Source organism: Fusibacter sp. 3D3 (genome assembly GCF_001748365.1).
Classification (GTDB): Bacteria; Bacillota; Clostridia; order Peptostreptococcales; family Acidaminobacteraceae; genus Fusibacter_A.
In genome coordinates this window covers 57672-115342 of sequence record NZ_BDHH01000016.1, presented here as the reverse complement: position 1 = coordinate 115342, position 57671 = coordinate 57672, and the positions used below count along the sequence as shown (strand labels likewise).

62 protein-coding genes and 1 tRNA gene (1 of these 63 only partly in view) are annotated in these 57671 nt (G+C 38.3%); 11 read left to right on the top strand and 52 right to left on the bottom strand.

The features are described 5' to 3' along the window. The 5 genes from F3D3_RS17170 to F3D3_RS17150 all read right to left on the bottom strand — a co-directional run. Positions 1 to 29: the start of an energy-coupling factor transporter transmembrane protein EcfT gene (locus F3D3_RS17170; RefSeq protein ID WP_069875677.1), read on the bottom strand. It extends 805 nt beyond the left edge of the window; only the first 29 of its 834 coding nucleotides appear in the window; it begins with the start codon at positions 27 to 29; its stop codon lies off the left edge, out of view. After that, on the bottom strand, positions 30 to 1733 hold the full coding sequence (locus F3D3_RS17165) for an ABC transporter ATP-binding protein (protein ID WP_069875676.1): 1704 nt from the start codon (positions 1731 to 1733) through the stop codon (positions 30 to 32). Between the two features lie 20 nt (positions 1734 to 1753). Next, positions 1754 to 2311, bottom strand: coding sequence for an ECF-type riboflavin transporter substrate-binding protein (locus F3D3_RS17160; protein ID WP_069875675.1), 558 nt, complete (start codon positions 2309 to 2311; stop codon positions 1754 to 1756). Positions 2312 to 2400: 89 nt separating this feature from the next. Then, positions 2401 to 3138 (bottom strand): GntR family transcriptional regulator, encoded by a 738-nt coding sequence (locus F3D3_RS17155; RefSeq protein ID WP_084389128.1) that lies wholly within the window; start codon positions 3136 to 3138, stop codon positions 2401 to 2403. 289 nt (positions 3139 to 3427) lie between these two features. Beyond that, complete coding sequence (locus tag F3D3_RS17150) at positions 3428 to 4288, bottom strand: SDR family oxidoreductase (RefSeq protein ID WP_069875674.1); 861 nt, start codon at positions 4286 to 4288, stop codon at positions 3428 to 3430. 146 nt (positions 4289 to 4434) lie between these two features. Between F3D3_RS17150 and F3D3_RS17145 the strand changes: the two genes are divergently transcribed. Next, the gene (locus F3D3_RS17145; protein ID WP_069875673.1) at positions 4435 to 4779 is read left to right on the top strand and encodes a helix-turn-helix domain-containing protein; all 345 of its coding nucleotides are present in this window, start codon (positions 4435 to 4437) and stop codon (positions 4777 to 4779) included. Between the two features lie 216 nt (positions 4780 to 4995). Here the strand turns inward: F3D3_RS17145 and F3D3_RS17140 are convergent, their stop codons facing one another. Further along, entirely contained in the window at positions 4996 to 5613 is a 618-nt protein-coding gene (locus tag F3D3_RS17140) for a hypothetical protein (RefSeq protein ID WP_139132135.1), read from the bottom strand. A gap of 316 nt (positions 5614 to 5929) precedes the next feature. On the opposite strand from F3D3_RS17140, the gene F3D3_RS17135 reads away from it, so the two are divergent. The 3 genes from F3D3_RS17135 to F3D3_RS17125 all read left to right on the top strand — a co-directional run bounded on the left by F3D3_RS17135 (position 5930) and on the right by F3D3_RS17125 (position 8545). Beyond that, positions 5930 to 6283, top strand: coding sequence for a class I SAM-dependent methyltransferase (locus F3D3_RS17135; RefSeq protein WP_069875671.1), 354 nt, complete (start codon positions 5930 to 5932; stop codon positions 6281 to 6283). 118 nt (positions 6284 to 6401) lie between these two features. Beyond that, a complete protein-coding gene (locus F3D3_RS17130; protein ID WP_069875670.1) occupies positions 6402 to 7277 on the top strand; it encodes a class I SAM-dependent methyltransferase in 876 nt (291 codons plus the stop codon). Next, the gene (locus F3D3_RS17125) at positions 7274 to 8545 is read left to right on the top strand and encodes a radical SAM/SPASM domain-containing protein (protein ID WP_069875669.1); all 1272 of its coding nucleotides are present in this window, start codon (positions 7274 to 7276) and stop codon (positions 8543 to 8545) included. Before F3D3_RS17130 ends, F3D3_RS17125 begins: the two co-directional genes overlap by 4 nt. Before the next feature lie 121 nt (positions 8546 to 8666). Here F3D3_RS17125 and F3D3_RS17120 read toward each other — a convergent pair whose 3' ends face one another. From F3D3_RS17120 to F3D3_RS17020, 22 genes are all read right to left on the bottom strand, one after another. After that, a complete protein-coding gene (locus F3D3_RS17120; RefSeq protein WP_069875668.1) occupies positions 8667 to 9206 on the bottom strand; it encodes a nucleoside-triphosphatase in 540 nt (179 codons plus the stop codon). Next, positions 9203 to 9355: an XdhC family protein gene (locus F3D3_RS23815; protein WP_139132134.1), complete on the bottom strand. Its 153-nt coding sequence runs from the start codon at positions 9353 to 9355 to the stop codon at positions 9203 to 9205. Before F3D3_RS23815 ends, F3D3_RS17120 begins: the two co-directional genes overlap by 4 nt. Before the next feature lie 18 nt (positions 9356 to 9373). Further along, positions 9374 to 10531, bottom strand: coding sequence for an ABC transporter substrate-binding protein (locus F3D3_RS17115; protein ID WP_069875667.1), 1158 nt, complete (start codon positions 10529 to 10531; stop codon positions 9374 to 9376). Between the two features lie 27 nt (positions 10532 to 10558). After that, positions 10559 to 11290, bottom strand: coding sequence for a bifunctional 2-polyprenyl-6-hydroxyphenol methylase/3-demethylubiquinol 3-O-methyltransferase UbiG (locus F3D3_RS17110; RefSeq protein ID WP_069875666.1), 732 nt, complete (start codon positions 11288 to 11290; stop codon positions 10559 to 10561). Next, entirely contained in the window at positions 11287 to 12063 is a 777-nt protein-coding gene (locus F3D3_RS17105; RefSeq protein ID WP_084389126.1) for an ABC transporter ATP-binding protein, read from the bottom strand. The genes F3D3_RS17110 and F3D3_RS17105 overlap by 4 nt, the downstream gene beginning before the upstream one ends. Next, positions 12060 to 13091 carry an iron ABC transporter permease gene (locus F3D3_RS17100; RefSeq protein ID WP_069875696.1) on the bottom strand — a complete coding sequence of 344 codons (1032 nt, stop codon included), beginning with the start codon at positions 13089 to 13091 and terminating at the stop codon, positions 12060 to 12062. The genes F3D3_RS17105 and F3D3_RS17100 overlap by 4 nt, the downstream gene beginning before the upstream one ends. Before the next feature lie 321 nt (positions 13092 to 13412). After that, positions 13413 to 14105, bottom strand: coding sequence for an L-ribulose-5-phosphate 4-epimerase (gene araD / locus F3D3_RS17095; RefSeq protein WP_069875664.1), 693 nt, complete (start codon positions 14103 to 14105; stop codon positions 13413 to 13415). A 31-nt stretch (positions 14106 to 14136) separates the two neighbouring features. Next, entirely contained in the window at positions 14137 to 15609 is a 1473-nt protein-coding gene (gene araA, locus F3D3_RS17090; protein WP_069875663.1) for an L-arabinose isomerase, read from the bottom strand. A gap of 20 nt (positions 15610 to 15629) precedes the next feature. Further along, entirely contained in the window at positions 15630 to 17237 is a 1608-nt protein-coding gene (locus F3D3_RS17085) for a xylulokinase (RefSeq protein ID WP_069875662.1), read from the bottom strand. A 16-nt stretch (positions 17238 to 17253) separates the two neighbouring features. After that, positions 17254 to 18252: a sugar ABC transporter permease YjfF gene (locus F3D3_RS17080; protein WP_069875695.1), complete on the bottom strand. Its 999-nt coding sequence runs from the start codon at positions 18250 to 18252 to the stop codon at positions 17254 to 17256. A gap of 44 nt (positions 18253 to 18296) precedes the next feature. Then, positions 18297 to 19397 carry an ABC transporter permease gene (locus tag F3D3_RS17075; RefSeq protein ID WP_374700084.1) on the bottom strand — a complete coding sequence of 367 codons (1101 nt, stop codon included), beginning with the start codon at positions 19395 to 19397 and terminating at the stop codon, positions 18297 to 18299. Next, a complete protein-coding gene (locus F3D3_RS17070; protein WP_069875693.1) occupies positions 19384 to 20895 on the bottom strand; it encodes a sugar ABC transporter ATP-binding protein in 1512 nt (503 codons plus the stop codon). Before F3D3_RS17070 ends, F3D3_RS17075 begins: the two co-directional genes overlap by 14 nt. A gap of 146 nt (positions 20896 to 21041) precedes the next feature. After that, positions 21042 to 22049, bottom strand: a complete 1008-nt coding sequence (locus F3D3_RS17065) for an ABC transporter substrate-binding protein (RefSeq protein ID WP_069875661.1) — start codon at positions 22047 to 22049, stop codon at positions 21042 to 21044. A 178-nt stretch (positions 22050 to 22227) separates the two neighbouring features. Continuing rightward, positions 22228 to 23646 carry a sensor histidine kinase gene (locus F3D3_RS17060; RefSeq protein WP_069875660.1) on the bottom strand — a complete coding sequence of 473 codons (1419 nt, stop codon included), beginning with the start codon at positions 23644 to 23646 and terminating at the stop codon, positions 22228 to 22230. Next, positions 23627 to 25273, bottom strand: coding sequence for a response regulator (locus tag F3D3_RS17055; RefSeq protein WP_069875659.1), 1647 nt, complete (start codon positions 25271 to 25273; stop codon positions 23627 to 23629). The genes F3D3_RS17060 and F3D3_RS17055 overlap by 20 nt, the downstream gene beginning before the upstream one ends. A gap of 186 nt (positions 25274 to 25459) precedes the next feature. Further along, positions 25460 to 26620, bottom strand: coding sequence for a hypothetical protein (locus F3D3_RS17050; protein WP_069875658.1), 1161 nt, complete (start codon positions 26618 to 26620; stop codon positions 25460 to 25462). Next, positions 26610 to 27143 (bottom strand): RNA polymerase sigma factor, encoded by a 534-nt coding sequence (locus F3D3_RS17045; RefSeq protein ID WP_069875657.1) that lies wholly within the window; start codon positions 27141 to 27143, stop codon positions 26610 to 26612. The genes F3D3_RS17050 and F3D3_RS17045 overlap by 11 nt, the downstream gene beginning before the upstream one ends. 194 nt (positions 27144 to 27337) lie before the next feature. Next, complete coding sequence (locus F3D3_RS17040) at positions 27338 to 27811, bottom strand: pyridoxamine 5'-phosphate oxidase family protein (RefSeq protein ID WP_069875656.1); 474 nt, start codon at positions 27809 to 27811, stop codon at positions 27338 to 27340. Positions 27812 to 27843: 32 nt separating this feature from the next. Then, on the bottom strand, positions 27844 to 28455 hold the full coding sequence (locus F3D3_RS17035; protein WP_069875655.1) for a DUF6273 domain-containing protein: 612 nt from the start codon (positions 28453 to 28455) through the stop codon (positions 27844 to 27846). A 13-nt stretch (positions 28456 to 28468) separates the two neighbouring features. Beyond that, positions 28469 to 29146 carry a helix-turn-helix transcriptional regulator gene (locus tag F3D3_RS17030; RefSeq protein WP_069875654.1) on the bottom strand — a complete coding sequence of 226 codons (678 nt, stop codon included), beginning with the start codon at positions 29144 to 29146 and terminating at the stop codon, positions 28469 to 28471. A gap of 138 nt (positions 29147 to 29284) precedes the next feature. Continuing rightward, on the bottom strand, positions 29285 to 30721 hold the full coding sequence (locus tag F3D3_RS17025) for a hypothetical protein (protein WP_069875653.1): 1437 nt from the start codon (positions 30719 to 30721) through the stop codon (positions 29285 to 29287). Continuing rightward, a complete protein-coding gene (locus tag F3D3_RS17020) occupies positions 30721 to 31254 on the bottom strand; it encodes a sigma-70 family RNA polymerase sigma factor (protein WP_069875652.1) in 534 nt (177 codons plus the stop codon). The genes F3D3_RS17025 and F3D3_RS17020 overlap by 1 nt, the downstream gene beginning before the upstream one ends. 338 nt (positions 31255 to 31592) lie before the next feature. Here F3D3_RS17020 and F3D3_RS17015 point away from each other — a divergent pair, with 338 nt between their 5' ends. Together F3D3_RS17015 and F3D3_RS17010 are read left to right on the top strand one after the other, a co-directional pair. Then, positions 31593 to 32132: an ECF transporter S component gene (locus tag F3D3_RS17015; RefSeq protein ID WP_069875651.1), complete on the top strand. Its 540-nt coding sequence runs from the start codon at positions 31593 to 31595 to the stop codon at positions 32130 to 32132. Continuing rightward, positions 32122 to 32712 carry a class I SAM-dependent methyltransferase gene (locus tag F3D3_RS17010; protein WP_069875650.1) on the top strand — a complete coding sequence of 197 codons (591 nt, stop codon included), beginning with the start codon at positions 32122 to 32124 and terminating at the stop codon, positions 32710 to 32712. Before F3D3_RS17015 ends, F3D3_RS17010 begins: the two co-directional genes overlap by 11 nt. A gap of 32 nt (positions 32713 to 32744) precedes the next feature. On the opposite strand, the gene F3D3_RS17005 is transcribed toward F3D3_RS17010, so the two are convergent. The 4 genes from F3D3_RS17005 to F3D3_RS16990 all read right to left on the bottom strand — a co-directional run bounded on the left by F3D3_RS17005 (position 32745) and on the right by F3D3_RS16990 (position 36106). Beyond that, a complete protein-coding gene (locus F3D3_RS17005; protein ID WP_084389123.1) occupies positions 32745 to 33488 on the bottom strand; it encodes an ABC transporter permease in 744 nt (247 codons plus the stop codon). Further along, positions 33478 to 34551, bottom strand: a complete 1074-nt coding sequence (locus F3D3_RS17000; RefSeq protein ID WP_069875649.1) for an ABC transporter substrate-binding protein — start codon at positions 34549 to 34551, stop codon at positions 33478 to 33480. Before F3D3_RS17000 ends, F3D3_RS17005 begins: the two co-directional genes overlap by 11 nt. 22 nt (positions 34552 to 34573) lie before the next feature. Next, positions 34574 to 35266: an ABC transporter ATP-binding protein gene (locus F3D3_RS16995; protein WP_069875648.1), complete on the bottom strand. Its 693-nt coding sequence runs from the start codon at positions 35264 to 35266 to the stop codon at positions 34574 to 34576. 171 nt (positions 35267 to 35437) lie between these two features. Next, positions 35438 to 36106, bottom strand: coding sequence for a Crp/Fnr family transcriptional regulator (locus F3D3_RS16990; protein ID WP_069875647.1), 669 nt, complete (start codon positions 36104 to 36106; stop codon positions 35438 to 35440). 152 nt (positions 36107 to 36258) lie between these two features. Between F3D3_RS16990 and F3D3_RS16985 the strand changes: the two genes are divergently transcribed. The 3 genes from F3D3_RS16985 to F3D3_RS16975 are packed head-to-tail and all read left to right on the top strand — an operon-like array spanning position 36259 to position 38528. Next, on the top strand, positions 36259 to 36960 hold the full coding sequence (locus F3D3_RS16985; RefSeq protein WP_069875646.1) for a GTP-binding protein: 702 nt from the start codon (positions 36259 to 36261) through the stop codon (positions 36958 to 36960). Further along, positions 36953 to 37666 (top strand): ATP-binding cassette domain-containing protein, encoded by a 714-nt coding sequence (locus F3D3_RS16980; protein ID WP_069875645.1) that lies wholly within the window; start codon positions 36953 to 36955, stop codon positions 37664 to 37666. Before F3D3_RS16985 ends, F3D3_RS16980 begins: the two co-directional genes overlap by 8 nt. Before the next feature lie 16 nt (positions 37667 to 37682). After that, entirely contained in the window at positions 37683 to 38528 is an 846-nt protein-coding gene (locus F3D3_RS16975; protein ID WP_069875644.1) for an ABC transporter substrate-binding protein, read from the top strand. A gap of 47 nt (positions 38529 to 38575) precedes the next feature. On the opposite strand, the gene F3D3_RS16970 is transcribed toward F3D3_RS16975, so the two are convergent. From F3D3_RS16970 to F3D3_RS16910, 13 genes are all read right to left on the bottom strand, one after another. Then, positions 38576 to 39322, bottom strand: a complete 747-nt coding sequence (locus F3D3_RS16970; protein ID WP_069875643.1) for an amino acid ABC transporter ATP-binding protein — start codon at positions 39320 to 39322, stop codon at positions 38576 to 38578. Next, complete coding sequence (locus F3D3_RS16965; RefSeq protein ID WP_084389122.1) at positions 39306 to 40025, bottom strand: amino acid ABC transporter permease; 720 nt, start codon at positions 40023 to 40025, stop codon at positions 39306 to 39308. The genes F3D3_RS16970 and F3D3_RS16965 overlap by 17 nt, the downstream gene beginning before the upstream one ends. 69 nt (positions 40026 to 40094) lie before the next feature. Further along, positions 40095 to 40898: a transporter substrate-binding domain-containing protein gene (locus tag F3D3_RS16960; protein WP_069875641.1), complete on the bottom strand. Its 804-nt coding sequence runs from the start codon at positions 40896 to 40898 to the stop codon at positions 40095 to 40097. A 268-nt stretch (positions 40899 to 41166) separates the two neighbouring features. Next, complete coding sequence (locus F3D3_RS16955) at positions 41167 to 41880, bottom strand: GntR family transcriptional regulator (protein ID WP_069875640.1); 714 nt, start codon at positions 41878 to 41880, stop codon at positions 41167 to 41169. 97 nt (positions 41881 to 41977) lie between these two features. Further along, positions 41978 to 42370 (bottom strand): PTS sugar transporter subunit IIA, encoded by a 393-nt coding sequence (locus F3D3_RS16950; RefSeq protein ID WP_069875639.1) that lies wholly within the window; start codon positions 42368 to 42370, stop codon positions 41978 to 41980. Positions 42371 to 42382: 12 nt separating this feature from the next. Then, a complete protein-coding gene (locus F3D3_RS16945) occupies positions 42383 to 43246 on the bottom strand; it encodes a PTS system mannose/fructose/sorbose family transporter subunit IID (RefSeq protein ID WP_242877161.1) in 864 nt (287 codons plus the stop codon). Next, positions 43246 to 44040, bottom strand: a complete 795-nt coding sequence (locus F3D3_RS16940) for a PTS sugar transporter subunit IIC (RefSeq protein ID WP_069875637.1) — start codon at positions 44038 to 44040, stop codon at positions 43246 to 43248. The genes F3D3_RS16945 and F3D3_RS16940 overlap by 1 nt, the downstream gene beginning before the upstream one ends. A gap of 25 nt (positions 44041 to 44065) precedes the next feature. Beyond that, positions 44066 to 44557 (bottom strand): PTS sugar transporter subunit IIB, encoded by a 492-nt coding sequence (locus F3D3_RS16935; RefSeq protein WP_069875636.1) that lies wholly within the window; start codon positions 44555 to 44557, stop codon positions 44066 to 44068. Between the two features lie 28 nt (positions 44558 to 44585). Next, positions 44586 to 45482: an N-acetylmuramic acid 6-phosphate etherase gene (murQ, locus tag F3D3_RS16930; RefSeq protein ID WP_069875635.1), complete on the bottom strand. Its 897-nt coding sequence runs from the start codon at positions 45480 to 45482 to the stop codon at positions 44586 to 44588. A gap of 5 nt (positions 45483 to 45487) precedes the next feature. Then, positions 45488 to 46168: a PIG-L deacetylase family protein gene (locus F3D3_RS16925; protein WP_069875634.1), complete on the bottom strand. Its 681-nt coding sequence runs from the start codon at positions 46166 to 46168 to the stop codon at positions 45488 to 45490. Beyond that, positions 46165 to 47118, bottom strand: a complete 954-nt coding sequence (locus F3D3_RS16920) for a GNAT family N-acetyltransferase (protein ID WP_069875633.1) — start codon at positions 47116 to 47118, stop codon at positions 46165 to 46167. The genes F3D3_RS16925 and F3D3_RS16920 overlap by 4 nt, the downstream gene beginning before the upstream one ends. Positions 47119 to 47407: 289 nt before the next feature. Continuing rightward, positions 47408 to 48403 (bottom strand): PHP domain-containing protein, encoded by a 996-nt coding sequence (locus F3D3_RS16915; protein ID WP_084389121.1) that lies wholly within the window; start codon positions 48401 to 48403, stop codon positions 47408 to 47410. A gap of 20 nt (positions 48404 to 48423) precedes the next feature. Then, positions 48424 to 49656, bottom strand: a complete 1233-nt coding sequence (locus F3D3_RS16910) for an MFS transporter (protein WP_069875632.1) — start codon at positions 49654 to 49656, stop codon at positions 48424 to 48426. A gap of 143 nt (positions 49657 to 49799) precedes the next feature. Between F3D3_RS16910 and F3D3_RS16905 the strand changes: the two genes are divergently transcribed. Continuing rightward, on the top strand, positions 49800 to 50807 hold the full coding sequence (locus F3D3_RS16905) for a helix-turn-helix domain-containing protein (protein ID WP_069875631.1): 1008 nt from the start codon (positions 49800 to 49802) through the stop codon (positions 50805 to 50807). 3 nt (positions 50808 to 50810) lie between these two features. Here the strand turns inward: F3D3_RS16905 and F3D3_RS16900 are convergent, their stop codons facing one another. The 6 genes from F3D3_RS16900 to F3D3_RS24265 form a co-directional block, all read right to left on the bottom strand. After that, positions 50811 to 51212, bottom strand: a complete 402-nt coding sequence (locus tag F3D3_RS16900) for a GNAT family N-acetyltransferase (RefSeq protein WP_069875630.1) — start codon at positions 51210 to 51212, stop codon at positions 50811 to 50813. Positions 51213 to 51436: 224 nt separating this feature from the next. Continuing rightward, a tRNA-Leu gene (locus F3D3_RS16895) sits at positions 51437 to 51522 on the bottom strand. A 141-nt stretch (positions 51523 to 51663) separates the two neighbouring features. Beyond that, the gene (locus F3D3_RS16890; RefSeq protein WP_069875629.1) at positions 51664 to 52575 is read right to left on the bottom strand and encodes an MBL fold metallo-hydrolase; all 912 of its coding nucleotides are present in this window, start codon (positions 52573 to 52575) and stop codon (positions 51664 to 51666) included. 313 nt (positions 52576 to 52888) lie between these two features. After that, positions 52889 to 54235, bottom strand: coding sequence for an MATE family efflux transporter (locus F3D3_RS16885; protein ID WP_069875628.1), 1347 nt, complete (start codon positions 54233 to 54235; stop codon positions 52889 to 52891). A 186-nt stretch (positions 54236 to 54421) separates the two neighbouring features. Then, positions 54422 to 54928 carry an AI-2E family transporter gene (locus F3D3_RS16880; protein WP_139132130.1) on the bottom strand — a complete coding sequence of 169 codons (507 nt, stop codon included), beginning with the start codon at positions 54926 to 54928 and terminating at the stop codon, positions 54422 to 54424. Then, on the bottom strand, positions 54918 to 55112 hold the full coding sequence (locus tag F3D3_RS24265) for a hypothetical protein (protein WP_175438413.1): 195 nt from the start codon (positions 55110 to 55112) through the stop codon (positions 54918 to 54920). The genes F3D3_RS16880 and F3D3_RS24265 overlap by 11 nt, the downstream gene beginning before the upstream one ends. Positions 55113 to 55235: 123 nt before the next feature. Between F3D3_RS24265 and F3D3_RS16870 the strand changes: the two genes are divergently transcribed. After that, a complete protein-coding gene (locus F3D3_RS16870) occupies positions 55236 to 55709 on the top strand; it encodes a magnesium transporter (protein ID WP_207645396.1) in 474 nt (157 codons plus the stop codon). Positions 55710 to 55740: 31 nt separating this feature from the next. Here the strand turns inward: F3D3_RS16870 and F3D3_RS23470 are convergent, their stop codons facing one another. Then, positions 55741 to 57585: a TMEM165/GDT1 family protein gene (locus F3D3_RS23470; RefSeq protein WP_084389120.1), complete on the bottom strand. Its 1845-nt coding sequence runs from the start codon at positions 57583 to 57585 to the stop codon at positions 55741 to 55743. Positions 57586 to 57671 lie beyond the last annotated feature (86 nt).

Genomic DNA, 57671 nt, shown 5'->3' with positions numbered 1-57671 from the left:
AAATTGTATGAAAATAACTTGATCTTCATCTATCTCACCTGTCTTTCGTAGTCAATAAAATTTTGAACAAACTGAGTGCCATCTTCAATACCCACCATTTTAGCCAGATTATAGAGCGATGTTTCTTTTAGATTCGCCTCTTCAATCACTTGATGATCGGTTAACACTATGGCAGAATCCGTATCTGCAATTTTTTTACCATCCGATATCACGATTGCCCTAGGGGTATATTCAAGCATTAAATGCATGTCATGCGTGATCATGATCACCGTAATGCCCGTTTTGTTGATCTCTTGTAAAAATGCCATGATTTCACTATAGTGTTTATAGTCCTGACCTGCTGTGGGTTCGTCAAGGATCAGTATACTCGGATTTAAAACTAAAATCGAAGCAATGGTCACCCTCTTCTTTTGACCATAACTCAATGCCGATATGGGCCAGTCCATAAACGGCAAAAGTCCACATATTTTCAATACTTTTTCAACTCTTTCTTTTATTTCAGATGCCTTTACATTTCTTAATTTTAAACCAAGGGCAACTTCATCAAAAATCATTGGTTTAGAAATCATCTGATTCGGGTTTTGCATGACTACCCCAATGAGCTCGGCTCTTTCCTTTATGGTTTTACCTTTGATATCCTCTTCTAAATAATAGATTGCACCTTGATCTTCTTTTTCAAATCCACATAGTAACTTTGACAGTGTGGATTTACCGGCACCATTTCTGCCTACTATGGATACCATTTCACCTTTCGCAATCTCTATGTTGATATTTTCGAGTATCTTTTTACGACCATCGTATGAAAAAGTAACATCATCCATTTTCAGTATGGATTCATTTAGCTTTCTCTTTTCTTCTTTAACCACGGATAAATGCCATTCTTTTACGATATGGTTTACGGCCGATGTGTCCAGTGTATTCATGTGACCTGGTTTCATCTCTGGCGTCACAGTTACGCCAGCGTATTTAAGTGCTGTCACATAAAGGGGTTCCCTGATCCCATTTTCGATTAATATTGAAGAAGACACCAGTTCATGTGCATTCATATCCCCTAAAATACGCCCTTCGTTTACTACAATGATTCTATCGATTTCTCTGTGAAGGACGTCTTCCAATCTATGTTCAATAATAATAATTGTTTTGTTTGTGTTTTGATGAATATCATCAATAATTTCAATAGCCTTTTTACCCGTTGCCGGATCTAGATTTGCCAAAGGTTCATCGAATAAGAGCACATCGACATCATCAATCATGACACCAGCAAGCGCAGTTCTTTGTTTTTGACCTCCAGACAGTTCATAAGGTGAAGCACTGAGCCATCTATCCATATCAACCATTTGAGCTACTTTCAAAACACGCTCTTTCATTTCATCTATGGGCGTGTTATCGTTTTCCATTACAAAGGCAATATCCTCCCCAACCGTAAGGCCTACAAATTGACCATCCGAATCTTGAAGTACCGTTCCGACTACTTTGGATAATGTAAAAATATCTTGGTCCTTAGTCTCTTTGCCCTTTACTTTTAAAGATCCCTCTGTAATCCCTCTATAAGAAAAGGGAATCAACCCATTGAGGCAATGCCCCAAAGTACTTTTACCACTTCCACTTGGTCCGACGATCAAGATTTTCTCACCAGCATAAATCTTTAGATTAATATCATTAAGCGTTGGCTCTGATTGACTGTAGTATTGAAACGAAAAATTGTTAAATTCAATGATTAGTTTGTCATTCATATTTAATCTCCATCAATTGATTATTTTTTACTTAGACTTCCTTTTTTTGCTTTAGTTGCTGAGTATGCAATAAGCAATAAAGTCCCTAATACACCAGCACTAATCGAGTTCATCACCGCTGCAATAACCCCTTGAGCAAATACTAAATTCGCAGGTTCACTATAAATTGCAATATCTAAAACAGGGGCTACCACGATCCAAGCCATTACATTACCAATAATCTGGATTGTATTAAAAGTGATTATGCTTTTCATGTTAAATTCACCTTCTTCAACAGAAGTTCTTTTATAAGCAAAACCAAAAATAAAAGATGCAACACCACTTGCAATAACCCAGCTCCACCATGGAGATCCGTATTGAATAGAATCGCTAAGAGCATGACCAATAAAAGCTATAAGTCCGCCTGCAATTGGACCAAATAAGGTTGCAAAGAATGCACTCAGTCCATATGCGGTTTGAAAACTTGTTTCTGGTACAGGTGAAGGAATCTTTACATACATAAATAACAATGTGAAGATAGCGGCACCCAATCCTGTTGCTACGATAGTTCTCGTTGAAATCTTAAAATAATCTTTCATTATTCCCTCCTCTTTATCTCTATTTTTTTAAAGCTAATAGCAAATAATCTAATTTCAAGTCAGATTTTGAACTATTAAACTAATCATTGCTAAATCCATAGATCTAATTCATAAGCACTCGGTATAAAATAGAATTTACATCTTCCAATTTTTTCATTATCAGCATTGTATAATATTTCTTCTAAGTAAAGGATCGGGTCTTTGTCTTTTACTTTTAAAAAACTCGTTATATGATCCTCAGCCAAAACCAACCTTATGGAGACATTTGCACTGTATGACATTTGAAAAATAGTTTTATCGAGAAGTTCTGACACCGCTTCTGTCTTGTTAAGGTCAATTTGCAAAGACTCTATATGCTTTAAGGGAATTTGCATAAACGAGTGCCCGATAACTTTATGATCTGAATAATAAATGTTATTGCTTGCTAAAATCATCTCGTTTTTATCCACAGACAACTTCGTTCGTGCAATTTCAGTCGGCGGTCCAAAATTATAGTTGATCTCAATGGCATCCACTTCGTCAATGGCATACTCTATCATGGGATTGAATAATTCTTTTTGTAACCGGTCGTATTTCTTTTTGTTTTTGGTTATTATGGAGCCTTTCCCTTGATGCTTTCTAATGAGACCATCTTCGTTAATAATGGCCAACGCTTGTCTTAACGTATTGCGACTCACACCATACTGTTTTGTCAAAATGGATTCACTAGGCAAATAGTCTCCATTTTTATAAACATCATTCATAATATCAGAATATATTTTATTATAAATAGTCACATAAGAAGGTATCTTTTCACTATTAGTACTGCTAATTTTTTGTTTAGTCACAAGATGCTCCTTTTGTAAATTTTATATTTATTCAGTTTATAAGTTGTTCACCAAGTTTACAACTTGTTCAACAACTTTTTTTCTTTTTAGTATACTCTGTATTAGCCTAAAGTCAATACAGAATTATTAACTTTCTGATAATTCTCTAAATTTTCTGATAATTAAATAAAGAGTGAGAGCTTCAACAGTCAAAAATCGATCTACCTCCAAAAAAAGCGATACAAGCTATAGCTTGTATCGCTTTTTTTCTTTATAAAAATTTTCTCTTGTTCCAACCATTACAATCAAGTTATAGAGTACTCACAATTTGAGCTAATGCTTCTTCGATTGGTGTTACAGGATGACCCAGTAATTTCTCAAAATCATTGCTTTCTATTTCTAGCGCACCTTCTCGAATATCCGACTGAATATTGACGAGCATTGGTATAATAAATTCAGGTATGCCAGAATTTTTCATTATGTCGGCATAAGTGGCATCATCCACCTGTTGAACGGGCACCGACGTTCCTAATACCTTTTCAAGAGCGGCAACCAATTCGCCTTGGGTCCTTGCTTGCCCTGAAAGTTCATAAATCATATTCTCATGACCACTACCTGAGAGCACATTTGCAGCAGCTTCTGCGTAATCCTTTTGAAGCGCCCAACCCACTTTACCCATTCCAGCAGAAGTGACCCATGGGGCACCTGCCAAAACCCCTTGAATACCACCGATCTCATTTTCAAGGTACCAATTGTTTCTGAGGAAAGTATACGGAATACCTGTTTTTAAAATAGTAGCTTCTGTGCCACGGTGTACTGGCGCTAAGAACAAGGTACTTTCACTTGCATGCCCAACACTCGTATAGGCAATAAACTTAACGTCTGCTTCATGAGCTGCTTTAACTGCATTCGCGTGTTGACGTATTCTGGTTTCATTGTCGCCATCAGCAGATATAATCAGCAATCGATCAATACCTGAAAAAGCAGACTTTAATGTTTCTGGCTGATCAAAATCGCCCTGTCTGATCTCTATGCCACGTGCCTTTAAGTGCTCTGCTTTCTCTGGGTTACGAACACTGACTACGAGATCACTTGGGGATACTGTTTTAAGTAAATGGTTTACGACCTTTGACCCTAATTTTCCTGTTGCACCTGTGACTAATATTTTCATAAGTGATGCCTCCTAATTTTATTTGTGTATCACACTTTCAAGTGATATAATTAACTATACACACATTATATGCGCTTAGAATATTTTGCACAAGTACGTTCTTTTTTAGTACTTAGTATCTTTTTTGATACCGTAAAGGAGGCTTTATGTTAACACAAGAAGCATTATTCGGAAAATGTCCCTATGCAACCTCTCAAAAAATACTGTCTGGGAAATGGGCACTCATTATCTTATTTCATTTAAGAGAACACAAGCATCGGTTTAATGAACTACAGAAAGCTTTACCTGATATTACTCAAGCGACACTCACTAAACAGTTACGTGCTTTAGAGGAATACGGCATGATCATAAGAACCGTCTATCCTCAAATCCCACCTAAGGTGGAATATGAACTCAGTGATATGGGGCATGCTTTTTCAGAAGTTTTAGACAGTCTTGAAACCTGGGGGGATAAGTATATCCAGCATCAAAAAAATGCCATGAATCCTTAACCTAGATTCATGGCATTTAATATATGCCGCCTCATTTTCCATCTAATGCTTTTCTAATTAACAATCGTTCTCATCATAAGTGCTTTTACGTGCTTTTACGTACCACGTACACGGCGAAACAAATAGGTGATCTCTTGCAACAGCAACTAGATGAACATGCAGTTGATGAATCAACGGCTTTCATCATCTCAACGCTTTGCAGTAATCAAAAGATTTTTACTCCCGATTCCCCCGAACCGGCTCAATGTAGAGCAGGTCATAGATGTTGCCTGTGATGCCTTTGAGGTCATATGCATTGCCACTTTCTGCGGTGAGTGATGTGGGGATGCTTTGGGTGTTAAATTCTGGTCTTTCTGTAATTAGGGTGCTGGGCAGGGTTATGGGCATTTCTTTTGGCATGGTGAAAGTTTTTAGGGTGCTGTTTGTGGCCCCTTCTAGGGCCGTGACGGTAAGAGCGATTTCTAAGGTCTCGCCGTAGTTAAGTGCCTGCGGTAAACCCGTTTGCCAATTGAATGCACCAGTTTGTGTCCCAGATTGTGTCCCAGATTGTGCGCCACTTTGTGCTGCATTTTTTCTATAGGCGTAGTCGATTTTAGTGATGCCATTTTGGTAGGCACCCATGTGATCAAGGTCGTAGGATAAGTTATTGACTGTGATGCCTATGTCTGTGGCTCTGTAATCATAGGTGAGTTCAAAGTCTGCTATAGGGCGTCTGTGAACGTAGACGTTAAGCATTGCGGGTTTTGATATTTTTCTATAGTTCCCGAAAATTTCGCTATCACTTCCCAGTGTGGGGTTGTCGATTACATAATAATCCAGTTTGTACTTACCCACGTGGTCAAATGTAGTCGGTGGCCATACTAAATCTGTATTGTTGTATGTGGATAGCCCTGTGCTATTGATAAAGTAGTTCGGCTCATGTGCGGTATGATAAAGTCTCTACCGTTGTGGTCTAGTAGAAGGAGCCTCACAGCGCATATCCCGATATTGAAATTATAGAACCGTACGCAACGAACCTTTAAATACCGAACTCATTCTCATCGTATTTTAACCTCATTTTAATTCATACACCCGCTTTAAATGATAGAATGAAAATACATCGTGCCAATTTTTGCGCGAAATTTAACTTTTTTTTAATTACAGGAGCTCTATGCAAAAGAACACTGATTTTGATAAAGTCGCCCCCTATTATGATTACTTTATGAATGCATTTAATTTATACAAGCTATCAGAAATCAAGGCCCTAACAGACTTGGGTTCAGACGATGTTGTTTTAGATGTTGGCGGTGGTACGGGTCAACTCGCCCAGTATCTCTCTGAAAGTTGCCAAACCGTCTACATCTTAGATGAAAGTGCGAGTATGCTTTCAAAAGTTAAGAAAAGCGATTACATCATTTGCATACAAGGAGATGCGCTAAAGACGCCTTTCTCATCAGATACCTTCGATTGCATTATTTTAAGCGCTATTTTAAAACAAAAATACTGCGCCTCTTTGAATTCTTAATCTTTGGAAAACTTTATTTTAAGACAAGAAATGAAATTCAAAATCTGCTCGATGGTACATTTAAACTGATCAGCATTTCCAATACAGGGTACTACTTCATTCTCAAAGGAGAAAAGATATGCTCAATAAACTCACCTTCTATTTGAAACTCGGTCAAAAATGGATTCAAAAAGAAGTTGTCGACGCGACAGATTATAAAGCGGCCTACGATGAGGTCTCAAAGACATACTCTCTTTGGCTTGAAAAAATGGGGCAATATACAGATCAACTCATTTCGTCAGAAACAATTCCTCTAAAGGAATCCTTAAAAGTACTTGACTTCGCTTGTGGTACTGGATATATCACAAAAAAGCTATTAGAATCTTCTTCAAATTATGTAATTACCGCTGTAGATCAATCCTCAGAAATGTTGAAAACCCTTGTGGAATTGGATCATGAGCGCATTCATACCATCTGTTCTGATGGCTTATCCTTTTTAAAGCATACGACTGAAACTTACGACATCATTTTTTTTGGATGGGCGCTCTCTTATTTTGATCATCATGAGGTCTTCAAACTTTTTAACAAGGTTTTAAAACCAAATGGCACGCTTGCCATCATCACGAATGTCAATGGCACACTTGATAAAATAGAAGATATCTTTTTAAAGACCATGGCAGAAAATCCAACCGAAGTAATTAAACCCATGTCGATCAAGCAAAATTTACCAAATGGCAGAAAAGGCCTCTCCAAATGGTGCCATCAATCTGGATTTGAAACCATTGAAACACATGAAAAAGAGGCAGTATATCAATTTGACACGCCCGAGAAGCTGCTTGAATGGCTCAATTTAACGGGGGCTGCTGCTGGTACTCAAATGATTTTCAAAAATTACGAAAGGGTAAAACCTGCCCTTATAAAGGCTATTCAAAAAGAAAAATATCATAACGGCACCTATAGTATTAATCACAAATTTGTTTATGGTGTTTTTAGAAAGGTGGCACGTCCTAAATGAATAATCTCAAAATTTTGCTGAAAATGGCCACGGATAAAAAAGTCTTAAAAAGTCTTTTAGAAACCTATCATCTTTTAAAAGACGATCCCAACTTTACACTTATAAAATACATGAAGATGATGCAAGGCATTCTCAAAGGTGAAAAGCTCGTAGCACATGAGGACGTCTATATTTTAAGCACTTTTTTCCCGCCTTTTCCAACAGAGGCTTTCATACAAAATATCATCGCAGTCGACGCACCTATTGAAATCTTCACCAAGCAAATTTATGCAAAGCGAACTGCCCCTATTTCTATGTATTTATGTGTGACGAACAAGTGCCCCAATAACTGTGTGTACTGCAGCGCTGCTCAAAGGCAAAGCGAGCAAGAGCTCACCACAGAGGAGTGGATTAAACTGCTTGAAGACCTTCAAAACATGCATATTCCCATCATAGGCTTAACAGGAGGAGAGCCCATGATCCGTGAGGATATCTATGAGCTCTTAAAGGCAATTGATGACCGTAGTGTAGTCATTCTTTTTACCAGCGGTTTCAATTTAACTTATGAACGTGCGCAAATGCTCAAATCAAGCGGTCTCTTTGGCATTGGCATCAGTTTGGACTCACACGATAAGACCATCCACAATCGCAACCGAAATGATGATCGTGCTTTCGATTACGCCTTAGACGCTTTAAAAAACGCAAGTAAAGCGGGGATCTACACTATGGCTCAAACCGTCATTTTAAAAGACCAAGTGGATGAAGAGTCTCTCTTTAAGCTCTTTAGGCTCGCTTATAAAAACGGTGCTCATGAAGTTAAAATTTTAGAGCCTATATTAAGTGGCAATTTACTTGCCGAAGAAGATGCCTCTAAAATCTTATACAGCACAGATGATCGAAAAAAGCTCATCGCCATTCAGCATAAAGCGAATAAACGCAACGACATGCCGAAGATAACATCATTTGCTTATACAGAAAGTGAAGCAAAGTTTGGATGTGGTGCTGGCAATCAGCATTCCTACATCAGTGCCTCTGGTGAACTTTATCCTTGTGATTTCGTACCAATGCGTTTTGGTAACGTTAAAGATAGACCCATATCAGAACTCTGGCTTGAGATGAATCAAAATATAGGTATCCCAAAGACAAAATGCTTTGCTCAAGAGGTCAATCGCAAAGTCTTCATCGCTTCAGATGGCATTTTACCCCTTGCAAAATCAGATTCAGTTGAAATATGTATGAAGCACCGTAGCGAACGCTTCCCTAAATACTATCGAGATTTACAGAAATAAGACGTGATTTAAATAAACATAAACCCCCTAAGCTAAGCATTATGACCGAGATACAGTTCATAACCGCCAGTTAGGGGGTTTTTAGAACAACGCTATATTCAAATGATATAATCAAATATTATTATGAATTCCAAAATTCTATTTTAGAAATCAACGCCCGATATAGAATTTCACGATTTTCTGGTGTTACACAGTAAAGCACAGCATTTTTATGTGCTCTAACCTCATCTAAAAATGGCGTCTCCTGCTTTTTAACCACTGCAATAACGGGTATGTTCCCAGCAAGTACATTCAAAACGGTTTTACAAAAAAGCGGCGCCTCTGACTCCATAAATCCCAGTTCATCCATCAGAAGTAAACTCCCATTTTGACTGCTTGGCACGCTGAGAAGTTCAACCCCATAAGTCTCAAATACCTTTGGATAAATGATATTAAACCCTGGTTTATCACGGGTTGCCACACAATTTTGTGCCGTACAAAAATGAGTTGTTGTAACTGCTGGAAATATATATACACCCGATTTAACATGATGATCTGATAACATCCATCTGGTGATAAACCCTTTAACAGATCTTTGGCTGTGCTGAAGCAATCTTTGGACCAAAAAAGTCTTTCCTGCACCAATTTCACCCGTAATTAGAAGATGTAACGGTTCTTTCATGGATTTGCCTCGCTGAGCTCTGCTCTAAAAAGAATCATTTTTGCACCATTGCCTCTAGGGGTTGATCCTGAACTTGCAATGATACTGCAGAGTACGAGTTCCTCACCCTTTTCAAGTGTGTCCTTAATTAAGGTAAATATTTTTTCCATTTGGCACTCCTTAAGGTTTTATTTAGGCATTGACTTCGAAATCAATTCTTCATATTGAACTTCCGTTAAATCAGCATGATAAAATAACTTGAAGTAATTGGACACTTCTTTGTAAAGATCATAATTTGCGCCTTCTGGGTAGAGCAGTTGCGACATCCAAAGCATCCCTAAATAGCGTTGAGCCGAAGGTGGAAATCCCATCCAGTTATAAGGACCGTTTGGCACTTCGTAATATTTTCCATTTTTTATTGCCGAAATATCTTGCCATGCGGGATCTGCCCCAACAGTGTCATAGATGCTGTCTGGCGCAAATAAGATGACATCCGGATTCCAATTTAAAATCTGTTCCATATCCACTTCATTACCTGTTCCTTTGGACACCGGCTTATCTACAACCGCCAAATTGTTTGATAAAAGATCAATCACTTCTGCATGGTAAGAGCCCTTTGCGATGATATTTTGACCTTTGTCCCCTAAACAATATAAGAGATTCGCCTTTTCTACCTTACCGGCGAGTTCCTTTGTTCGAAGATAAGTCTCTTCACAATAAACCGCTCTAATTTCAGCTTCTTCCTGCAGATCTAGCAATGTGCCCAGTAGTCTGTACGCATCACCCATATGGTCAAGATTTGCTGTGATATGAACAAATGGAATGCCCGTTTGCTCTTGAAGTTGATCCAAATCGCTTACGATTGTCTCTTTGGGTTCACCTACGTCAATGACCACTTGAGCACCACTTGCCAAAAGCGTTTCAAGATTGAGTTCCCCTTTGCCGCCATAGAGTTGACCTAAAACGGGCAAATTGTAATACTCAGGTTTCATTATATTTTCAGTTACATCACTCCAAGGCGTTGCAATCCCAATCATTTTGTCTGGCGCTACTGAAAAGACTACAATTTGAGCCAGTGGTCCAGAAATTGCTACCTTTGTGATCTCTTTTGGCACCTTGACTTCTCTGCCTACAGAATCCGTAAAAACTACTGTTGATTCAGTATCCACGTTTTCTGTGCTACTTGCCGTTTGAACTGTCTGTGGTTCAGCGTCTTGATTAGAGGTTTGACTGGTTTGTGCTGGTTCTGGTGCTGGCGATGCTTGTTGAGCAGCTTCACTGGAACATCCTGACATCATTGAGAGTATCAATACACCTGACCATAAAAAAGATAATCCTCTTTTCATATAAATCCCCCTTAAAATATATTATATTTATTCTATATCACCCGGTATATCCTCTGTGTTTAAGACCACCAGCCCCACTTCTCTTGCCATTGGAAGGTAGTATGGGAATACATCGGAAGTTGATCTAATCAATTTATCAGCCACATCTGCTATGCCAATTGCCTCTGGATGCCCATCACGACAATAAAGCTTAAAAAAATCCACTGCTGTCTCTATGGACTTAAAGGGTTGTCCCATTTCAATAGAAAATGATTCATACCTAAAGGGCATACCGTACTGCTCAAGTTGTTCTCTTGTGCTCTTGTAAGTATGACGCCCAACGACTTGTTTCGTTAATGAAACCCGATGAAAGGCGCTGTTTTTTTTAAGCATGAGCACAGTGCCATTGCACTGTTCCTTTGCGATCTTTAGAGTTTCATTTACAGTACCAAAAAAGCTAAACACCATGGCATCATAAGGTTTTACTGGTGGCTTTTGTAAGATATCACCTTCTATAATCTCAATATTTTGATACCCCAACTGATTTACATTTTCTCTGAGAATCTCAAGTGGTGAATGTGCAATATCAACCGCAGTAACGTATTCGCACCGATTTGCAAGCGCCAAACTAAAATAACCTAAACCACATCCTGCATCACATACATGAGCCAACTTCGGTAAATAAGCTTCTACATTTTCTGCAAGCCTATGGTGTGCAGAGTGAAACTCATAGGCATCTTTCATATAATCAATCATCTTCGGTTTCCATAAAAACATCATATGCGCCGCCTTCCCCATAATGGTAAAATTAATTGTTCACCTTTAACCTTTAAAATTTCCACATCGGTCTGATAGAGTGTTTCAAGCAAACCCTTTGTGACCACCTCCCCAGGTAGGCCTTTTGCTGTGATTTCACCCGCATAAAGTGCCATGATTTCATCTGAAAACATCATTGCGTGCTGAGGATTATGACTTGACTGAATGATCGTATATCCTTTTTCAGCCAACATCTTAATTTTTTCCATGACTCTTAATTGATTGCCAAAGTCAAGATTTGAAGTCGGTTCATCCATTAATAAAATTTTGGCTTGCTGTGCCAAAGCACGTGCGATTAAGACCATCTGCTGCTCGCCACCACTGAGTTTATTAAAATAGCGTTCTGCATAACTGCTCATATTCATCTGCTCTAAGGCATCATAGGCTTTTTGATAATCACTACTACTCGGTGTTGAAAATTTAGATATCCGATGTGCTGTCCCCATAACGACCATTTCCACCACAGAATAGTTAAAAGTGGCCATATGCGATTGTGGAATATAAGCCATCGTCTCAGCCATTTTCCGAGTGGTCAACATTTTGATATCGGCTTTATCAATTTGAACAGTGCCGCTATAAGCTTTGTTTAACCCTAGTAAACATCGAAATAATGTGCTCTTTCCAACACCATTCGGTCCAAGCACCGATATGAGTTTGCCCTCACCAATGGAAAAGGTTAAATTCTTTAAAACAGCGTGACTTCCATATGAAAAAGAGAGTTGATTGACCTCAATCATGATTGGCTGTCCTCCCTTCTAAAAATAAGGTAGATAAAAAATGGTGCACCTATAAAGGCCGTTAAAATGCCTATTGGGATTTCCGTTTCGAGTAAATTTCGAGAGATATTATCAACACCAAGCATAAAAATTGCACCTATAATCATACAAGTTGGTGTTAAATATTTATAATCACTACCGATCACCTTCCGGCATAAGTGTGGAATCACTAATCCAACCCATCCAATCATGCCACTAACCGAAACACTTGCCGCCGTAATAATAGTAGACGCAAGAATCACAATTAACCGCATTTCATCTGGATTTACACCCATGCTTTCACAAGATTCATCCCCCATGGCTAAGAGATTAAGGCGCCATCTCATTCCCATTAAGGGCACCATCCCCATGAGCATTGGAACCGCAACAAATATTATTTCATGTTGCTTTGCACCTGAAAAACTGCCCATCAACCAATAAGTAATAGAAGGCAATTGATTGGTTGGATCTGCCACTAATTTTATAAAAGAGGTCCCTGCTGTAAATAAGGAACTGATCATGATCCCCGCAAGAATCAAATTGACAACCGGATTACCTGGCGCTTTACGTCCAATAGCAAAGACGACCCCTACTGTTGTTAAACTAAATAAGAAAGCAGATGCAGATATCAGCACACTTGAAGCGCCAAACAAAATCGCTAACGCCGCACCAAAAGCTGCTCCCGAAGTGGCTCCAAGCAAATCTGGTGATGCCATTGGATTTTGAAATACCCCTTGGTAAGAAACACCTGCAACAGATAGGCAAGAGCCCACTAAACAGGAAAGGATAATGCGTGGCAATCTTATGTTTAACACCACTGCTTCCATTTGATTGGTCCAGGTTTTATCCATAGGTATGATCCTACTGAATAAAATTTTAGATAAATCAACAAAGCCGATATGATATCGGCCAAGGCAAAATGAACAGATCAAGACAATTCCTAAAATAACTATAAGGAATACCAGCTTTATAGATGAAAGGCTCCAATTTTTAGATTTTTTTTGCTTCATTTTTTCTGTGAACTCATAACTCAACATAGCATCACCCCAAATGATTTTATGCCTTAATTTTCCTTTAGTTTTGTTTAGTTTTGTTTGATTTGATTTTATATCGTTTGATTGATTTTAATTATATGATTTCTAAGATGAATATTCAAGAGACATAACACCCTAAATGTGTCCCATAATTTTGTAAAGTAGTCATAAATTCATATTGTCAACTTTAAAAACTTATGCCCTCAATAAAAAAAGATGTCTCAAGAATCACACTTAACCAGAGTGATTTCCATTGAGGCATCTTTTTTCTATATTCAACAAGGGGGATTATTGACGTTATTTTTGGCCATAGTAGGCATTAGCACCGTGTTTCCTAAGATAATGACGGTCTAATAATTCTTTTTGCATCGGCTTTATATCTAGAGTAGCCATCTGATTATGCCACGCCATAAAAGCCAGTTCTTCCAGTACAACAGCGTTGTGCACAGCATCTTGAGCGTCTTTGCCCCACGTAAAAGGACCGTGGCTTGCAACAAGAACTGCAGGGATTGCTTTTGGTATTTTTCCCTTAAACGTCTCTACGATCACACGGCCCGTTTCAAGCTCGTATTCACCTGAAATCTCTTCAGATGTCATTTTTCGCGTACAAGGAATTTCTCCATAAAAGTAGTCTCCGTGAGTAGTTCCAAGTGGCGGGATTGCCCTTTGCGCCTGCGCATAGATCGTCGCCCAGCGGCTGTGGGTATGAACGATACCGCCCACATCCACAAAGTTTCGATAGAGCTCCAAATGTGTTGCAGTATCCGAGGAAGCCTTTAACTCACCTTCAACGACTTCACCACTTTCAAGGCGAACGACCACCATATCCTCTACAGTCATCTCACTGTACTCAACACCACTGGGCTTTATGACCACAAGCCCAGTCGATCGGTCAATACCGCTGACATTACCCCACGTAAAGGTCACAAGACCATACTTCGGCAACTTCATATTCGCCTCAAAAACTTCTTTTTTTAAATTTTCAAGCATCTTAACCGCTCCTAAATGAGTTGATTTAAAATTAGCCTTTAAGTTTCCAGACCAAATCTGCCAGTAGCAATTCATGTTCTAGTGAAATATTATCTGTATTTTGGTTGATATAAACGTATTCGATACCCATCAGCCTTGCCCAGTCACAGAGGATTTCTGCATCAATATCATAGCTGAGTACCGCATGATGTGCACCACCCGATCTGATCCACGCTTCTGCCCCTTGCTCAAGACTCGGTTCAGCTTGCCACATCACACGTGCAACGGGCAGATTAGGCATGGTTTGTGTCGGCTCAACGCAGTTGATATCATGAACGACCAATCTAAAGCGTCCGCCCATGTCAATCAGCGTTGTAAGGACTGCTTTTCCCGATTTGCCTTCGAACACAAGGCGTGCAGGGGCTTCGCGATCTCCAATCCCCAGTGGATGCACCTCTATTCTAGGCTGACCCATCGCCAGTGTCGGACACACTTCCAGCATGTGCGAACCGAGTGAATAACCGCCTGCTAAGTCATAGGTGTAATCCTCCATGAACGAAGTGCCACCCGTCATGCCAAACGCCATGGCTTTCACAATAGCCGTAAGTGCAGACCCCTTCCAATCGCCTTCTCCTGCATAGCCATAGCCTCCGGCCATGAGGTTTTGCGTCGCAAGCCCTGGAAGTTGTTTCATCCCATAAAGATCTTGGAACGTATTGCTAAATGCCATACACCCTTCTGCATCCATCATCTTTTGAATGGCAATTTCTTCACGCGCTTGATACCGAATAGAATCTATGAATTCTGTCGCCACTTGATATTTAGAATGATATTCTGCCATCTTTTGGTCAATTTCATGTGTTGAAACCGCATCCATGGTTGCCACAAGTTGCCCCACTGGCCATGTATTGACCTGCCATCCCAACTTGATTTGTGCCTCTACTTTATCGCCCTCAGTAACTGCCACTTCACGCATGTTATCACCAAATCGCATAACGCGCATATTATGACTCACAAAGGCCCCGACTGCTGCACGCATCCATTTGCCAATGCGCATTTGCACAATTTCTTTTTGCCAATAGCCCACGACTACTTTTCGCGGTAGTCTCATTCTCGCCCCTATAAAGCCGTGTTCACGGTCACCGTGAGCGCTCTGGTGTAAGTTCATATAATCCATATCAATGGCTTCATTTGGAATGGCTTCATTGAATTGTGTGTGGAAATGAAGGTAAGGTTTTTGTAAAAGTGCCAGTCCGTTGATCCACATCTTAGATGGCGAAAAAGTGTGCATGAAAGTAATAATGCCCGCACAGGTATCGTCATAATTTGCTGCTTTAATGATCTTTTCAATTTCATCAGCAGATTTCATAGTCCCTTTGTACTCGATTTCCCAAGGCATATTACCACTGCGATTCAGGCCCTCTGCTATTGCACAACTGTTTTTTTCCACTTGAGCCAATGTCTCTGGTCCATAAAGGAGCTGACTGCCAACGATAAACCAAAATTTATAAGCATTTAATGTCATAATCTATTCACCTCATTCTATTATTTTCTAAAATGCGCCACTGCAGCTTGTTCAATCATAAGGCCCTTTGTATATCTGTCCATAAAGACCTTAAAACCCGCTTGATCTTCTTGACTAGGTTCCACTTGAACGCCTGAATTTAAGTTAAAAACGTGATGGTTTAGGTAGTGCTCTAGTGTTTCATCAGAAGCTTTTTCACGGGCATAAGCTGCCAGAAGTGCTATGCCCCACGCCCCGCCTTCTCCTGCGGATTCCATAACAGTCACTGGCACGGATAGTGCCGCTGCCATTAGGCGCTGTCCAACATTCTGTACTTTAAAAAGGCCCCCATGACCAAGCAGTTGATCCAATTGAATATTTTCTTTTTCAGTTAAAATCTCCATCCCTATTTTGAGCGTTCCCATGGCAGAAAAGAGCAAAGTCCGTACGAAATTTGCCAAGGTAAAGTTACTGTTGGGTAACCGTGCAAACAGAGGGCGTCCTTCTTCAAAACCTGTGATCGGCTCTCCAGCGAAATAATTGTATGCAAGTAACCCGCCGCAATCCGCATCACCTTCTAAAGCTTGACGATACAGGATATTGTAAAGCTCTGTTTTATCCATCTTTACGCCAATTTCGCCTGCAAATGAATCGAATAATTGAAGCCACGCATCTATATCCGAAGTACAATTGTTGCAATGTACCATAGCTACAGGTTTACCCGAAGGGGTTGTCACCATATCAATTTCTGTGTAAACTTTTGACAACGCATGTTCAAGCACCACCATGGCGAAAATAGAAGTTCCTGCAGAAACATTACCGGTGCGTTCTGCGACGCTGTTTGTGGCCACCATGCCCGTCCCAGCATCGCCTTCAGGTGGACAAAGGAGCACGCCACTTCGCAATTGTCCCGATGGATCTAATCGTAGCGCACCTTCTGCTGTAAGTTTGCCTCCACTTTCTCCCGCTAAGCAAACTTTAGGCAAGATTTCTTGTAGAGTCCAGTTGACGTGATGCGCCTTTTTGAGCTGTTCAAATGTAAAAAGCATTTTTGAATCATAGGCATTCACTTCGCTGTCAATTGGAAACATCCCTGAAGCTTCGCCGACGCCTATGATTTTTTCACCCGTCAGTTTCCAGTGCACATACCCTGCCAGCGTAGTAATCAGCGCAATATCTTTAACATGCTCTTCACCCTTTAGCATAGCTTGATACAAATGTGCGATACTCCACCTTTGAGGTATGCTAAACGAAAATGCTGCTGTTAACTGCTGAGCCGCTTGTTCCGTAGTGGTATTGCGCCAAGTCCGAAAGGGCACCAGTTGATTCTCATATTTATCAAAGACAAGATAGCCGTGCATCATAGCCGATACGCCGATGGCACGTAACTGTGTAAGCGGCACATCGTACTTGAGCTCTACCACCTCTAAAAGCTTCTTATAGCTGTCTTGTAACCCCGACCATACCGCATCTAAAGTGTAGGTCCACACGCCGTTTACAAATTGATTTTCCCAGTCATGGCTTCCAGATGCAATGGGCTTGTGATTCATATCAATCAACACCGCTTTAATACGTGTTGATCCCAGTTCTATGCCCAATGTGACATCGCCTTCAATAATGGCTTTTTTGATAGCCTGTTTAGTATCCATTAAGACCTCCCTTTGATTATTCCGCTTGGCGTTTGCGCGATGTTATAACGCTTTGTAAAACGATAAAGAAACAGAGCAGTGCTGAAAGCACGATTCTTACCCACCAACTTGAAAGCGTCCCCTGTGTTGTGATCAAACTGCCAATAGTCCCTTTAATTAAAACACCAAAAAGAGTTCCTATTGGATTGCCCACACCACCCGATAAAAGCGTCCCGCCGATAACCGACGATGAAATCGCATCCATTTCAAGACCTCTTGCTTGTTCCACAAAACCAGCACCTGTGTTGAGGCAAAATAGAAAACCACCAATACCCGCAAGTAATCCACTGAGCACATACGCCATCATTTTTGAGCGCTTGACATTGAGACCCATCATGAGAGCGCTTTGTTGATTGCCTCCTACAGCGTAAAGACTTCTTCCAAATTTGGTTTTTTTCAGCATGAAAACGATCAAAACAACGATTATGAGTGCAATAATCACTGTCGGATAAATATACGCAGGCTGATAAATCCCCGATTTATTCACCGTTCCAAAAGGCAGATATATTTTGAAATCTGCCCATGAACGAAAAGTTGCATTTTTTATCGTGAGCATCTCTTTACTGATTACTGCCGTCATACCACGTCCAAAGAACATGCCGGCCAAGGTAACAATAAAGGGTTGAATGTTTAAATACGATACCAGATAGCCTTGAACGACACCGAATGCAAGTCCAATGGCAAGCGCAATTAAAATAGAAGTGTACGCACTGGTGCCCAATACTTCCATAGAATAAGCAGACGTCATGCAGACAAGCGCTGTTACAGAACCTACAGAAATATCAATGCCCCCTGTGATCATGACCAGCGTCAGTCCGCAAGCGATGACTATAAGGCCCGCATTTGAAATCAATAAATTTAAAAACATCTGCGGTTTTGCAAATCCTTGATCATGAAAAATAATCATCCCTGCAATATACATGACAATAAAAAGCGATACCGTGACGAGGATCAGGAAAGTTGTGTCACTAACCATTTTTTGTTTTGAAACGGCTGTGTTGAGCCTTTTATTTAAAAGTTTCACGCTGAAACACCTCCCTTTTCAAGTACTTTTACAGATTTGCGCTTCATTTGGATACGCTTAAGCTGTTTCTGAACAACAGGACTTTGGAGTACAACGATGATCACCACAACAACTGCTTTATAGACAGGCAGTTGATCTGCAGAGACATTCATCGCATATAAAGTCGTCGTCAAGCCTTGGATCGTAAAAGCACCAATGATGGAACCTGCAAAGCTGAATTTGCCACCACTGAGTAAATTACCACCAAGTGCAACTGCTAAAATAGCATCCATTTCAAGATAAAGCCCTATGTTGTTCGCATCCGCAGAATAAATTCGACTGGCGGATATGAACCCTGCAAGACCTGCAAGGAGTCCACAGATAACATAAGTCACAAATTTGATCCGCGTTGCATTGAGCCCGACCAACCGGGAAGCATTGCTATTAATACCAACACTTTGAACATAAAGTCCTAATGTTGTTGTCTTCAAGATAATGGCCATGATTATAACGGTCACAATTGAAATCATAATCGGTGTTGGCACCGGAATTCCAGGAATAAAATTGCCAAATATTTTAAAAGTATCCACTCTTACATACACATTTTGTCCCTTGGTAAAGAGTTGAGCAATCCCTCGTCCTGCTGTAAAAAGAATTAAGGTTGCCACCATGGGTTGAATTTTAAACTTGGAGACCAATAGACCATTAAACGCACCACAGAGACCCGATGCAGCGATGCCTGCAATTGCAGCTACTATAATCGGCATCTGTAAGACATTTGTCGAAGCTGCACCGCCCGAAAGAAGGGAACAACAAACGGCTGCCGATACTGCCATAACAGCGCCCACGCTGATATCCTGACCGCCAGAAGCTGCTGTGACCAATGTCATTCCAATGGCTAAAATCACAAGTTCCGAGCCACGATTGAGTACATCGATAAGATTGCCATATAGAACCCCATGATTCATAGAAATCACAAAAAAGTCTGGTTTTGTGATGAGATTAGAAAGTAATACCACCATCAGACCAAGAATAGGCATAAACAAGTGATGATGCATGATGCTTGCGACTATATTCTCTTTACTACTGGATAGGCTCTGTGGATCATCTTTTTTCATCTGCTTTTACACCTCCTGCGATTGTATTCATGATATGTTCTTCGGTTAATGTACTTCCAGTGAGTTCACCCACTTTTTCATGATCACGCATGACAATCATCCGTGAACAAGTCCTGAGCATTTCATCAATTTCAGAAGATATAAAGGCAATGCCCATGCCTTCTTTTGCCAATTTTAAAACGAGCTTTTGAATCTCGGTTTTAGTCCCAATATCGATGCCACGTGTGGGTTCGTCCAAAATTAGATATTCCGGATTTGTTAAAAGCCAACGGCCAATAATGACCTTTTGCTGATTCCCACCCGATAAATTCTTAATGGGGGTTTCTCTACTGGCTGTTTTGATTTGAAGCAATTCAATATACTGATCTGCAAAATCCTCCATTTCTTTGCGCCCCATAGGTTTAAAAAGCCCACGTTTCGCCTGTAAGGCAATGATAATATTCTCCCTAACAGACAAATCGTCGATGATGCCATCTCTTTTGCGATCTTCAGGCAAATAGGCTAGACCCTTTTTAATGGCATCTTTTGGCGTTTTAAATTTGATGACTTGATCGTGCATTTTAAGTTTGCCGCAATCTGGTTTGTCCGCACCATAAAGACTTCTGACCAACTCGCTTCTTCCCGACCCCAAAAGGCCTGTAAATCCAACGACTTCGCCACTATAAACGCATAGATCAAAAGGTTTTATATGATTGATCCTGCCAAGCCCCTCTGCTTCAATTAATGGCTTAGCGTGTTGGTCCTTCACTTTAAGATCTGCATCATTTTTAATTTTTTTCAAATCATCAAAATCCTTGCCCATCATTTTGGCGACAAGTTGGATTCGAGGCAATGCCTCCACTGCGTATTCACCCACCAGTTCACCATTTCTCAAAACCGTAATTTTGTCACAAATAGCATACACTTGTTCCAAAAAATGAGTGACGAAGACAATACCTACGCCTTGTTGCTTGAGTTGTGTCATCAACTTAAAGAGTTTTTCCACTTCGCCATCGTCGAGAGATGACGTTGGCTCATCTAGTATTAAAACTTGGCATTTCATATCTATCGCTCTGGCGATTGCAACCATCTGTTGAATGGCTATAGAACATTCCTCTAATGGCTTTGTAGATTCGACAGGAATATCTAAAGATTTTAAAATAGCACTTGCTCGCTCATGGATGGCTTTCCAGTCAATAAAACCATGTTTTTTAGGTTCTCTGCCTATAAAAAGATTTTCTGCAACCGTCAAATTTGGACATAAACTGATTTCTTGATAGACGGCACTGATTCCCTTATCCTTTGCTTCCTGAGGGGAATGTATGATCACTGGTTTAGGATGATTTCCCAAGAAAATTTCGCCACCGTCCAGTTCGTATATGCCCGTCAACACTTTGATCAAAGTAGATTTGCCAGCGCCATTTTCCCCCATAAGTGCATGTATTTCGCCTCGCCTCAGTGTGAAATCAACATGATCTAAAGCGACAACACCTGGAAACACCTTCCTTATGCCCCTCATTTTTAATATAATCTCATCTGACACTTACGCCACCACCTTCCAAATCGTTAAAAATTGAGATAAAAATAGCGTGGTACAGACCCAGAGACATATCTGGGTTCTCCGCACCACGCAAATTTGCTTGTACAGTTTACTTATTGGATTCATTAATAAGAACGTGCATCAACGATTTCCTTTGTAATGGTTTTGGCATCAAACGCCTCTTCCTCAACATATGCTAATTTTTCAGGTGTTTCGCCCGCTTCGATTTGTTCAATCAATTTTGCAACGCGTGGTCCATGTAGCGGATTACATTCAACATTGTAGTTTATTTTTTGATCAAGTGTCATGGTCAAGCCTGCATTAGTCGCATCAAATGAAATGACAACGATATCGCCACCCACACCAGCCTTCATACCAGCTGCTTCAATTGCATCAATTGCACCAAATGCCATATTGTCATTTTCACAATAAACAACATCAATTTCAGTCGTCTGTTTTAAGATACTTTCCATAACTTCTTGACCTTTAGCTTGTGTAAACTCACCCGTTTGTTGTGCGACGATTTCCCAATTTGAATTGGCTTTCGCACCTGCTTCAAGTCCTTCAGTTCTGCCGATTTGAGCAGATGATCCAATCGTACCCTGTAAATGAACGATTTTAACAGCGTCTTTTCCAGCAAGTTCTTTATTCATCCATTCAACGGCAATATCACCCTCTTTTCTGAAATCAGAACCTACCCAGCAATAAAATAAGTCATCTTTAGCGACATTGATCATACGGTCAACAATGATCACTGGAATACCAGCGTCTTTTGCTTCTTGTAATACAGTATCCCAACCCGTTTCACCGATAGGTGCCACAACGATATAGTCTACCTCTTGTTGTATAAAGTTACGAATTGCAGTAATTTGATTGTCTTGCTTGCCTTGAGCATCGTCAAAGATCAGTTTGTATCCATTTGCCTCAGTGAAGGTATCCTTCATAGATTGAGAATTCGCAGTCCGCCAGTCTGACTCTGCACCAACTTGCGAAAATCCCACAACAATCAAACCTTTTTCACTACCTCCTCCGGCAGCTGCGTTACTGTTAGAATCATTTGGGGCAGACTGTCCACAAGCAACCAAGCTGAGTGTAAGTGCTGCCAAAAGTAAGAACGTTAAAAACTTCTTCATTTTTTTCCTCCCATTATTCATAACTAACTTTGTATTACCTAGCTTTGTATTTCTTAATTTAAGTTTAGCTTTCATTCATGGGTTTAGCCATAGAATAATTTACGTGAATTTTACTTTTATTTTACATTATCCTGTTTTTTTCTGAAAAAAGTGTTTTTTTTTACGATTTCGTTACATTTTATTTGGGGATACGAACTGTAACGGTCATCCCTTCACCATAGGTACTTTCAAAACAAAGGCCATATGACGAACCAAAATAAAGATCCAGTCGCTTGCTCACATTCTCAAGACCCAGTCCCGAATGTTGATTTTTTTGCAACCCTTCTTTGAGATTTTCAAGCCGTTCAGGTGTCATTCCAGCCCCATTGTCATGAATTGAAATTAAAATATCAGCGTCTGTTTGTTGAGCATAAATCTTAATTTTTCCTTTTTGCCGTTTGTTTTTTATGCCATGATAAATGGCGTTTTCTACAATGGGTTGAAGTGTCAACTTTGGAATATAGCTGGTCTTCAAATGATTGGGAATATCTATTTCATATTCCAGTATGTCAAAATATCTAATCTGCTGAATTTCAAGATAACTGGTCACTTGATGGATTTCCACCTCAAGTGTAATAAAATCCTGTCCTTTACTCAGTGAATTTCTAAAAAAAGACGACAGGCTCGTGACCATTTGAATCACTTTGTCATTTTGTTTTGTCTCCGCAAGCCAAACCACGGAATCAAAAGTATTGTATAAAAAATGAGGATTGATTTGAGATTGCAGTAATTCAAGCTCTGCTTTGTGAAGCGCATTTTGATCTTCTTTGACACAGGCCAAGAGTTCATCAATTCGATTTGCCATTTCATTAAATCGATGGTCCAAAGTTTGAATTTCCGCGCTGTAGCTCACAATCGGTTCCACATCGAAATTGCCACTTCCAAGCACGGAAGCCTTTTCACAGAGCTCAAGAATGGGTTTTGTAAGCCGTGAAGATAAGCGCCACGAATGTAGGAGAATTAAAATGAGAAAGGGCGCTGATATGATAATCGTAACCCAGATCATAACCGAAACACGATTGATAATTTGTTTTTGTATGGCAGCAAGTTCTTTCATTTCGCTATAAGTATAATCATTCATATAAGATTGAATTAAGGTCGTGATGGAATGCACGTTTCCGTTGAGCATTTCAATCCGTGTATCATATCCCGACGTATTGCTGATATCGATAATCGCTTGGCGCAATTTTTCCATGAGATTCAGCATGACTTCCACGCGCCATTGATTCTCACCATAAGTTGTCGTTATTTCCAGACGCTCAATAATTTGCTTTGCGCGATCAATTTCTTCTAGAGGCAATTCTTCTAGGGGTTTCGCACGAATAATGAATTGATAAGTATCTTGATCAATCTTATTTTTAAACTCGTAGTTGAGTTCTGTAACCGTATTGGCATTCTGTAAGGATGCGGCGTATTTTTGGTTAAAACTCATCATGAGATAAAACAATATAATGATGACCGCGACAAAAGGAACAATCACTGTAAAAATTAATTTCTGAATTTGCTTGGTCATAGTGACACTTTTATTGAGATTGCTTTTACTCTTTTTTAGAATCACTTTTCTCCCTCTTTCCATTCCGGTAATGCCTTGGAGAACAACCGTTAATTTTTTTGAAAAGAAAACTGAAATAATGTGGATCGTTGTAACCTACCTTTGCGGCAATTTCACTGCCACTTTCATTGGTGCAGCGCAATAATTCTCTTGCCTTTTCCATACGAAGCTCTGTCAGACTCTCCACAAAAGTTTTGCCCATTTGTTGACTGAAAACAGAACTAAAATAGGTTGGACTTACATTGACGATTTGCGCCACGGTGTTGAGGCCAATTGTACTGTCTTGAAAATTTTCTCGCATGTATTTTAAAGCTTTATCGAGCATCTCTGAATACCGATTTTTCACAAGATTATCACGCAGCATGAGGGCCCTTGAAAGCAACTGCACAATATAGGCACTGACAGTCGTTTTCGATGCGATTGCCTCTTCCAGTTTGATATCGCCGCCTAATAAATCACTTGGTTTCTCGTAGCCAATTCGCTCAAGAAAAGCATTGACCGTAAATTGAATGCTCAAAACCATGTATTGACAAAAAGAAGTAGAGTTCATGCCTGCTTTTCCAATCTCTTCGAAATAACTTTCTGTAAAATCAGAAACGTCTTCTTGAATGCCATTGTTTAAAAATTTTAAAATAATGCGCTGATCGACCTTACCTGGATCAAGATCATTTAAATTAAAATCAATGATCTGTGGTTTTACTGACAGTTCCTCTTCAGGCTGTGATTCAATCTGATAAATTTGATTGGCAACCATATGCTTGCGTCTGAAAAAAGTACGTCTCGCTTCCCGATAACAATCCGCGATTCCACTGAGTCTCGAAACGGGCTGTCCAACCAAAATAACCCACCTTATTTTAGCCTCTAAAGTCTGAAATTGTTTTTGAAGTGCTTCAGTACAGCGTTGGGACTCTATATCAATCTGTGCTGCATCCGCTTTGATCAGTATAATAAAGACTTCTAGGCCAACGCTAAACAGAAGCTGATGAGAATCTGCGGTACATTGCTTATTAATGCGCTCTTGAAGCTCCGCGATAGCAGAGGTATTTTGCGCCTTTCCCATATTTTCTTCCAAGAAGAAAAGAACGACATTGTATTGTTCGGCCATTAGATCGATCCCTAAATTACCAGCGCGTTCTAAAATTTGAGAAGTCGAGGTCTTCCCAGATGTGATGGCCTCAAATAAACCGCGCCGAGAAGAGGATAAATACTCTTGTACCTCATCGCTAAATTGATTATTGTATCGTTTTGTTGCTTCTTCTTCATCTTTTTGTTTTTTAACCTGCTTGAGCACATCGATGAACTGATCCTTTGGAAGTGGCTTTAATAAGTATCGATTGACCCCAATTTTAATGGCTTCACGCGCATATTCAAAATCGTCATAACCACTCAGTATAATGATACTGGTCTCTGGTAATTCCCTTCTGATCATTTGACTTAACTCAAGACCATCAATAAAGGGCATTTTAATATCGGTAATGACAATATCCGGCCTTTTTTTCTGAATCATAGGCCACGCCAATTCCCCATCAGCCGCCTCTCCCACTAATTCAAACCCGTGCCTTTCCCAATCTACCAGTTGTTTAATGCCTTCTCTTATAACAAACTCATCTTCAACTAAAAAAACACTATACATAGTCTTACAACTCCTTTAGTCATGCCACTGTAAAGTATAAAAATCTATACATGCCTATTTAAAATTATAGTTTACTCAAGTGTGAATTACAATGATTAGGCTATTTATTTGTTTGATTTGACTGCACACGTTTAAAAAAGGACATGCCGCATGGGCCTGTCCTCTAAATTTTGTTTCGTTTATAGGCTATTCGTTAACCCGCTCATAAATAGATACTTTTATATCTCCTTTGTCATCTCTATAAAAAACCACAGCATAATTTTCATCATAACTCATCGATTTAGAATAACCCACTTCACCCGTTTCAAATAACGCCATCTCTGCCACAATACCAGATCCTGACCCCATTGAGGTTTTATAACCATAATGAATTCTACCGTCTTGATCAGGCTCTGTTTTTTCTTCATAAATCAATGTCCATTCCTTTATGATTTCATCAACCGTAAGATCTTGGTTCATTTCAAGGACTGCATTGTTCACTTCATCCTGCCTCACATCTTCTGGATTCTTTTCTTCTGAGTTCATTTTATTGGACTCTGACTCTGCCTCTGCAAATTCTCTCAAGTACTGCTCTGCTGCTGCTTTATCTGCTCTATGCGAATCTAGTGGAAAATCAAATAAAAGATTCATGCCTTCGTAACTTTCATTCACTGAAATAATCCCCAACGTTTCATCATACTCATACGCTGATCGCTCGTAAAAATTTGAGTTGGAAACGCCTAAATAGAGTGTCCGATCTGCAAATAATTGAACATTATCACATTCGAGGATCCGATACATAATCCCCTCTTTAACGATTTCAGAATAACCACCATTCATCGTCACAATATTGAACTGCTGAGGATTAAGGCTTTGTATAAAAGGGGATACAAAGAACGGCACTTTCCCATAATCTTCATCAGAGGTCATCGGCATTGGCGTACCATCTGTTTTAGATATGGCTATCACAGCATAAGTGCGTTCTGAGACTAACTGTCCATCAGAATAAAAATCGGTTAAATTACTTCCCGATACAGCACCAAGTAGTGTCACTGTATAGTCACCATAAGATTGAGATTCATCCATTATAATGGCGTCATCGCTTTCAAAAGCAGATGCCAACAAGCCATTCCCAACGCCAACTGCGATTTCTTTGGGTGTCAAATATTGCCATGCTGCAAATGATACAATTGAAAAACATAACAGGATGCAACAAACTACTACAATTGCGGACATTTTTACTTTTCGGTTATTTCTCATTTCATTTTCCCTCGCTTTTTGCATTATTTTTGTGTCGAGCTTCGATTCAGGTTCATAATTGCTTGAAAGGGCATTTTTGAGTAAACGATTTAGGTCTTTATCTTCCATATCCATTAACCTCCAAATATTGCTTGACCTCATTTCTTGCTTTAAAGAGTCTGCTCTTTACAGTCCCCTCTGGCAAATTTAAAATTTGGCTGATTTCCTTTAATGGCATTTCAGCTGCATAGCAAAGATACATTGGAATTCGATATTCTGCCTTTAGATGGTTAACCGCTCTAACGACCATTTTCAAATTTTCTTTTTCCATCAATAGCTCTTCTGGCGTTTGAACATTGTCGAGCAGATTGGATTCACAATCCACCGCCTCTTGATAACTTGTCATCGTCACAATTCTTTTTCTCCAAGCAAATTTGCGCCTGCGATTTTTCCAGAGTTTAACTGCAATGGACAACAAATAACTCTTCGGATTGTTGGCTTGATCTATTTTGTCGCAGAGTTCTAGTGCTTTTAAAAAGGTATCTTGATAGAGTTCATCTGCTTCCTCTTTATCTTTCGTCAACTGTCTACAGAAATTATATATATCCTTGCCATGAACATTAATCAAATACGTTATATCTTGAATTTCCAAATCTACTTCCTCCACATGTGGTTTTGCCCTTCATCTATACATGGTAATAACTTCGTATGCGGTTCACGCCAATACTCCAATAATTAAAAATTTTTTTTCATCCTCTTCTGGACTAAAGCATCCTTTAATTTCATGTTGAAGTTTGATATCTGCTCGCAAAAAAAACTGTTGATTTTTCAACAGTTTTTGAATACTTAATTTGCTGTCTTATTTTCGAAATCAAAGTGATAGAACTTTTCCCCATGATTGATTCTAAGTGTACCTTTTTTCAGATGAATCGCTAAAAAACAGCAGTTCTTATCATTTTCATTATTCGCAAAATCATACCAGTCTTTAAAGACTTCACGCAATTTGGTTCTTAACACTGCATTATGTGGTTCCAGTACCCAGCCTAGATTTTCCCCTGTTCCACTACTAAAAAAATCTTCGAGATGTACTGAAACAGATACTTCTGGATTCTCACCGATTTGCTTCATCTTATTGGATTGTGCATAAGTAACCACGTAGAACACGCCATCTTCATAGTATGCATCCACATCACGAACTGAAGGTCTTGGATTTCCATCAACCCCCGTCTCCAGTGAAATTGTAGCAAGTGAAATTGCATTGTCTTTTCCATTTCCAAATTTTTCGCTCAGTATTTTCATGCCTTCTTCATATTTTTCCATAATAATCTCCTCCTCGTTATTTTTTAATCTCGTTATTTTTTAATCCAAAGCGCTGGTCGAATGCCACCTCTACTGTCATTGGTTAAATGGTGAATGACATTCGTCTTTCGTTTTGAAACGCCATTGCCCTGTATGCCAATGTTGCCATCTCCGTGTATATAAACAGCAACGCGATTATGCTTCCCAGGTGTTCGTATCCACCACCACCACATTGAATTCATGTACTTAGCTCTACGCTTAATGTTATTCTCATCTTTTCTTTGAAACCAATATCTTTGATTTTTAGAAGGAAAATCCAGTAGTCTGCTGCTGTCACCAAAAAAAGTTCGGACAACCTCATCAATAGATAGTATAAAAATACGATCTGTTGTATCTTCGCCGCCATCCGCCTTATACCACAAATTACCTGGATTTATATTCACTGTTTCCATTATTTTCGCCCTATCTTCTACTTTGAATTTTTGGTAAAATTCGCCGTTTAGATATTTTCGAAGTTCGCAGTCCTTCCATGTAATGTCAGTCCCTTTATTATGATAATCACGTAGCTCAATGATTTCTTCTGTCAAAATCAGAGCTTTATCATCCTGCACATCTAGTATGCGCCATTCATAGTCCCCAAAAACCACTTGATCTCCAATCTTCATAACGTCCTCTTTCTTATTTGATTGCAACAAATAATTTCATGTATTCAATATTATTTTTTTGGAAAAGACTTTCAAAAGCAAAATGATCATAGGTATATCGGTTCACATTCATATATTGAAAAGCGGATTTATATGCATTTGAAATCAGATGAAAGGGATTATTCATGGGGTTATTTATGGTAATAGTGACATAACTTTGTGTTTTTCTTTCTTCGACCACAAGTGCCTTGTTATTTATTTCCATCCCATTTGGCAATACTAAGGCCGCTGTATAACCATGCATATGATACAAATTTATCTGCTCCTGAGAAAGATGTGGAAAATCCCAACCGATTACTTTTGGCTTATCAATATTAAGCTTCGTCGCCAATTGTCTAATTCTATAAATTGCATCGTCTTCTGGTTCCGTGGATATCACAGTATATTTTATATACTCAAATGCTTCAAGAGTCTCAATCTCAATCTCAGAATAAGCTTTATTTACTATTTTAATATTACCAAACAACAACTCATCCGAGCTGCAATTAAATAAAGAACAGATCTCTTTGATTTTACTGAGTTCTGGATTTCCTTGATTCAGTTCCCATTTAGAGATGGTCTGCCTAGAAACGCCTAATAGATTGGCAAGTTCTTCCTGTGTCATATTTTTATGCATCATTCTTAAATATTGTATGTTAGTCCCAAAATTCATCTCATCACCTCTTTATACCCTATTATAACGACAACGGATAATATTTCAACCAATTTTCAGTTGCTTTTCTTAAGGTTTCGCCCTTTTAAGTTGCGAAGGGCAATAAGCAATAACTTCAGATTCTTTTACCTTAGAAATTTATTCAGCCTCAATCTTAAGTTCATATGGGCCAATAAGGACATTTGAGCATTTAATTTCAATAGATAACTTAGTCGCTTTGTCTTGCGCATCAAAAACGCTATAGTAACAACCTGCTCTTTGTTTAGACGTCCAGTACGGGGCAATGCCCATCGAATTGGTACGCGCATACTCAAATCCAGTTTTGACTTTAATCTCAGGAAATACTTGAAATACGCTTTGTTTAGAATTCGCTTGATAAGTTGCCTCAAAATCATATCGCAATGCATCTTCACCAATAGCTTTAAGCGTTTCATCATTTTCTTTGGATACAAAAGCCAATCCCTTAAAATTAAGCTCTATTTCTCCAATCTTGTAACGCTGATCCACCGCAATATACTCACCCAATTTTGGTTTTTTAACTTTAACCTCTCCCATAACTTTTGTATCATAGATCATTTGTGGGATGACCACCTTTAAACCCGTTTTATGCTCTGGTATATCAAAATAAAAAGTATCTATATCCGCGTTATTGTACTGGCGCTTCTTTTCATTAGGATAATAGCCATTGCCCTCACTGTCAATGATCTGAATGCTTGAAGCATAAAATGCTTTCTCATCGTCAAATAAATAAAATCTAAGATTTCGATATTCACTTGGTAAAACAGAGCTCATATTCAATATGGCAACATCACCCTCTCTTTTTAGATCTGCAAAGATAAAAATGTCATCTATAAAGAGACCATTTCCAAGCTTATCGGGTGCATCCCCTGCTTTGACTTCTTCTAATACGATTTCGATCGGCGCTTCAAAATCATCAATACCTAACGTAACGATTGATGTTTTTAAAGCTTTCTCTAAATAAAATGTCCCCGAAATTTTTTTCACGTCAGTCCCATATGATGAAGCCTCAACATAATGACTTGCATATGTTTTTTCCCCATCAATCAGCAAATATAGACCTAATTTTGATTTTCCCGATACCCCAATCCGCTCACCAGTACCATCCATGGTCATCATTGATGAACCGTAATTTATATTCGTTAATGCTGAAATGACAAAAGAATTATTTTGAACGTACGCATATTTAATTTCAATAAACGCACCGTTAGATGCCATGCGATAGGATTGTGTTGTTGCCCTACTAATACTCATATCTTCTTCGCTCTTAACAATACCAAACCCTGGTATAAACTGAAATATACTTTGATAAAGTGCATTCACGGGTGTAGCGTTTATAAAACCAGATAAGATGAGCAATAAAAAACAGGCTACAACAATTGACTTCTTTTTTTGTTTAATCCCCTTAAAGCGATATTTTTGTCCCTTTGAGCTCAGTTCAATTTTTTTAAACGTTTTTTCTAGAATTCTTTCTTGAGCATTAGCCTCTAAATGCTCATCCTCAAATTCAGCCTTAACGTGCTCTGAATAGGCGTCCAAATATTTTTTGTCAAACATCACAGCCCCTCCTTTGCGAAAATTTCTTTTAGTTTTAAACGCCCTCTGGTAATACGCTTATAGGCATTCTCCTTTGAAATTTCATGCTTATCCGCTATGCGATCCATATTTTCACCCAGAATAAATCGATCATAAAAGATTTCATTATCCGGAGGGGGTAACATTTGAAGCCGTTCGATGATTTCTTCAATACTTAAAAGATCAAATGCCTCTTGAAAAATTAGAGTTGAAGAGACCTCTTCTATAAAAACCGTTTTCTTGTGTTTCGCAGTCTTTCTGTAATAATCAATCGCCGCACTTCTTGTTACCATAATAATCCACGACTTTAACGAAGCTTTTGTATTATCGTATTTTTCAATCCTTTGCCAAATTAAAAATAGGGCATCACTCATACACTCTTCTATTTCTTCAGCTGTCAGAACCACAGTATTTCCAATAATGTATTTAAGTAATCCTCCATATTGGTTAAGTACAGCTGAAAGTGCTTGTTGATCTCGCATCAGCAAGCGCCTGTATAGGATCTCGTCATTCATCTTCTACCTCTCATTTTGCATTATATCTATATATCCGTATAAACATATCGTTTTTGGACAAAATCATCTGATTTAATTTTAGCTTTAGTTTAGTTTTATAGTTGACTACAGCCTTCTAATCCAGTATCATTTTAAGTATAACACAAGCCATGAAGGCTATAATATTTATACTATAACAATAATATTTTCATTGATTTTAAGGCATTATCTCTAATTTGACGTACTACCCCATAAATTGGCCACGAAGGCTATACGAACCATTGTAATGGTGCTGTATATAGCTCTCGTGGTTTTTAAATGTAGAGCACCACAATTTCAAACACTCTAGGAGGACCTCTATGAAAAAGAATTTTATTCAAGAAATGGTCTTAGCGAGTATGTTTATCGCTATAGGCCTTATACTACCCATGATATTCCATAGTTTCGGATTAGGATCTACTTTTTTACCGATGCACATACCCGTACTGGTTGCAGGCTTTACATTAGGCTTACCTTATGCCGTCGCTGTTGGCATGCTCACACCTCTACTGAGCAGTTTATTAACAGGCATGCCACCGCTTTTTCCTGTGATGCCTTATATGGTTTTTGAACTAGGTGCATACGCTGCCGTGGGTTATTATTTAGGGCAAAAATTGAACCGTAACACTTATTTAGCACTTATAGGCAGTATGATCGCTGGAAGACTTGTTGCAGGGGTTGCTGTATGGATTTTAGTTCTTTTCTTTGGCGCAAAATTTCCAAGTCCTCTCGTATTTGTTATTTCAGCAGTAACAGCTGGCATTCCGGGTATAATCATTCAACTCTTGTTCATTCCGCCAATTATCTTATTGCTGAAAAAAGCAAATTTGATTAAAAACGAGGTCTGCCATGTCAAGTAATAAAGACTATTTTAATTCAAAAGCTGAGTTATGGGACAATATTGTGGACCATGATCTAAAAAAAGTCCAAAGAATAATAGACTTGGTTGAAATAAAGAAAGGCGACAAAATACTAGATGTTGGCACAGGAACCGGCGTGCTTATTCCTGTTTTACAGGCGTGCGTAGGTGATCAAGGCCAAATTACGGCTATTGATATCGCCGAAAAAATGATCGAAGTTGCAAAGCGTAAGTTTGACTATTCTAATGTAGAGTTCGTTGTAGGGGATGTTTTGGAAAAAGGTGTCTCTGATTCAGATTTTGACTGCATCATTTGCTACTCGATGTTTCCACATTTTGAAGATAAAAAAGCTGCCATTTCAACCTTAGCTAAACACCTAAAAAAGAATGGCAAACTTGTAATTTGCCATTCTCAAAGTAGGGATGCCATCAATCATCTTCATCAGGAAATTCCAGGGCCTGTACAAGAGGATAGACTGCCCTCCATGGATATTCTCAAACAGATGTTTGAAAGTGCTGATATTAATGTAAGCCTTGAAATTGATGATGAAGAGCTGTTTGTAATCATTGGCTTGCTTTAAAATCAGAGTGTATTGTTATCGATTCCATTAACTTAATCTGTATTTTTTGGAACACTTAATCGGAATAACTGTGAAATCAACCATTCACATGTTGCAGATAGAATAATCGCTATTACTGACCACGCTAATACCCCAGCAGTATTCAAGGCAACCTTCTCCATTTGAAGACCTGTTCCAATAGCGAATCGTGGTTGACTTAACACCTCTGCTGCAATTCCAACCTTTATATTAAGGCCAATTGCAGTAGAAGTTACAGCCATCAGTGATGACTTCACCGATGGATAATATAAATGGCATAACTTTTTTCTCTTTGTAAACTGATAAATTTGTGTCATTTCAAGTAATTGCTTATCTATATTACGTACAGCATTAACAACTGCACTATAAATGATTGGAAACGCAATCAGAATGCCCACTAATATTGGCGCAATTTCACGATTTAACCATATCAACGCCAGCAAAATTACCCCCATCGTCGGCATTGACCGTTGAATCGAAACAATTGGATGCATAAAATAATAAATTGGATTGCAAAACCCCGCAACTGTGCCTAAACTTACCCCCATCATAAATGAAATAATAAACCCAATACTCGTTCGTTTCAAAGTATAAAAAATCTCTTTAATAAAATATTGGCCTCCAACAATTTCTACAAAAGCAAAATAGGTTGCAATTGGTGTTGGAAATTTTATAGGATTGTCCACAATGGACGCCAGAATTTGCCATGTTATGAGCACCACTACAACCGATGCTATTGATAACTTTTTATTTTTCAAAGTAAATTCCAGAGTCTATCATTTTTCCACCAAGTAGTTGCGGATTAAATTCAAACAAAACCTTGAGATATGTTTCAATGACTTCCTTTGTCTCGTCTACTCCTAAGAATTTCATATTACACCCCGGAATCGCTTTTGCAACAACAGGTGCTTTTAAGCCAATATCAAGTGCTTCATAGTACTTTCCTGCATCGGTTGGATTAGCATTAACCCAATCGATGCCTTCTGAATAAGTTTCCAAAAATGCTTTTACAACCTCTGGTGATTCATTTGCAAGCTTTTCACTAACAATGATAGAAACCTGAGGATAATTATCCATCCCCGTTACTTTCTTCCATTCTTCTTGTAAATCTAAAACTACCTTAGAATCCTGTCTTTTCATTAGCATACTTGTCAATACGGGTTCTGGAGCAATACTTAAATTGCCTTCTCCTGAAATATAGTGCGTCGCCAATTCTGAAGCGCCTGAAAAATACTCTAACGTAAGATCTTCGTCTGGGTTAATGCCATTTTGAGTCAATACGAATCTTAACATAGCATCTGGGGTCATGTTTCTACCAATAGTACTTATTGACTTACCTTTTAAATCTTCAATGGACTGAATATCTTCAGATGATATCACATATAGAATCCCCCAGACACTTACTCCAGCCATTTTGTAACCAATGCCCTTATTGTAAAGCACTGCTGCCATATTGGTCGGAACAATTGCAATATCTGCTTCTTCATTGATTAATGTCGTTGTAAGTACATCTGTTGATTCAATCATTTCGTATTCAATAGTCACATTTTCAGAAATAACAGGGTTTTCAGTGACCATTTTGATCATACTCAATGTCGGTGTACCATAAGGCATTATCACTTTTATTTGAACGGCTTCTTCTTCACTCTTATCATTTGATGCATTCTCACCTGTTTGCGTTTTTTTAGACACCTCCTGTTCAATGGCATTTGCTTCACTTGAAACTTGAGGCTCTGATGTGCCATTATTCTCATCTTTAGCATTAGAACATCCTGAAATCACCAACATAAGTACTAAAATTGCAAATATGATTCGTTTCATAGTCTACATCCTTTCTTATTGGTTACTTTTTACTAATAATATTTAAAACTTTATCTCTAAGATTAATATGTGCTTTATCTTGGATGGATCTTTTACCTAGTTCGCTTTTGAGCATAAATGATTCGACTATATTTGTTGGTCTCTTGGATAATATTAAGACCTCATGTCCTAAAAGCAATGCTTCATCAATATCATGAGTAACAAAAAGTATGGTCCTATTGCGAGATTTCCATAATGCCCCAAGATGAGAAATCAAACTGAGCTTCAAATCAAAATCCAATGATTTAAAAGGCTCATCCATAAGCAATAATTGTGATGGAAAATAAAAGCCTCTGGCAATTGAACTGCGTTGTCTCATCCCCCCACTCAACTGGGATGGATATTTATTTCTAAACTCAACAAGCTCCATCACTTTTAATAACTCTAAAATCTCTTCACGATTTTCAATATCCCGAACCAATCGAATATTTTGATAAACAGTTTCCCATGGGAGCAGCCGATCTTCTTGAAATATATAGCCAATGTTTCCGATTGCTTTATTGCCTTCTCCATCGAAGTTTTTAACAAACCCAGACAGCATATTTAGAATACTAGTCTTCCCGCATCCCGATGGTCCAATAATACAGGTTATTTTATTTTCCATAACATTCAGTGAAAAATCATTAAAAACTTCAATTTCTTCATAATTGAGAAAAATATGATCTAGTAATCTCAATCTATTCCCTTCACAAAAAATTAATTACACCCCCTTAAATTAGCTAAACATTACTGTAACGTCTTATTTAATCGATATTGATTCTCATTATCAAAGATCGATATCATATTAACAAACTTAATTTCATTTGTCAATGTAATTTAAATTGATTTTGAGACATTAATTGACGGCTCACTCACTGGAAAAATAATTATTTAAATCCATATAAAGTTTTATATTTTTACCTTCAATCTCCAAAACGCCTTCTTTTTTCAAGTCATCTAGCGTTCTGTATAAAGAGGCTCTGCATATGCCAAGGTATTCTGACAGTTTACTTTTTGACATTGGAATCTGAAATAGCATCTGCTTATTAGAAATCAACCATTGCTCATATATATAGATCAACAAGCGATCTTTCGAACTCGATTGTGAAATGACATCTATTTTTTGATTTAAATAATGGAGCTTCGAATTTGTAAAAATTAAGTAGTTTTTTAAAACCTTCTTTTGTTCAAATAATCGAAACAGGTCCTCTTCTGAAATAAGTACAATTTTAGAATGCGACATCACCTCCATAAAACTCAGTTTAGCGTCTTTTTCTTTAAAGACGCCTCCAGCTCCGAAAATATCTTTTTTTGAAAACGAACGCAAGAGCATCGTCTTGCCACTTATAAGATATTTCATAGCATTGATTTTACCTTCAATTACAATGCCAATGGCATTTTTTTGTTCAAAAATACCATCTATCAGATCACCTTTCTCATACGCTCTAATATTAAGTGTTATTACTTCTATACAGGCTCTAAACTCATCATCTGTAAGACCATCAAACAAACAAATCTGACGCATAATGGACATCATATAATTTTCACTTCCTCCTTTAAGTGTCTCAAAAGAGACAACTTTATAAAAAAAATTATAGTATAATCATCACAAAAGCGCAATGAAATTGATTTTCATTATCATCAACATTGTATTTTCATATTGCACTTTAAAATCAAAAGGAGGGTTTTATGCGCATTATCATGGTCGCTGGTGCCCCTGCGGTGGGCAAAACAGCAGTTATTTTGCATATTTTAAATCATATTATACGATTAAAAACGTTTCGACCAGCCGTGGCCAAAATGGATTGTATAAAAAGTACCGACGAATCTTATTACAAAGCTTTGTCCATACCTGTTATAACCGGCCTTAGCCAAAATCTATGTCCAGATCATTATCTTGCAATAAATATCAACGGGATTGTCAACTGGGCAATTTCACAAAATTCAGACCTACTTATTATTGAAACTGCGGGATTATGTAATCGATGTGCACCCTTTATAACGAAAGCACTTAATATATGTGTTATAGATAGCACTTCTAGTATTAAATCACCAGAAAAACTTGGTCCAATGGTAACTACTGCTGAAATCATTGTGCTTACAAAATGTGATATGCTCAGTCAAGCAGAACGCGAAATATTACAAAGTCATTTAGAACAATTGAATCCTACTGCTGAACAATATGTAGTCAACGGTATCACTGGAGCTGGTTCAAAAAAAATAGCCGCTATTTTCAAAAGCATACCTTTCATGGATGACATTGGCCAACAAAAATTGCTTCATGATATGCCTGGAGCGGTGTGTTCTTATTGTGTCGGCGAAATAAGAATTGGGCAAGCATACCATCAAGGCATTGTAAACTATATGTCATTTGGAGGGCATCATGATTAAACTGCGTATATCAAGAGGATTTGATAAAAGCAACACCCCAGAACCATTTGATTCTATTGTTTTAAGTTCGGGAAATGTTTATAGTATAATTGGTAAAACGGGGTCAGGAAAGACACAATTAATTGAAGATATTGAATCAATTGCTGATGGGGACGGCATCACAAAACGCACGATACAGGTATCCGGTGATCCTTTTAATATTGCTCACCTCTCACAAAATATGAATTTTGTTTTAGATCTTACTGTAAGAGATTTTATCAAACTGCGCTTAAAATCAATGAAAGATTCCCAAGAGGCTATAAACGATTTCTTAAAAACAGCAAATGAACTCTGCGGCGAAAAAATATTGGAATCTGACTTACTAACCCAGTTGAGTGGGGGGCAATCGCGATCTCTTATGATTGCTGACATCGCTTATAATCCTAATGCAGGCATTATTCTTATTGATGAAATAGAAAATGCTGGTATTGATAAAGTTAAAGCTTTGTCCTTACTCATTCAACATAAAAAGCTCATAATTGTCATTACGCATGACCCTTTGCTCGCTCTGTATGGAAATAAACGTATTTTAATGCAAAATGGGGCTATCCATAAATTGATCGATCGATCAGATCACGAACTTCAAATGGTCAACGTCCTATATAAACAACATTTAGAATTTGAGGCTATTCGCGATAATTTAAGAAAGGGCTATTCCCTTATCTAGACAAAAGGAGTATATCATGTCTGTTAATTTATTCTGGAACAACATATGTCTTATATCAAAACTTGAAGAAAGCTATCTTCATCAAAAGTGTTCACAAGCACCTGAAAATATAGAAACAACTTTTTTTGGGCTTGGACGCCAAGAAAATATGCTTGATCATGTAAAAAAGACTAACCATTTAAACTGTGATATCATCGTATCCACAGATACTGATATTTTTCACGATTTAAATCACAGGCATCTATTTGAAGGCTTTTTACCTTTAAAAAAATTCATATCTATTCCATTAATTCTAGTCATCAACCAAAAAGCGTTGGGGACACTCTCCCCACCCACCTCTTTTAAAGATTTGTTTAAAAAAGAGTATGCCCAAAAATATGTTTTTGGAGGGCCACATAATTCCGCTGGAAAATCCCTCCTAAAGTCCATTTGGTATCACTATGGTTTTAAAAACGCATGTGCTTTCGTAGAAAATGCCAAAATTGAAAACATGCCCGCTGCAGCCTTTCAGAAAGCTATGAAAGGGGATATCCCCATAGCCATTGTTCCCACCATTTTTTCTTTGCGCATGGGCCTTAACACACTAACCGCAGTATGGCCTAAAGATGGCGCCATTCCTATTCATTCCTATATTGCAATTCGATCAACGCTTAAAAAATCAGTCTCTGAATATTTTATTAATGAAGTTCTTGGAGCAGATTTTCAAGAATATCTGGTACAAAATGCAGCCATTTTACCACATCATCCCTCTGTTAAGCCACCTTTTCAATTTAATGAAACTGAGTTTGCTTTAATGGAACCCTCGTGGGATTTTTTAATTAATTTGGACCATCAAAAACTTTATGCACTTTTGTCTAATTAAAATCAAAACGACTCAAGGAGGCTTTTGGCACCTCTTAAGTCGTCTGTTTATAACACTTTGGACAAGAAATCCTTCAACCTAGGGTCTTGCGGATTTTCAAATAGAGCCTTTGGGGTATTTTCTTCTAAAATAGCACCCTCTGCCATGAATACCGCTCTTGTAGCCACTTCACGTGCAAAGCCCATTTCATGTGTGACGACGACCATTGTCATACCGTCATTTGCCAATTGCTTGATCAACGTCAAAACCTCTCCCACCATTTCAGGATCAAGTGCTGATGTTGGCTCATCAAAGAGCATCACTTCTGGATTCATTGCCAGTGCTCTGATGATGGCAATCCTTTGTTTTTGCCCCCCTGAAAGCATGGCTGGGTACTCATTCGCTTTATCCACAAGACCAATGCGTTTTAGAAGTTCATATCCGATCTGATTGGCCTCTTCTTTTGTTTTCAATTTGAGTTTCACTGGCACCATGGTGATATTTTGAAGCACCGTTTTATGTGGAAAAAGATTGAAATGTTGAAAAACCATGCCCATACGTCTTCTGTGAACATCAATATCCACGTGCATGTCAGCAAGGTTAACCCCATCGAAGAGAATTTCGCCTTTTGTCGGCGTTTCTAGTATATTCAAACTGCGCAGTAAAGTAGATTTTCCAGAACCTGAAGGCCCAATGATCACCACAACCTCGCCTCGACAGATATCGATATTACAATCGTTTAAGGCTTTGATTTTGCCTTTATTGTATACTTTACATAATTGTCTTACCGATATTAATTTATCGCTTGTCTCCACGTCTCATCCTCCTTTCAATGACTTCTATAACTTTACTTGCTGGGTAATTGATACAAAAGTACATAAATGCCGCAAGTACATAGGGACCAATGGTGATATAGGTCGTCGCCGAAACAGTTTTTGCTGCCCACATAAGTTCTACCATGCCCAGAGTCGAAAGGATGGAAGATTCTTTGACCATCGTCACCATTTCATTGGCAAGTGCTGGCAATATATTTTTGATAGCCTGAGGTAAAACCACATAGGTCATCGACATGCCTGCAGATAAACCAAGACTTCTAGCGGCTTCATTTTGTCCTGAGTCCACTGCGAGTATCCCAGCTCTGAAAATTTCAGCCACATAAGCGGCACTGTTAAGTGCTAGAGCAACTACTCCTGGTATGAACATAGATAGGTTAATGAAACCAAACAAATGGTAGCTTGGAATTCTAATAAAATTGAATAAGCCGTAGTAGACAAGTGCAAGTTGAACCAATAAAGGTGTCGATCGGAAGATCGCTATATAAATGCCTGAAATGCTTCTGACCAAGCGATTTTTGCTCAGTCGCATCAAAGCCAACATCAAGGCAGGAACAACCGCTATCAACACAGAAACGATTGATATCAACAGCGTGTATTCTATGCCCTGTATAAAGAGCGATGTGTATTTAGGTAAAAATGAGAAGTTAAAAAAATGCGTAGGTGACATAAAGATCCTTTCCATAACCAAGACTTACAAAAGCGTGTAAGCACACTTGTTTTACAGGCTTACACGCTTAGTTTACTCTAACGATTATTCTATAGCTTGAGTGCTGAGTTCATTTGCTGTTTCAATCCATTTGTCCACAGTACCATCTGTTGTCACCTGATCAATCGTCTTATTGATCCCTTCAAGTAATTTCTGCGGATCTTCTTTTTGTACTGCCACTGCATATGGATACGCTTCCCCTAGACTGACTTTGGCAATGGCTAAGGTTTCATCATTTGCAGCATATTGCTCTGCAACTGCACCATCCAGAACAATGGCATCACATTTGCCATAGACTAAATTGTTCACTAAATCGGTTACCGATGACATGGTTACTAAAGAAGCCCCTTGCATATCATTTGTCACGATTTCAGCTTTTGTTGTCCCCATCTGTGCCGCAACGGTTTTACCACTAAAGCTCTCAAGAGAAGTGAATTCTGCTACACTTTCAGCTTTGACAATGACCATTGGTGGCAAATCAGTATAATACGCTTTTGAAAAATCAGCAACTTGCGAACGCTCTTCATTCGCTTCGATGGCCGCGATGACCATATCTATTTCACCTTTTTGAAGAGATGCCATAAGATTATCAAAACTCATGTTGACCACTTCAAGTTCTAAGCCCATATCTTCTGCTATTTTTTCTGCAAAAGACACATCAATTCCAGCATATTGCTTTTCACCTTTATCATCTAAAACGATAAATTCAAATGGTGGATAATCCGCGGAAGTGCCCAGTATTAATTTTGTTTTTTCTGTTTTTGTTTCGGTTTTTGTTTCCGTTGCGCCACAGGCTGCTACGCTAAAGACCATTGCAATGGTCATCCATATTACTAATAATTTTTTCATGCATATTCTCCTTGTATTTTTTGTAGCTTTACAACTTTTTAATGAGCTGTTCGCTCTATTTGCCTATATTATTATAATGCATCTTGATACAAATATAAATACCGATTTGTGTATTTTTATGCATTTTTTTAAATGTTTTTTTATTTATATTCTAACCTCGCCTAACCGCTTAGAGCAGGCCTCACATTCCTGCTCTTTGCTGGACGAAGACTAATGATATCAAAAAAAAAGCCGGACATAAGCGTCTGACTTTTGATTAAAAATTACATCACATTTTCACTTCCACAGTGACAGAGTACCAATCCTTATTAAAATAAGTTTCCGCATACTCAATGATTTTACCGGCTGCATCCACTGTGGTTCTTTTAACAAAGAAAGTATCCGTATTCTTTTTGATATTCATGAGTTTAGCGATTTTGCTATCATTGACTTCTTTTACAGAATAATTCTCATTTGCCCAGACGGGAATAATATCATACTCGGCAAGGGTTTTATAGAAGGATTTGTTTTTATAAATTGCCTGCACCTGTTCAATACTAATGAGACTACTATCCATATAGGAAATTTGATAAGCAATGGGTTCATTATTGGCAAGTCTTACTCTTTTAACACATATAATAGGTTGCTCGTGCGAAATCATTAATTTATCAGCGATACCTTCATTGACAATCGCTTCAATGATATCCACTTGCAGATCAATTTTATAACCTTGTTGTAACAACTCATCACTGAAACTAATTGATGTCAGTTTGCGATTCATTTGTTTTCTCGTAACAAAAGTCCCTACGCCCTGTACCCCGATCAAATAATCCTCGCTAATTAAATCATTAAATGCTTTTCTAACCGTAATTGTGGAGACATTGTATTTTTTCTTAAGCACGGATTCGCTGTCAACTTTATCACCTGGTTGCAACTCACCTGATTTAATCGCTTTAATAATATCTTCTTTTATTTGCAAATACTTGGGTACTTTATATTCCATAATTACAGAGCCTCCTAATATGTTATCATACTAACCGCTAAAATATTATAACATACCCAGTAAGAAGTGCAAATCCTCTCTTTTAATTTTATTCATCTTATTCTGGAAATCTTGCGACAGCCGTTTTCGTAGATTCAACAGCACGGTTTGCAAGCGCTTCAATAGATAACGTACGATCTTCAACTATGCTTAATTCTAAAAAAGCCATGGTATTCAATCCCGCCACAGTGTAATATTTTCCAGGATGATGCGCGCAAATCTCCGCAGCCACACGAAATGGAGATGCACCCAGTAAATCACACGCAAATAGCACATCGTCCCCACTAAAGTCTTGTAGCAACTGATCCACCTTTCGCTTTAAATCAGATAAGTCATCCTCTTTTGTTAAGTCGATGAAATACATATGTGGCGGCAATCCTACAATCATTTCTAAATTTGATTTTATACCTTGAGCATATCCACCATGCCCCATTACGACAACGCGTTTCATAGTGCCCTCCGTTTATGCATAAAAGCCTGTTGTGTATCCGATAAATGTAACCACACAAGCGAGTACAAGAATTAATCCCATAAGCTTAAGGGGAGACCATTTTTTCTTTGCGTACAAATAATAAACGGATAGCGTTAAAAACAAAGGCAATATTTTAGGAAAAATTGAATTGATGATTTTATCCGCATCAAATATAACCTGATTCACTAATGTCTCACCTGTTGCAGGGTCAAATACATCTCTGATAATCTGAATGGGTAACGTGAAATTAACGAAAGAAGCCGTTAAAGCACCCACTACAATTAACCCAAGTACAGTCATCGTATCTGTCAATGCATTAAGTTTACCTGTTGACATAAAGCCTTGCATGCCCTCAATCCCTGATTTATAACCTAATTTGAATAATTTCCAGCTCAAAATAGCGGTTCCGATTGGATAGACGATCATGTAGACAACAGGGCCTAACCATCCAACGGATAAAGACGCCTGTGAAATGGATAGACAAATCGTCAAGAGAATTGGAATAAATGTCGCCACCCATAACGAATCTCCTATAGCCGAAGTTGGACCGATCAAGGCCACTTTGACACCACTGATCAACTCAGGTGTACAGTTTCCATTTGCATTGGCTTCTTCCAAGCCACAGACAATGCCGTTACAAATGGAGCCCACTTGAGCTTCCGTGTTAAATAAGGTCGTATGCCTTTTTAAAGCAGCCGCTTTTTCTGCTTTCGTATCGTACAATTCCTCAATTACAGGTGCCATTGACTGCCCGAAAGCCAATCCCAACATGCTTTCTGCCTGCTGGGAACATCCATTCCAAAAAAACCAATTAAAGAATGATTTTTTAAGCGTTTTATCGCTAATTTTTTTCATCACAGTACCTCGCCTTTCTTAGCCTCTAAGCTCGTCATAATAACATAGTACAAAATAGAGATGATGATGGCTAACACAGCAACAGCCATTGTACTTTGATTGAAATACGTCACCAAAATAAAGCCCGCAAGGAAAATAACCACGTGATACTTTTTCTTAAATAAAAACGAAATGATAATGCCCATCCCAAGTGCTGCCATCATGCCTCCAAAGACCCCCAGTGCCGTTGTCACCCAAGCGGGAATCAAGGTTGCAAAATCACCTTGAGCAGAAGCAGCTGTCATAGAAGTCAATACGATTACTGCAGGGATAAATCGGCACAAAAAACCAATCAACTGCCCTAAAACAAGATTGGGAATAAACATCTTTTTGGTTTCCCCCGCTTCAGCATATTTATTCGCCACACGATTCAACGGTAAATTAAGTGCATAGGAAATGTTCCACATAATTTGTCCAACCAATCCGCCAATTCCAGCAAATACTACTGCTAAGCCAATGATTTGTGCAACATCTAGCCCTTTTCCAAACACAAGTGCACCCGCAGTCCCAATGTAGGTGGCATATGATAAATCCCAAGCAACTGCACCACCAGGTGTTACATTGCCCATATACATAATTTGGAGCGCAATACCAATTAATATAGCAGTTTGAACATCCCCCATGATGATGCCTACAACAAATGCTGCAACCAGAGGTCTTCCTAAGGTATACCAGCCGATGGTGTTCCCCACTATTGAACCAATTGAACCTAAATACACAAATAATGCTATTAAAATAATTTGATAACTATGCATTTTGTTCCCTCCCTTGTCTACTCATCTATTTAATGGATTTCTTAAAGCTTTCCCAACTCATTTTGGTGGTTGCAGGTAACTGTTGAAAACAGACTTCTGTTCCTCTTGAAATGAACCCCTCTATAAGGCTCACATCCGCATCACTCAAATAGAAAATACCTGTTGCACCACTAATTTTATGACTTGTATCATCCCGTTTTGCAATGTTTCCCAAGATAATCAAATCTGCTTGCTCAATTTCCGCTTGAATTGCTTCTAATTTACTGGGTACCTTAACAATGACCAGACGATTAAAATTACACTCTTGAGCCAGTAAGATTTTCGCTTCTTCAGTTGTCACAATATGCGTTTTATACATCGGTGGAACGCCCATTGTCATAATGGATTTGAGCACTGGATTTTTTGCACTTTCATCATCAATTGCAATGATTTCCTTAATGGAAAGTGTCGGACACCACGCAACGATCGTCTGCCCGTGTATTAATCTGTCATCTACTCTTACATATGTCTTTGCCATTTCATCACTCCTTTTTGAAATATTCTAATTATTGGATACAATTTCTGATGAAGCCACCACTTTCATGAATTCTTTTCTTGGCTTCTTCTTTTGTGATTCCTGTGAGGATCATAACAATCGCTTCTTTTATGTCAAATTCAGCGCGTTCCAATGTCTGCTCAGCAACCTGAATATTACACCCAGTACTTTCAATGACAATCCGCTTTGCCCGCTCGACCAGTTTCTGATTCGTCGCCTTCATATCGATCATTAAATTGCCATATACTTTCCCAATGCCCACCATGGCAGCTGTTGAGATCATATTTAAAATGATTTTTTGGCTGGTACCCGCTTTTAATCGCGTCGATCCCGTTAAAATTTCTGGCCCAGCATCCACTTCGATAGCCACATCAGCATATTTTGACAACCTGGCATCTTTGTTACAAGAAATACTGATACATTTTGCATTTAATTTTCTTGCATGTTTTAACGCGCCTATCGCGTAAGGGGTTCGTCCCGATGCTGCGATTGCCACCACCACATCCCTATCGCTTAGATTAATTTCATTTAAATCACTGGCCGCCAATTCTTCCGAATCCTCTGCACCCTCCACTGCTTTTACAAAGGCTCTTTCTCCACCAGCGATAATGCCCACAACTTCGTCTGTGGTCGAAAAGGTTGGTACGCATTCAACAGCATCCAAAATCCCCAATCTGCCACTTGTTCCTGCACCAATATAAATAAGTCTACCCTTCTTATGGAGTGCATCAATAGTTAACTGAATGCTTTTTTCAATTTGAGGCAAAGCTTCTTTAATCGTCTCTATAACCTTTTGATCTTCTTCATTCATAATATGAAGCAATTCCATCGTGGACATTGTATCCAAATTCAATGTCTTCGGATTGCGACTTTCTGTATTTAAATGCTCTATTTTCACCGATTCCATCCTATTCACCACAACCTATTCTCGATCAGACTCGCATACATATAGGCAACGGTAAACCCATTATTATTAGATTCAATTTGGCGTACTCTGCCTATGGTTGAATAGTATTCACCATAGGGGAAAGCATTAATTTCACCTCTAAATACGGCATATTCCCTGAGCCCTGCGAACCAGTTCTCGACCTCATTTGAATCCAGTTTAAAATAGGCCTGTGGTATGAAACCCACTAAATCCTCAAAATTTTCGCCATAGACGAGTCTGATGTCGCTGCCCTTTTCTCGTAATTGTTTTACAGCGATTGTTACAGCATCATGAGTATTAATATGTCTTGGATGCATCGAACCACGCCAATGTGTAATGACAAGATCTACTTTTTCAGTCACAAAATACTGTTTCATTCTTGTGGCAAAATCATCTATTGAAGGCATGTTATTCGAAACATATCCCAACCAGAGGGTATCCCCCTTTAATTTTTCAGCAGCACGTTTATTTTGATCTAGTAATGCCTCTAAATACGTCTTCTTTGCCTCCTCTGTGGCATCAGGGTCTTCCAAACGCCCTTGCGTAACATGAACATAGGTACAATGTGCCCCTTGCTCTGCATACTTGAGCATAATAGGACCGCCTAAAATCTCGGCATCCAGTGAATGCGCCCCGATGCTCACGACTCGTTTTATCTCACTCATACTGATTCCTCCTTAAATTTTTTTTGATAACCCACATAGGTTCTAAAAACCTTGACATCATGCCTTTCATAAAATCTCCTTCCAGGAACATCTGTGGAAACAAAATACAAATGATAGATGCCTCTCTTCTCCATTTCCAGTTGCATCATAGCGAATAAAATCCCCCCTATGCCGAAATTGCGCACCTCTTCTTTGATCCCAATAGGACCAAATCGCATGGGATTGCCATCAATCTTCCGCATACAAAACCCAACAATTTCTTGCTTTGAATTTAAAGCGAGCAGCATGCAATCTTCAGCTTCATTATTTTGCATTGAGATAAGTGCATTGCGTTTCCAGCCACCACCAAATTCATTTTTTAAGAATTCAAGCAATTCCAAGGTGTATTTGTACTCAAATGGGATGAAAGAAAAACCTGCTTCCTGAGCTTTAGAACGTTTCTCTAACATTTCTTTACTCATTTGATAACCATGCAAATCCTTACACATAGAATAGCTCTCTTGACCTGATTGATAACCTAATTTGTCAAATAAACTGATTGCTGCAATATAATGGTCTTGATCAATTCCAGGAAAAAAGTAATTGGGACTATAAGCGCCAAGGATCACGGTTTCAACACCCATTGATTTTAATTTTGCTTCAGCGTGGTTCACCAAATGATGGCCAATGCCCTTTTGTTTATAATTTTGATCTACAAACATCACATTGATCCACCCTTTTGTGGGTTCTAATCCCCTTTCAAGATAGGGAAATTTTCTTTTAGTTGCGAGTAAAAAGCCGACAATATGTGTTGCCTCTACTGCAACAAAACAAAGCTCTGTATCAAAATTATCATCCAATAAAATCTGCTTTCGAAACTTATAGACTGTAATGGGATCAAACACCAATGTTTGATTCCATAAATCAACGACTTCTTTTTCATATTTTTGGCTGTAATGCATTATTTTCATTTCCTCAAACCTCCGCGTACTGATTTGAAACTTAATTTCGTTTTCGTACTTAACATATTAACATATTAAGTTTGTACTTGAGTTCATTGTAATACAATTTCTTAATCTTTGCAACAAAAAAATCTTCACACAACCTCATTAAGGTCGCATAAAGATTTTCTATAAATCTATTCCAAGCTCAATTTGTTCCCTAGTGTGTTTCCTAGTGTACCACGTACAGTGTTTCCCCAGTGTTTCCCCAGTGTTTCCCCAGTGTTTCCTAATGTACCACGTACAGAACGGAACTGATCTACAACAATACACGTTTTAAAAACGCATATTGGCTAACATCCTCGCATCCCGTATGGCCAATTTGAACACTTGGCTTTGTCTTGCCATGAAAGTCACTTCCACAAGTAATCAATAAATTCTGCTCGTGCGCCACTTTTATAAGATCCACAATAAGCGCTGATGAATGGTAGCTGCTAAATACTTCAATTCCTTGTAATCCCATAGTTTTCATCTCTGATAATATTGGATTAAAATCTTCTTTATATGCGCAATCAAAACGTCTATCAAGCAAATCTTTAAAATTGATTCCCGGATGTGCCAAAACGGCTATACCGCCATCCCACTGAATGAGATCAATGGCTTCTTTCAAACTTTGATATTGGATTTTTACATAACTGGGCTTATCTTTAGCATAAAAATCCCAATAAAAATTGACGTATGGATTGTCACTTCGCAACCCGCCAAATCTATAGGGCATGAGCAACTCATTTTCTTGATTTCTCGGATCATGCAGTAAAACCTCTGCAAACATTTCACCTGTATACACCCCATTAGGACTCAAGTGTTCCAAATGATCTCTGTCAATATAAAACCCCATAGACGAAGTCAACGCTAACCGTTTAACAGATGCAGCCTTTTCCTGCAACAAGATCTGTGCTTCAAGCTCTCGATAAAGCGGATTATGGGGATTGATGCAATAACCCAGCACGTGAAGATTGTAAGGACCATAAGTGCAGTCCAGTTCAATACCGCAGACATATTGAACCCCATATGCTTCGGCAGCCGCCTTCGCTTCAATATTGGCCGTAGCACTATTGTGATCGGTGATTGCCATAACCGTGACACCTTCAGCTGCACACATCTTCACAAGATCAGTTGGTGAAAATTCACCGTCATCACTGTAATAGCTGTGCATATGTAAATCAAGCCTTTCTTTTCGATCGGAATCTTGATTTATTGCGCCACTGTGCTGCTGCGCCCCTTTGATTTGTCTGTTCTGTAGTCTGTTCTGCATATGCTCTCTCCACTTCACTCTCATTCTAAAATCTGTACGACTTGCCCCTGTGTTTCCACAGATAGAATCATCAATGTACTGCCTACAATTGACACAATCCCGCCAAAGAGCAGAACACTTTTAGGATCAACATAATCCAGAAGAACGCCGCCTATTATGCTTGCCAATATACTCCCTAACGTCAATGCATTGGTCACCATCGCCTGTCCTTTTACCAAATCATCTTTATTGATAATATGATTGACATAGTAAACAGATGCAGGGGCATAAAGGCCGAAAGCACCGATTTGCAAAAGCTGAGTCATGTAGAAAATTGGAATCGATGGTGCTAAATAAGTCATTAAGTGCTTAATGGTGAAAATCACTGCTGAAATTTTTAGCAAAGTACCACAGCTTACCTTCTTCATCAATCGACTAAAGGCAAACATAATCGGAATTTCAGTGATCGCCGCTAAAAATGTAGCAGTTCCCATTTCAGAACTGGTGCCACCAATACTTGTTATAATTTGAATCATAAAAGAATTAATCAAAATATGGGGTACAAAAACCAAGGATGTGCCTAAGACAAAAACAGTGAAGCGCTTGTATTTCTTCAAAAATGCACTCATAGACATAGATACATTAATACTCGAAATGGCACTGGTTTCTATCTTAAATTCATTACTTACATCTGCCATGGCGCTTAAGCCCTGCTTTCGTGGTGAAAATTTTAGAACCATTGCAAGTAATAATAATGTTGATAAGCTATAATAAATCGGTAACCAATCTGCACCCATTTTTTTAACAACTGTTCCCAGTATAATAGAAGTTACAGCATAAGCACCAGAGCCAAATCCCCGAGCCACTCCAAAATTAATGCGAATCCCCAGTTTTTCATACTCAAAGCAAATTGAATTAATCAACGGCTGTATGGAGGCTAAAATGCCAAATGATAGAATCATAAACAAGGCAACTGTATATTTCGATCCCGCAGTGAAAACAATAAGGAGTGACAGTGAAGTAACCGAAACAAGCAAAATGGCAATAAACTGTTTCAGTCCGATTTTCTTTGTCTTGTCGATATAAGCTGCCATTGCAGGTTGTAAAAAAAGCGCCAAAATATTAATTAATGCTAGAACTGCACCAATCTCTGAATTGTTGTACTGCCTCGCCAAAAGATACACCGCCGAAAAACTGAGCATCATACAATAGGTCGACCAATACAGTGCCTGAATAATACTATACTTCGTAGTCGCAAAGGATAATCTATACATATCAAAATTCCTCCCATTTCATAATCTCAATGTCATATTACCGCAATTTCTATAGACAAAAAAGACAGATTGCGCCATAATAATAGTAATATAGCGCCAATCCTACGATAATTTATCCTATTTTAAAAAAGGAGTTCGTATTTATGATCTTACAAACCCAAGTTATTGTAAACAGTTCTCAGCAGGAATATTTCAGCAGTATGGATTCTGGATTTCCTTACTTTAGTGTTCTAGGCGTTCTCAAAAAAAGATCTAATCGCAAGCATGCTGGGGCCTATTTAAACCAGTATCTCAAAGGTGATTCTGGCGAGTCAAAGGAGAATTTTAGATTCTCTATGATGGAAATCGTGCCATGGCATTGGCATGAAGAATTTGAATTTTGCAAAGTGATCAAGGGCACTTGTCGTTTCTTGACACCTACTCAGACCATTAAGCTCAACGAAGGCGATGCGGTCTTCATCAATGCCAATTGCTTACATATGGTGGATCTTGAAGACGGAGTGAATGAAGTCGTCTACCACACACAACAATTTAACAGTGCCTTATTGGAAGGGCCGACAGGGAGCATTATTAAACATAAATACATTCAACCCATTTCAAATGATCCGTGCATTCAAGGCTTTTTTTTCAATGCGAATGATTTGAACCATCAACCCCTGATCGCCTCTACAGAATCTGCATACACCACCTATTTGCAAAATGATCTCGGTTATGAAATGTGCATTCGAAATTTGCTCTCTGAGTTATTGCTCTACATGGTTAAAGCTCATAAAGACGAGTTCAGCTCTAATGCAGGTTACTCCCTTCCCATTAACAATCGCATCAAAACCATGATGACTTTTATTGAGTATAACTATATGGATAAAATAAGTGTGGAGGACATCGGCAGTTCTGCCAATGTGAGCAAAAGAGAATGTCTACGCTGTTTTAGTACCTACCTTCACATGTCACCATTTATGTATTTGACGCACTTTCGAATTCGCAAGGCCATGCAACTTTTAGAGCGATCTGAAGACAGCATCATTCAAATCAGTGAAGCTTGTGGCTTTTCTTCCAACAGTTATTTTGGGAAAGTTTTTCGCCATCACGTGGGTTCTACACCAAATGAATATCGTAAACTCATACATGACTCTTGCAGTTTATCTACTTGAATTCTAAAGAATTGTCCGTAACATACCACACTTATTCGACGGTAAATACTCAAATTGATACTTCTGATATAGTAAATCAGCAGGTTTGTTCGCTATCAAACAGATGTAGCTATCTTCAGAAGTGTTTTCCTCAAAGTAGGTGTTGATTGCTTTCATGATTTGGTCTGCAAGTCCTCTTCTTCGGTAATTTTCATCCACCATAATATCCGTTACCACATAAGTGATGCCTTCGTCCCCTACAATTCTTCCAAAGCCTATCAATTCTTCTTTATCGTAAAGCGATACTGTAAGCAGAGAGTTTGCGATTGCTTTTCTGCTTCTTTCTAGGTCCTTATTTCCCATTCCAGAGCGAAGCCTCAAACTCACGTAATCTTCTGCTTTGGGTTTTTCATAGTGTAATGCCATGGCCATATGCCTCCCTTTATTATGTCTGTTTTTTACATCTGCTGTACACCCGATCCGGCGTTTCTCCCGTAATCCTTAGAAGACAGGATATAGAACCCTTGAAATATAAATCGCAAAAGTCAAAAGTTGAGCGCCTGTCTCCCCTATGATGTGCTCACTATAAAACAAATCCAAACAACGCATCAATAGAGTTACCTATTGTGAATTGTTTGGACTGCATGTTTTGGTGCCGAAGGCAGGACTCGAACCTGTACGAGTTTTCACTCACTAGTCCCTGAAACTAACGCGTCTGCCATTCCGCCACTTCGGCAAAATTTGTACCACAACTTATATTAACATACGTCTTTTTAAAAATCAATATGCCAGATATATGTGCTCATCTAAATGAAATCCTATATCAAGAATTTGGACTCCATCGAGTCACAATAATACCTGTTGAAAAAGACAATCTTTAGACAGAAGTTTCTTTTTCAGTTTGACGATATTTTATAAATCCATTCTCTATTTCGGCTGTAAGCTGCTCGATTTCTATGAGATAATCTACAAATGAACACATCATCCGATTAATGACACGTTGTTTATGAATACTTTTAACATTAATGTCAAATTCACATATGACCGCACGCAAAATTTCTTCAAGCGTCATTGGCTTGTTAATCACATCGTACACTCTCTGAGCTCTATGTTTATAAAAGGCAATATTGTCATCCACAAGATTTTCTATATTTGAATAAATGCCTTTATGTGCAACTATAAAGTGTTCACAGTTTAGAGTACTGAGTTTTTTCTTGCTCAAGAAGTCTACACTAAGAATAAAGGCATAAGGCATTTTAGCACCCCGCATAACCTCATAACTGATAAGCGTATCCCCCACATATACAACATTATCAGGCGTAATGATGCTGATATGTGCAGGACTATGTCCTGGTGTTGGGATGATTTTAAAAACTACGCCTCCCATTTCTAGTAATTCATCTTCAGAATCAATTAAAATATCCGTTTCAGAGATCATGGTTTCAAAATGCCCTCTTACAGATTTAAGCGTATGACCTCCAAAGTAAGCCTTAACACTCTCCTCTGAGCTACATAGAGCAGCTTCAAGTCTTGTCATCGCTATTATGGCTTTGTCCTTTTCCTTAAAAAACATATTGTTGCCCACATGATCTATATGTGCATGCGAGTTAATAATGCCGTACACGCGATAACCATTGTCATCAATGAGCATATTTATACCTTCACGTTCACTATTGCCATAACCTGAATCCAACAATACAATTTCCTTTTCATTGAGCTTGTAGAAAGGTATGTACGTCATGCCAGTATCAATACAATAGGTGTTTCCAAAAACATTTATTATCTCCATATCTTTTCCTCCGAAATCATGTATATATTCTATCCATTTGATCGTATAATGCACTATTTTAATCCCTAACAGTCAATAAATATTTGTTCCAAGGTCCGCTTCGCTACCTCCGTAACCCTCTTATCAGATTGCATTCAATGGGCATCTCTCCAAGGGTTATATAACATTAATAGATTATATCAGATTTCTAGGAAAAAAATAATGCATATACATCAAAGACTAAAATGGAGTGTCCATATTTATCGGAACACTCCATTATTCCAACTTCCAAAGCATTATTTTTTTCTTATATTATACACAAATGCGTTAAGCATTAATATTCTTTTGACAATTTCTTTCCCATCCAATTCGATTTTAAATAATAGCCGAGCATAAATAGCGCAGTTGAGGCCCAAGTTATTGGATAAGTCACTGCGATCGATTCTATGCCTTTATAATTAACCGTCAAAATATACAACAAAACCGTCCTTAGTACACATATATTGGATAAAATAATTAGCATCGGTGGGAAAGTCTTAGCGCCGCCTCTTATGCTCCCGCCAAGAACCTCTATGATTAAATACAACCAATAAAAAGGAACTGTTCTACTAATAATTTTAACGCCCAAATCTAAGACCGCTAAATCTCTATTGATCAAGCCAAATAGTTGTCTCCCCCAAAGCAATACAACGCCACTTAAAACAACAGTCACACCAAGTCCCATAAGCATGCAGATAAAAGTACCTTCTTTGACACGATTAAAAACCTTAGCGCCAATATTTTGGCTCGAAAAAGTAGTAATCGCCTGCCCAAATGCTATGATAGGCAGATATATGAGCAACTCCACTTTAAAATAAGCAGTAAAAGCAGCAAGGGCATCTATGCCTAATTGATTGACATTGTATTGAACAAAAACATTTGATAAAGTGATCACCAGTGCTTGCAACCCAACTGGAACACCAATTTTGAGTATTTTATAAAAATATTCAATATGAAGCCGCAGTTTTTTAAAGGTGAATTCAAACATTTCACTCTGTTTTCTCAGATAGGATAAGACCAATATTGCCGCGAGTGACTGAGAAAAAAGCGTAGCCATAGCAACACCCGTAACCCCAAGCTTAAATACCAGCAAGAATAAAGCGTTCATAACGACATTCATTATACCACCTATCAACTGTATATACATAGGAGCCCTTGCGTTACCTAAAGCTCTAATAATCCCTGCACCCATGTTATAAGTAATCAGTGGAATCGAACTGACAAAAAACACTCTCATATACTGAATGGCAATTGGCCTAATTTCATATGGCGTATTAACCCATTTTAAAAAAAAGCGCGAAAAAGCGAGTCCAATCCCCATGATCAAACCACCACAAATCAAACTAATAACGATGGCGCTGTGAATGACCTTTTGAAGTTCCTTGTTGTCTCCACCGCCAAAGACTTGCGAAGCAACAACACCTGAACCTATGGATAACCCTGAAAAAAAACCCACCAAACAGGTGACAAAAAGTGTCGATGCACCAACAGCAGCCGTTGCCTCCTTACCTAACACATTCCCCACAAAAATGAGATCAACTGTATTGTATAATTGTTGTATAAAGCTGGTCCCAAGCAAGGGCAATGCGAACAAAAGAATTTCCTTCCAAATCACACCTTCTGTCATGTTTCCTTTTCTCATTAAGCTGTCTCCTAAACAAAATGATTTAGCAATAGCACTAGGTTTCTTTTGTTGATAACAATTTTCATTATCATATCAATATTTTTTTTTGATGTCAAGCCCACTCCATTACTCTTATGCGGAATCATAATCCTTAAATTCATGATCGCCTAAACAGATTATTTTAATAATTTAATAACGCCTGTATCATTCATAAGTATCGCATTTTTTACCCCTATAATAAAAAGACCTATAGATAGCTCCACAAATGTGATGCACATGATCAGAGCATATGAGCGCATTACTACCAAATATGGTATTCATCATATACAGCTTAACGGTTTGAATAATCTTATTTCCACGTTGGGAAAACTGTCTTAACATAAAGGTTGATAAAAGGTCAAAGTCCATAGCAAAAAAAAATGTCGATATAATCATTAACATCATTTTAATTAAAAATGATGGCAGTGACGACGCTATTTCTGACAAAGACCCCACGACCGTCAAGGCTATATTGGTAATATTTTCTCCAAGTGAACTTATAAACTGGTTAAAACCTTCATTTAAAACTTCCACAAGCGCAGGATCCAATCGAACTATAGCTTTTTCAATGCCATCAAATGCTGAAATAAGATAGGGCTCTAATTTATTTTCATAGATTGTTGGCAATGCAGAGATCACCGTAGAAGCTGTTGTTATGAGTTTAACGCCCACCAAGAACACCCACTTTACTGTAAAAGACTAAAACAAGTAAAAAAGACACAAGCTTACTTGGCACTTTAAACGTTAAGGCAATCACTTTTGCTGGCTTCTTCAGCAAATAGCCAATAATGAATGCAAAAACAAAAGGGCTTATCAATGTAAAGGCATACTTTAGAATGACATATGTAATTGCCACATTCAAAAAATATAAAACACATGAATGAAAATGTACTATTTGTTTACTTAGGTATTATAACGGTTGATGATATCATTGACGTTATCGTTGAAGAACAGACTGAAGACCTCCTGATGCTATCTGGTGTTAGCAAAGACGAAGAAGTTGGTAGTCCGCTTGCAGTTTCAATTCACAGAAGGTTGCATTGGCAGCAGTTATGCCCATCGTAGCAGGTATGGGGGAAATGCAGGTACTCAGACTTTATCCATTGTCATTAGGAGCATCGCGCTTGGACATGTCAATATCCAAAAAGATTGGAAGTATGTCTTTAATGAAATCAACATTGGCTTTGTAAATGGGTCTGCGACTGGACTTATCACCGGTTTTGTAATATATATTAAATATAACAATTTTTTTCTCAGTTTGATAATCTTTGTTGCGATGATTGGAAACCTTGTTATTGCAGGTTTTTTTGGTTTCTTAATTCCAATGCTCTTGAAAAAACTTAAATTGGATCCAGCTGTATCTTCTTCAATTTTTCTAACCACAGCTAAGGATGTGGGGGGCTTTTTTCTCTTTTTAGGATTAGCCAAATTGTTCTTACCCCATTTATTATAGAATTGATCAAGTACTTTTGGCTGGATTACAACTACAGAAGGGATATTAGACGTATTTTTTTTAGTTTCTGTTGATTCTTGACTAACTGTTCTTTATTGAAAGGTTTCCCATGAGATGGATATACTTGTTTAAAATCAAGACTGATCATCTTCATCCAAGAGGATTCATAGTCTTTCAAGTTTTCTATCCAAATGATAATGTTATTGCTGCTTGGTATGCCGTTCATAGCTGCATCACCACAAAAGAGCACTCTATCTCCAAATAGCAGACCCATTGAATCCTTTGTATGTCCAGGCAGTTCAATAATTTTAGCCGAGAGTACTTTCTCAATTTCGGATTGAGTCTTTTGGGTGACAATCCAATACCGTTCAGGAAAATCTACGGGTTGAAACCTATGGTCCCCTTTGCCCAAACATTTCATGAGATAACAAAATCCCCATGCCATCACACTGCTACAACCCCCGTCAAATGCATTTTGTCCAACTTTCAATCTTTCTATCGATGCAGGATGAAGAATCACTTTTGCTTGAGTCTTTTGTAAAAGCTGATTTAAAAAACCAACATGGTCATCATGTGCATGTGTAATAAAAATATAGGTTATATCCTCTATGGATATCTTTCTATTTTTTAATGCTTCTTTAAATTTTTTGTAGTGCTCACTATAGCCCGTATCAATGAGCAAATAGCCGTTTTCTATTTCAATCAAAAAAATATTATGGATCCTATTTCCAATATTCAAGATTCGATCCTCTATGGGTTTTCTCATTTTATAAGCACCTTCAATTCGCCTTGCCAGCGCATTGTTTTCTCTTCTAATTTCAGAAATATATGAAGGTATGCCTTCTACATTTCTGATTGAATGACCCACGAGAATGGTCTCTAACTGTTTTCTAATCAAATGTGCATTATTTAACTTTTTAGGATCTTTTATACTTTCAATCAACCATAAGGTATCTACCAAGCTATCTAAAATTTCTTCATCAAAAAATGGCTTTTCCTTATAAGATAATTCTATTTTTTTGGATTCAATTTGCCAATCTGGATTGACTATAGACTTCTGAATAATATCTTTTGCATGTCCAATGGCACATTGATGCCCTTGGCAGGCATTACAAAACTTTGGCCCCATACAGATATTTTCAAGATCTTCTTGAATGTGCTTATAGTATTCATGAAGCAATTGCGATTTTGCTTTAAATTCAGACTGAATCCCTTTTTCCCTATTTTGAATTAACTTTCTTACCCTATAGAGTACAAACCCTATCAATAAACCGAACACAGGTACAATAAACGTTGGTATTAAATATTGTTTCGGGCTCGTTTGTAGTATTTTTTGGATCCCAAAAAACAAAAATATAGAAGCCGCCAATAATTTAAGACCTAATTCAGGAATCTTATCTCCCATTTTTTTACCAACAAAAATGCCTATCGCTCCAGTAGCAATCATCCCAGCAACTGTTCCCACTAATATCATAAAAGGATAATGGGCATCTGCAGCTAATGTGATTGCCGTTAATTGTGTTTTGTCTCCAAGTTCACCTAAAAAGAAAGCTAAAGCAACTGTTGCTACGGGCCCAAGTTGAATTTTAGGTTCATCATCATCTTCTTCTTCATCATCAGACTTTAACGTCCATATCGCAAAGCCTATAAACGCAGCACCTGCAATCATTTGAATAGTGCTCATTGGAACCATTTGAGAAAGAAGTCGCCCTAAAATTACTGCTAACCCATGATTCAGGAAAGCGCCGACTCCAATTCCAATGAGTACTTTTCTAACAGAAAACTGTGTGGCAAATGCCATTGCTAAAATCTGAGTCTTATCCCCCATTTCTGCTATAGAAATCAACACAAATGCCTTTAATACCTCTTGAATCATATGCTTACTCCTTCTTACTCATCTCAATATGCTTATAGATCCACTTCCACAAGCTCTGACTTCACACCTTAAATAAAAAAAGACCT

Coding starts and splice junctions, on each gene's coding strand:
- F3D3_RS16950 (WP_069875639.1), bottom strand. CDS start 42,370: ATGAAACGCGTTGTCGTAATGGGGCATGGTGGATATGCTCAAGGTATA.
- F3D3_RS16955 (WP_069875640.1), bottom strand. CDS start 41,880: ATGGAATATAAAGTACCCAAGTATTTGCAAATAAAAGAAGATATTATT.
- araA (WP_069875663.1), bottom strand. CDS start 15,609: ATGACATTAAATGCTTATAAATTTTGGTTTATCGTTGGCAGTCAGCTC.
- F3D3_RS17135 (WP_069875671.1), top strand. CDS start 5,930: ATGCAAAAGAACACTGATTTTGATAAAGTCGCCCCCTATTATGATTAC.
- F3D3_RS16935 (WP_069875636.1), bottom strand. CDS start 44,557: ATGGCAAAGACATATGTAAGAGTAGATGACAGATTAATACACGGGCAG.
- F3D3_RS16940 (WP_069875637.1), bottom strand. CDS start 44,040: ATGCATAGTTATCAAATTATTTTAATAGCATTATTTGTGTATTTAGGT.
- F3D3_RS17030 (WP_069875654.1), bottom strand. CDS start 29,146: ATGAATTTTGGGACTAACATACAATATTTAAGAATGATGCATAAAAAT.
- F3D3_RS17025 (WP_069875653.1), bottom strand. CDS start 30,721: ATGTTTGACAAAAAATATTTGGACGCCTATTCAGAGCACGTTAAGGCT.
- F3D3_RS17015 (WP_069875651.1), top strand. CDS start 31,593: ATGAAAAAGAATTTTATTCAAGAAATGGTCTTAGCGAGTATGTTTATC.
- F3D3_RS23815 (WP_139132134.1), bottom strand. CDS start 9,355: ATGGAAAAAATATTTACCTTAATTAAGGACACACTTGAAAAGGGTGAG.
- F3D3_RS16965 (WP_084389122.1), bottom strand. CDS start 40,025: ATGGAAAGGATCTTTATGTCACCTACGCATTTTTTTAACTTCTCATTT.
- F3D3_RS17100 (WP_069875696.1), bottom strand. CDS start 13,091: ATGAAGCAAAAAAAATCTAAAAATTGGAGCCTTTCATCTATAAAGCTG.
- F3D3_RS17065 (WP_069875661.1), bottom strand. CDS start 22,049: ATGAAGAAGTTTTTAACGTTCTTACTTTTGGCAGCACTTACACTCAGC.
- F3D3_RS17145 (WP_069875673.1), top strand. CDS start 4,435: ATGTTAACACAAGAAGCATTATTCGGAAAATGTCCCTATGCAACCTCT.
- F3D3_RS17160 (WP_069875675.1), bottom strand. CDS start 2,311: ATGAAAGATTATTTTAAGATTTCAACGAGAACTATCGTAGCAACAGGA.
- F3D3_RS17110 (WP_069875666.1), bottom strand. CDS start 11,290: ATGATGTTTTTATGGAAACCGAAGATGATTGATTATATGAAAGATGCC.
- F3D3_RS16925 (WP_069875634.1), bottom strand. CDS start 46,168: ATGAGTGAGATAAAACGAGTCGTGAGCATCGGGGCGCATTCACTGGAT.
- F3D3_RS16910 (WP_069875632.1), bottom strand. CDS start 49,656: ATGTATAGATTATCCTTTGCGACTACGAAGTATAGTATTATTCAGGCA.
- F3D3_RS16960 (WP_069875641.1), bottom strand. CDS start 40,898: ATGAAAAAATTATTAGTAATATGGATGACCATTGCAATGGTCTTTAGC.
- F3D3_RS16900 (WP_069875630.1), bottom strand. CDS start 51,212: ATGGCATTACACTATGAAAAACCCAAAGCAGAAGATTACGTGAGTTTG.
- F3D3_RS16980 (WP_069875645.1), top strand. CDS start 36,953: ATGATTAAACTGCGTATATCAAGAGGATTTGATAAAAGCAACACCCCA.
- F3D3_RS17035 (WP_069875655.1), bottom strand. CDS start 28,455: ATGAAGATTGGAGATCAAGTGGTTTTTGGGGACTATGAATGGCGCATA.
- F3D3_RS17125 (WP_069875669.1), top strand. CDS start 7,274: ATGAATAATCTCAAAATTTTGCTGAAAATGGCCACGGATAAAAAAGTC.
- F3D3_RS17010 (WP_069875650.1), top strand. CDS start 32,122: ATGTCAAGTAATAAAGACTATTTTAATTCAAAAGCTGAGTTATGGGAC.
- araD (WP_069875664.1), bottom strand. CDS start 14,105: ATGCTTGAAAATTTAAAAAAAGAAGTTTTTGAGGCGAATATGAAGTTG.
- F3D3_RS17165 (WP_069875676.1), bottom strand. CDS start 1,733: ATGAATGACAAACTAATCATTGAATTTAACAATTTTTCGTTTCAATAC.
- F3D3_RS17120 (WP_069875668.1), bottom strand. CDS start 9,206: ATGAAAGAACCGTTACATCTTCTAATTACGGGTGAAATTGGTGCAGGA.
- F3D3_RS16905 (WP_069875631.1), top strand. CDS start 49,800: ATGATCTTACAAACCCAAGTTATTGTAAACAGTTCTCAGCAGGAATAT.
- F3D3_RS17020 (WP_069875652.1), bottom strand. CDS start 31,254: ATGAATGACGAGATCCTATACAGGCGCTTGCTGATGCGAGATCAACAA.
- F3D3_RS16945 (WP_242877161.1), bottom strand. CDS start 43,246: ATGAAAAAAATTAGCGATAAAACGCTTAAAAAATCATTCTTTAATTGG.
- F3D3_RS17050 (WP_069875658.1), bottom strand. CDS start 26,620: ATGGAAGATAAAGACCTAAATCGTTTACTCAAAAATGCCCTTTCAAGC.
- F3D3_RS16985 (WP_069875646.1), top strand. CDS start 36,259: ATGCGCATTATCATGGTCGCTGGTGCCCCTGCGGTGGGCAAAACAGCA.
- F3D3_RS17055 (WP_069875659.1), bottom strand. CDS start 25,273: ATGTATAGTGTTTTTTTAGTTGAAGATGAGTTTGTTATAAGAGAAGGC.
- F3D3_RS17075 (WP_374700084.1), bottom strand. CDS start 19,397: ATGAAAAAAGATGATCCACAGAGCCTATCCAGTAGTAAAGAGAATATA.
- F3D3_RS17085 (WP_069875662.1), bottom strand. CDS start 17,237: ATGGATACTAAACAGGCTATCAAAAAAGCCATTATTGAAGGCGATGTC.
- F3D3_RS16990 (WP_069875647.1), bottom strand. CDS start 36,106: ATGATGTCCATTATGCGTCAGATTTGTTTGTTTGATGGTCTTACAGAT.
- F3D3_RS23470 (WP_084389120.1), bottom strand. CDS start 57,585: ATGATTCAAGAGGTATTAAAGGCATTTGTGTTGATTTCTATAGCAGAA.
- F3D3_RS16890 (WP_069875629.1), bottom strand. CDS start 52,575: ATGGAGATAATAAATGTTTTTGGAAACACCTATTGTATTGATACTGGC.
- F3D3_RS17000 (WP_069875649.1), bottom strand. CDS start 34,551: ATGAAACGAATCATATTTGCAATTTTAGTACTTATGTTGGTGATTTCA.
- F3D3_RS17070 (WP_069875693.1), bottom strand. CDS start 20,895: ATGAGGGGCATAAGGAAGGTGTTTCCAGGTGTTGTCGCTTTAGATCAT.
- F3D3_RS16915 (WP_084389121.1), bottom strand. CDS start 48,403: ATGCAGAACAGACTACAGAACAGACAAATCAAAGGGGCGCAGCAGCAC.
- F3D3_RS17040 (WP_069875656.1), bottom strand. CDS start 27,811: ATGGAAAAATATGAAGAAGGCATGAAAATACTGAGCGAAAAATTTGGA.
- F3D3_RS17150 (WP_069875674.1), bottom strand. CDS start 4,288: ATGAAAATATTAGTCACAGGTGCAACAGGAAAATTAGGGTCAAAGGTC.
- F3D3_RS16920 (WP_069875633.1), bottom strand. CDS start 47,118: ATGAAAATAATGCATTACAGCCAAAAATATGAAAAAGAAGTCGTTGAT.
- F3D3_RS17105 (WP_084389126.1), bottom strand. CDS start 12,063: ATGATTGAGGTCAATCAACTCTCTTTTTCATATGGAAGTCACGCTGTT.
- F3D3_RS17080 (WP_069875695.1), bottom strand. CDS start 18,252: ATGGTTAGTGACACAACTTTCCTGATCCTCGTCACGGTATCGCTTTTT.
- F3D3_RS16975 (WP_069875644.1), top strand. CDS start 37,683: ATGTCTGTTAATTTATTCTGGAACAACATATGTCTTATATCAAAACTT.
- murQ (WP_069875635.1), bottom strand. CDS start 45,482: ATGGAATCGGTGAAAATAGAGCATTTAAATACAGAAAGTCGCAATCCG.
- F3D3_RS17115 (WP_069875667.1), bottom strand. CDS start 10,531: ATGAAAAGAGGATTATCTTTTTTATGGTCAGGTGTATTGATACTCTCA.
- F3D3_RS17130 (WP_069875670.1), top strand. CDS start 6,402: ATGCTCAATAAACTCACCTTCTATTTGAAACTCGGTCAAAAATGGATT.
- F3D3_RS16885 (WP_069875628.1), bottom strand. CDS start 54,235: ATGAGAAAAGGAAACATGACAGAAGGTGTGATTTGGAAGGAAATTCTT.